General features: G+C 62.9%; 45 protein-coding genes and 3 pseudogenes. 26 read left to right on the forward strand and 22 right to left on the reverse strand.

Annotated elements, in window-relative coordinates:
• On the reverse strand, positions 1 to 1,787 hold a 1,787-nt coding region (locus FFS60_RS20515; RefSeq protein ID WP_137822998.1), incomplete at its 3' end, for a DEAD/DEAH box helicase.
• 207 nt (positions 1,788 to 1,994) lie between these two features.
• Between FFS60_RS20515 and FFS60_RS20520 the strand changes: the two genes are divergently transcribed.
• From FFS60_RS20520 to FFS60_RS20580, 13 genes are all read left to right on the forward strand, one after another.
• Positions 1,995 to 2,486 (forward strand): hypothetical protein, encoded by a 492-nt coding sequence (locus tag FFS60_RS20520; RefSeq protein ID WP_028627642.1) that lies wholly within the window; start codon positions 1,995 to 1,997, stop codon positions 2,484 to 2,486.
• A gap of 225 nt (positions 2,487 to 2,711) precedes the next feature.
• Positions 2,712 to 3,758 carry a class I SAM-dependent methyltransferase gene (locus FFS60_RS20525; protein WP_028627641.1) on the forward strand — a complete coding sequence of 349 codons (1,047 nt, stop codon included), beginning with the start codon at positions 2,712 to 2,714 and terminating at the stop codon, positions 3,756 to 3,758.
• Positions 3,759 to 4,012: 254 nt separating this feature from the next.
• Positions 4,013 to 5,395 carry a nucleotide 5'-monophosphate nucleosidase PpnN gene (gene ppnN / locus FFS60_RS20530; protein WP_137822999.1) on the forward strand — a complete coding sequence of 461 codons (1,383 nt, stop codon included), beginning with the start codon at positions 4,013 to 4,015 and terminating at the stop codon, positions 5,393 to 5,395.
• Positions 5,396 to 5,570: 175 nt separating this feature from the next.
• On the forward strand, positions 5,571 to 6,785 hold the full coding sequence (locus FFS60_RS20535; protein WP_137823000.1) for a CmpA/NrtA family ABC transporter substrate-binding protein: 1,215 nt from the start codon (positions 5,571 to 5,573) through the stop codon (positions 6,783 to 6,785).
• Between the two features lie 20 nt (positions 6,786 to 6,805).
• On the forward strand, positions 6,806 to 7,384 hold the full coding sequence (locus tag FFS60_RS20540) for an ANTAR domain-containing response regulator (protein WP_137823001.1): 579 nt from the start codon (positions 6,806 to 6,808) through the stop codon (positions 7,382 to 7,384).
• Between the two features lie 442 nt (positions 7,385 to 7,826).
• Positions 7,827 to 9,110, forward strand: coding sequence for a CmpA/NrtA family ABC transporter substrate-binding protein (locus FFS60_RS20545; RefSeq protein ID WP_028627637.1), 1,284 nt, complete (start codon positions 7,827 to 7,829; stop codon positions 9,108 to 9,110).
• Between the two features lie 14 nt (positions 9,111 to 9,124).
• Positions 9,125 to 9,982: a nitrate ABC transporter permease gene (ntrB, locus tag FFS60_RS20550; protein ID WP_028627636.1), complete on the forward strand. Its 858-nt coding sequence runs from the start codon at positions 9,125 to 9,127 to the stop codon at positions 9,980 to 9,982.
• Between the two features lie 14 nt (positions 9,983 to 9,996).
• Positions 9,997 to 10,788: an ABC transporter ATP-binding protein gene (locus FFS60_RS20555; RefSeq protein WP_028627635.1), complete on the forward strand. Its 792-nt coding sequence runs from the start codon at positions 9,997 to 9,999 to the stop codon at positions 10,786 to 10,788.
• A 485-nt stretch (positions 10,789 to 11,273) separates the two neighbouring features.
• Positions 11,274 to 12,521 (forward strand): alginate export family protein, encoded by a 1,248-nt coding sequence (locus tag FFS60_RS20560; protein WP_137823002.1) that lies wholly within the window; start codon positions 11,274 to 11,276, stop codon positions 12,519 to 12,521.
• A 722-nt stretch (positions 12,522 to 13,243) separates the two neighbouring features.
• Positions 13,244 to 13,810 carry a methyl-accepting chemotaxis protein gene (locus FFS60_RS29470; RefSeq protein ID WP_245586475.1) on the forward strand — a complete coding sequence of 189 codons (567 nt, stop codon included), beginning with the start codon at positions 13,244 to 13,246 and terminating at the stop codon, positions 13,808 to 13,810.
• Positions 13,807 to 14,478, forward strand: a complete 672-nt coding sequence (locus FFS60_RS20570; RefSeq protein ID WP_256658121.1) for a hypothetical protein — start codon at positions 13,807 to 13,809, stop codon at positions 14,476 to 14,478. Before FFS60_RS29470 ends, FFS60_RS20570 begins: the two co-directional genes overlap by 4 nt.
• Before the next feature lie 189 nt (positions 14,479 to 14,667).
• On the forward strand, positions 14,668 to 15,939 hold the full coding sequence (locus tag FFS60_RS20575; RefSeq protein WP_137823004.1) for an MFS transporter: 1,272 nt from the start codon (positions 14,668 to 14,670) through the stop codon (positions 15,937 to 15,939).
• 118 nt (positions 15,940 to 16,057) lie between these two features.
• Positions 16,058 to 17,314 carry an MgtC/SapB family protein gene (locus FFS60_RS20580; protein WP_137823005.1) on the forward strand — a complete coding sequence of 419 codons (1,257 nt, stop codon included), beginning with the start codon at positions 16,058 to 16,060 and terminating at the stop codon, positions 17,312 to 17,314.
• 4 nt (positions 17,315 to 17,318) lie between these two features.
• Here the strand turns inward: FFS60_RS20580 and FFS60_RS20585 are convergent, their stop codons facing one another.
• Entirely contained in the window at positions 17,319 to 18,128 is an 810-nt protein-coding gene (locus FFS60_RS20585) for a MerR family transcriptional regulator (protein ID WP_028627629.1), read from the reverse strand.
• A 261-nt stretch (positions 18,129 to 18,389) separates the two neighbouring features.
• Between FFS60_RS20585 and FFS60_RS20590 the strand changes: the two are divergent.
• The 3 genes and pseudogenes from FFS60_RS20590 to FFS60_RS20600 form a co-directional block, all read left to right on the forward strand.
• A pseudogene (locus FFS60_RS20590) lies at positions 18,390 to 18,671 on the forward strand (Xaa-Pro aminopeptidase); the annotation flags it as partial.
• Between the two features lie 29 nt (positions 18,672 to 18,700).
• A complete protein-coding gene (locus FFS60_RS20595) occupies positions 18,701 to 20,464 on the forward strand; it encodes an SDR family oxidoreductase (RefSeq protein WP_137823007.1) in 1,764 nt (587 codons plus the stop codon).
• 10 nt (positions 20,465 to 20,474) lie between these two features.
• Positions 20,475 to 21,359: a metal-dependent hydrolase gene (locus FFS60_RS20600; protein WP_028627626.1), complete on the forward strand. Its 885-nt coding sequence runs from the start codon at positions 20,475 to 20,477 to the stop codon at positions 21,357 to 21,359.
• Positions 21,360 to 21,412: 53 nt separating this feature from the next.
• Here the strand turns inward: FFS60_RS20600 and rmuC are convergent, their stop codons facing one another.
• Positions 21,413 to 22,891 (reverse strand): DNA recombination protein RmuC, encoded by a 1,479-nt coding sequence (gene rmuC / locus FFS60_RS20605; protein WP_137823008.1) that lies wholly within the window; start codon positions 22,889 to 22,891, stop codon positions 21,413 to 21,415.
• Positions 22,892 to 22,943: 52 nt separating this feature from the next.
• A complete protein-coding gene (locus FFS60_RS20610) occupies positions 22,944 to 23,354 on the reverse strand; it encodes a tetratricopeptide repeat protein (protein ID WP_137823009.1) in 411 nt (136 codons plus the stop codon).
• Positions 23,355 to 23,931: 577 nt separating this feature from the next.
• Here FFS60_RS20610 and FFS60_RS20615 point away from each other — a divergent pair.
• Both FFS60_RS20615 and FFS60_RS20620 read left to right on the forward strand, forming a co-directional pair.
• A complete protein-coding gene (locus FFS60_RS20615; protein WP_028627623.1) occupies positions 23,932 to 24,414 on the forward strand; it encodes a GreA/GreB family elongation factor in 483 nt (160 codons plus the stop codon).
• Positions 24,415 to 24,442: 28 nt separating this feature from the next.
• The gene (locus FFS60_RS20620) at positions 24,443 to 24,844 is read left to right on the forward strand and encodes a hypothetical protein (RefSeq protein WP_028627622.1); all 402 of its coding nucleotides are present in this window, start codon (positions 24,443 to 24,445) and stop codon (positions 24,842 to 24,844) included.
• Positions 24,845 to 25,349: 505 nt separating this feature from the next.
• Here the strand turns inward: FFS60_RS20620 and FFS60_RS20630 are convergent.
• Genes FFS60_RS20630 through imuA form a run of 3 tightly spaced genes read right to left on the reverse strand, consistent with a single transcriptional unit; the run spans position 25,350 to position 30,463 of the window.
• Positions 25,350 to 28,430: an error-prone DNA polymerase gene (locus FFS60_RS20630; RefSeq protein WP_137823010.1), complete on the reverse strand. Its 3,081-nt coding sequence runs from the start codon at positions 28,428 to 28,430 to the stop codon at positions 25,350 to 25,352.
• The gene (locus tag FFS60_RS20635) at positions 28,427 to 29,842 is read right to left on the reverse strand and encodes a DNA polymerase Y family protein (protein WP_137823011.1); all 1,416 of its coding nucleotides are present in this window, start codon (positions 29,840 to 29,842) and stop codon (positions 28,427 to 28,429) included. Before FFS60_RS20635 ends, FFS60_RS20630 begins: the two co-directional genes overlap by 4 nt.
• Positions 29,843 to 29,848: 6 nt before the next feature.
• Entirely contained in the window at positions 29,849 to 30,463 is a 615-nt protein-coding gene (imuA, locus tag FFS60_RS20640; RefSeq protein WP_137823012.1) for a translesion DNA synthesis-associated protein ImuA, read from the reverse strand.
• 341 nt (positions 30,464 to 30,804) lie between these two features.
• Here imuA and FFS60_RS20645 point away from each other — a divergent pair, with 341 nt between their 5' ends.
• Positions 30,805 to 31,506 (forward strand): SOS response-associated peptidase, encoded by a 702-nt coding sequence (locus FFS60_RS20645; RefSeq protein ID WP_137823013.1) that lies wholly within the window; start codon positions 30,805 to 30,807, stop codon positions 31,504 to 31,506.
• Positions 31,507 to 31,531: 25 nt separating this feature from the next.
• On the opposite strand, the gene FFS60_RS20650 is transcribed toward FFS60_RS20645, so the two are convergent.
• Positions 31,532 to 31,963 (reverse strand): hypothetical protein, encoded by a 432-nt coding sequence (locus FFS60_RS20650; RefSeq protein WP_137823014.1) that lies wholly within the window; start codon positions 31,961 to 31,963, stop codon positions 31,532 to 31,534.
• Between the two features lie 115 nt (positions 31,964 to 32,078).
• Between FFS60_RS20650 and FFS60_RS20655 the strand changes: the two genes are divergently transcribed.
• On the forward strand, positions 32,079 to 32,465 hold the full coding sequence (locus FFS60_RS20655) for a hypothetical protein (protein ID WP_028627616.1): 387 nt from the start codon (positions 32,079 to 32,081) through the stop codon (positions 32,463 to 32,465).
• Between the two features lie 127 nt (positions 32,466 to 32,592).
• Here the strand turns inward: FFS60_RS20655 and FFS60_RS20660 are convergent, their stop codons facing one another.
• Complete coding sequence (locus tag FFS60_RS20660) at positions 32,593 to 35,430, reverse strand: AMP-binding protein (RefSeq protein ID WP_137823015.1); 2,838 nt, start codon at positions 35,428 to 35,430, stop codon at positions 32,593 to 32,595.
• A 494-nt stretch (positions 35,431 to 35,924) separates the two neighbouring features.
• Here FFS60_RS20660 and FFS60_RS20665 point away from each other — a divergent pair.
• From FFS60_RS20665 to FFS60_RS20675, 3 genes and pseudogenes are all read left to right on the forward strand, one after another.
• Positions 35,925 to 36,558: pseudogene (locus FFS60_RS20665) on the forward strand (IS5 family transposase); the annotation flags it as partial.
• A 48-nt stretch (positions 36,559 to 36,606) separates the two neighbouring features.
• Positions 36,607 to 36,699, forward strand: a pseudogene (locus tag FFS60_RS20670) (transposase); the annotation flags it as partial.
• 184 nt (positions 36,700 to 36,883) lie between these two features.
• The gene (locus FFS60_RS20675) at positions 36,884 to 37,924 is read left to right on the forward strand and encodes a YafY family protein (protein WP_137823016.1); all 1,041 of its coding nucleotides are present in this window, start codon (positions 36,884 to 36,886) and stop codon (positions 37,922 to 37,924) included.
• Between the two features lie 48 nt (positions 37,925 to 37,972).
• On the opposite strand, the gene FFS60_RS20680 is transcribed toward FFS60_RS20675, so the two are convergent.
• The 7 genes from FFS60_RS20680 to FFS60_RS28750 form a co-directional block, all read right to left on the reverse strand.
• Positions 37,973 to 38,446: a hypothetical protein gene (locus FFS60_RS20680; RefSeq protein ID WP_137823017.1), complete on the reverse strand. Its 474-nt coding sequence runs from the start codon at positions 38,444 to 38,446 to the stop codon at positions 37,973 to 37,975.
• A 90-nt stretch (positions 38,447 to 38,536) separates the two neighbouring features.
• Positions 38,537 to 39,106, reverse strand: coding sequence for a hypothetical protein (locus FFS60_RS20685; protein WP_137823018.1), 570 nt, complete (start codon positions 39,104 to 39,106; stop codon positions 38,537 to 38,539).
• 68 nt (positions 39,107 to 39,174) lie between these two features.
• Positions 39,175 to 39,723 (reverse strand): GIY-YIG nuclease family protein, encoded by a 549-nt coding sequence (locus FFS60_RS20690; RefSeq protein ID WP_137823019.1) that lies wholly within the window; start codon positions 39,721 to 39,723, stop codon positions 39,175 to 39,177.
• Between the two features lie 80 nt (positions 39,724 to 39,803).
• Positions 39,804 to 43,202: a TM0106 family RecB-like putative nuclease gene (locus tag FFS60_RS20695; protein ID WP_137823020.1), complete on the reverse strand. Its 3,399-nt coding sequence runs from the start codon at positions 43,200 to 43,202 to the stop codon at positions 39,804 to 39,806.
• Positions 43,203 to 43,381: 179 nt separating this feature from the next.
• Entirely contained in the window at positions 43,382 to 43,636 is a 255-nt protein-coding gene (locus tag FFS60_RS20700) for a hypothetical protein (protein ID WP_137823021.1), read from the reverse strand.
• A gap of 136 nt (positions 43,637 to 43,772) precedes the next feature.
• Complete coding sequence (locus FFS60_RS20705) at positions 43,773 to 44,543, reverse strand: hypothetical protein (protein ID WP_137823022.1); 771 nt, start codon at positions 44,541 to 44,543, stop codon at positions 43,773 to 43,775.
• Positions 44,544 to 44,546: 3 nt separating this feature from the next.
• A complete protein-coding gene (locus tag FFS60_RS28750; RefSeq protein WP_171016549.1) occupies positions 44,547 to 44,711 on the reverse strand; it encodes a hypothetical protein in 165 nt (54 codons plus the stop codon).
• Positions 44,712 to 44,980: 269 nt separating this feature from the next.
• On the opposite strand from FFS60_RS28750, the gene FFS60_RS20710 reads away from it, so the two are divergent.
• Together FFS60_RS20710 and FFS60_RS20715 are read left to right on the forward strand one after the other, a co-directional pair.
• Positions 44,981 to 48,973 carry a UvrD-helicase domain-containing protein gene (locus FFS60_RS20710; RefSeq protein ID WP_137823023.1) on the forward strand — a complete coding sequence of 1,331 codons (3,993 nt, stop codon included), beginning with the start codon at positions 44,981 to 44,983 and terminating at the stop codon, positions 48,971 to 48,973.
• Positions 48,973 to 51,159 carry a hypothetical protein gene (locus FFS60_RS20715; protein ID WP_137823024.1) on the forward strand — a complete coding sequence of 729 codons (2,187 nt, stop codon included), beginning with the start codon at positions 48,973 to 48,975 and terminating at the stop codon, positions 51,157 to 51,159. The genes FFS60_RS20710 and FFS60_RS20715 overlap by 1 nt, the downstream gene beginning before the upstream one ends.
• Positions 51,160 to 51,337: 178 nt before the next feature.
• Here FFS60_RS20715 and FFS60_RS20720 read toward each other — a convergent pair whose 3' ends face one another.
• Positions 51,338 to 51,586: a hypothetical protein gene (locus FFS60_RS20720; RefSeq protein WP_137823025.1), complete on the reverse strand. Its 249-nt coding sequence runs from the start codon at positions 51,584 to 51,586 to the stop codon at positions 51,338 to 51,340.
• Positions 51,587 to 52,022: 436 nt separating this feature from the next.
• Here FFS60_RS20720 and FFS60_RS28755 point away from each other — a divergent pair, with 436 nt between their 5' ends.
• Entirely contained in the window at positions 52,023 to 52,322 is a 300-nt protein-coding gene (locus FFS60_RS28755) for a hypothetical protein (RefSeq protein WP_171016550.1), read from the forward strand.
• A 49-nt stretch (positions 52,323 to 52,371) separates the two neighbouring features.
• On the opposite strand, the gene FFS60_RS20730 is transcribed toward FFS60_RS28755, so the two are convergent.
• The 5 genes from FFS60_RS20730 to FFS60_RS20750 all read right to left on the reverse strand — a co-directional run bounded on the left by FFS60_RS20730 (position 52,372) and on the right by FFS60_RS20750 (position 55,230).
• Positions 52,372 to 53,109 carry a metallophosphoesterase family protein gene (locus FFS60_RS20730; protein ID WP_137823032.1) on the reverse strand — a complete coding sequence of 246 codons (738 nt, stop codon included), beginning with the start codon at positions 53,107 to 53,109 and terminating at the stop codon, positions 52,372 to 52,374.
• A 33-nt stretch (positions 53,110 to 53,142) separates the two neighbouring features.
• Positions 53,143 to 53,433 (reverse strand): hypothetical protein, encoded by a 291-nt coding sequence (locus FFS60_RS29475; protein ID WP_137823027.1) that lies wholly within the window; start codon positions 53,431 to 53,433, stop codon positions 53,143 to 53,145.
• Positions 53,434 to 53,446: 13 nt separating this feature from the next.
• A complete protein-coding gene (locus FFS60_RS20740; protein ID WP_137823028.1) occupies positions 53,447 to 53,794 on the reverse strand; it encodes a hypothetical protein in 348 nt (115 codons plus the stop codon).
• A 299-nt stretch (positions 53,795 to 54,093) separates the two neighbouring features.
• Entirely contained in the window at positions 54,094 to 54,498 is a 405-nt protein-coding gene (locus tag FFS60_RS20745) for a hypothetical protein (protein ID WP_137823029.1), read from the reverse strand.
• Positions 54,499 to 54,750: 252 nt separating this feature from the next.
• Positions 54,751 to 55,230 (reverse strand): hypothetical protein, encoded by a 480-nt coding sequence (locus FFS60_RS20750; protein ID WP_137823030.1) that lies wholly within the window; start codon positions 55,228 to 55,230, stop codon positions 54,751 to 54,753.
• Positions 55,231 to 55,858 lie beyond the last annotated feature (628 nt).

Below are 55,858 nucleotides of genomic sequence, written 5' to 3' on the forward strand. Positions count from 1 at the left end.
ACCAGAACGTCCTCCACCATCCCACGCAACCGCGCCACCCCCGCCGACAGCTCATCCGTCCGCCCCGGCGCCTCCCCCAACCAGAACGGAATATTCGGCGGCTGCCCCTGGGCGTCTTCCACCCGCACGCGGCCCGGCTCGACCCGCAGGATGCGATAGGACTGGTTGCCGAGCTGGAACACATCCCCAGCCAGGCTTTCCACGGCGAAATCCTCGTGCACGCTGCCCACCGGCACGCCCTGGGGTTCCAGCACCACGGCGTAGTCGGCGGTCTCGGGAATGGCGCCGCCGGAGGTGATGGCCGTCAGGCGTGCGGAGCGGCGACCGCGTAAACGTCGATTCACCGCATCACGGTGCAGGTAGGCACCGCGAACGCCCTGCCGGCCGTTGTAGCCCTCGGACAGCATCCTCACGAGGGCATCGAACTGCTCTCGCGCCAGATCCACATAGGGCATGGCGCGGGTCATCAACTGGTACAGCGCGTCTTCGCCCCATTCCTCGCAGGCCACCTCGGCCACCATCTGCTGGGCCAGCACATCCAGCGGCGCATGGGGGATGACCAGGGCATCCAGCTCATCACGGCGTACGCAATCCAGCAGCGCCGCGCACTCGATCAGGTCGTCGCGTGATTGCGGGAAAAGCCGCCCCTTGGGCGTACCGCCAACACTGTGGCCGGAACGCCCGACCCGTTGCAGGAACGCGGCAATGCTGCGTGGCGAGCCGAGCTGGCAGACCAGCTCCACCTCGCCGATGTCGATGCCTAGCTCCAGCGACGCCGTCGCCACCAGCACCTTGAGTTCACCGCGTTTGAGACGCTGCTCGGCATCCAGACGCAGGTCCCGCGCCAGGCTGCCGTGGTGGGCGGCCACCGCAGCGTTGCCTAGGCGCTCGGAAAGGTGGCGGCTGGCGCGTTCGGCCAGGCGTCGGGTGTTGACGAAGACCAGGGTGGTGCGATGCGCGGCCACCAGCTCAGCCAGGCGGTCGTAGACCTTCTCCCAGGCCTCATGGCTTAGCACCGCCTCCAGCGGTACCGGCGGCACCTCGATTGCCAGATCGCGTTGGCGGCTGTAGCCCACATCCACCAGGGTGCAAGCATCGCGCCCCTGGCCCACGAGGAACTCGGCCACCCGCTCGATGGGTTTCTGCGTGGCCGACAGGCCGATGCGCTGCAACGTGCGTCCGCACAGGTTCTCCAACCGCTCGGCACTGAGCATCAGGTGGCTGCCGCGCTTGCTGCCGGCGATAGCATGGATCTCATCGATGATCAGGCTGCGGCAGCCGGCCAGCATGGCGCGACCTGACTCGGAGCCAAGCAGGATGTAGAGCGACTCCGGCGTGGTCACCAGGATATGCGGCGGGCGCTTGCGCATGGCGTCGCGCTCGGCCTGGGACGTATCGCCGGTGCGCACCGCGGTGCGGATATCCACATCGGCCAGGCCCTGGCGTACCAGCTCGGCCCGGATGCCGGCCAGGGGCTCTTCAAGGTTGATGCGGATGTCGTTGGACAATGCTTTGAGCGGCGATACGTAGACCACCGTGCAGCGGTCCGGCAGCCCGCTCTGTTCCAGCCCTTCGTGGATCAGTTCGTCGATGGCGGAGAGGAAGGCCGTAAGCGTCTTGCCCGAGCCGGTGGGCGCCGCCACCAGTGTGCTCGCGCCCGCTCGAATGGCCGGCCAGGCACGGGCCTGGGCCGCCGTCGGGGCGGGGAAGCTGGCATGGAACCAGGCGGCGACGGCGGGATGAAAACCGTCCAGTGCGGCCGGGTCGGATTGGCAGGTCAAGGTCATGGCCCTCACTATGGTTGGCCCCCGGCGGAGGCTCAAGGGGGACGGACCGATGGTCGCCCCCTCCAGCGGCAGGCCCTTGCCCGGAGGCGGCAAGACCCTGCCGACAGACTGGTACTAACGTCCAGCAAACACCAGCAACCATGGGCCCCTCAGCGAGCTGGCCCGATTCCTGCTGAGCCGGTGGCCAGATCGAGCAGAGGACCTGCCATGACCACCATTTCCAACCAATCGGCCCTGACCAGCTACCTGGGACTTGCCTCAAGGAGCAGCACCGCCACCAGCAACACCGGCGGCACCAGCACGACCAAGGCCGAAGACAAATCGACCACCACCCAGGATCCGGTCGCCGACCTGCGCCGCTATGCCAACGCACTGATCGCCCAGAGCCGTGGCGGCCTGTTTCGCGCCATGAGCGGTGGCGGAGCCATCAGCGGTAGCCAGCCCACCAGTACGCGCGCCACGGACAATACTCAGTCGAACACCGGCAACAGCAAGATCGAGCTACCGGACGTGTCCGAACTGGACCGCGACGATGCCCTGAAACTGAAAGACAAGGTGCAGAAGCTGATCGATGCCGGTTTCGACGAGAAAGACAGCGGCATCGGTTTCATCGGCTACGACGGCGACAAGGAAACCACCTCCCTGACCACCTACCGCGACTGGTTGCAGGCCAAGGGCGGGGTCAGCATCTACGTCTGAGCGACTGCACCGCTTATCGGCTGCCAGTGCTCGCCAGCATTTGGCCAGCGGTGGGCCACTAAACTAAGAGTGTCCCGCGATTGTGGGACAAGGAAGGGGCCACTCCAGCTTCGCACGACTCGGCTGCCGCGGCTCCTTCCACCCTTGCGCCGTATCTCCCCCCGCCGCCGCATTTCGCTGTCGCCCCGGCCAGATGATTGCCCCCTTGCCAGAGGAGGACAGGCAGTGGACGAATCCAGACTCAATGACTTCATGGGCAAGCTGGTCGCTGATATGGGCGGCGCCGCCATGCTCGCCAACATCGTTCTCGGTGAAGAGCTCGGCCTGTATCGCGCCATGGCCGACAGCCAGCCGATCAGCCCGGACGACCTGGCCGCCAAAACCGGCTGCAATGCACGCCTGTTGCGCGAATGGCTGAGCGCTCACGCCGCCTCCGGCTACATGGAACACGACAACGGACGCTTCCGCCTGCCGGAAGAACAGGCATTGGCGCTGGCCCAGGAAGACTCGCCGGTTTACGTGGCCGGCGGCGCTTCGGTGATTGCCTCGCTCTTCCACGACAAGGACAAGCTGGTGAAAGCGATGCGCGGTGACGGCGGACTGGCCTGGGGCGACCACCACCCTTGCATGTTCAGCGGCACCGAACGCTTCTTCCGGCCCGGCTACCGGGCGCACCTGGTGGCCGAGTGGCTGCCGGCCCTGGACGGCGTGGTCGACAAGCTGAAGGCCGGCGCCAAGGTGGCCGATGTCGGCTGCGGTCACGGCGCCTCCACCGTGATCCTGGCACAGGCTTTCCCGGCCTCGCGCTTCATCGGTTTCGACTATCACGGCCCGTCCATCGAAACGGCCAATCGGCGCGCTGCTGAGGGCGGTGTGGCGGATCGTGCGACCTTCGCCCAGGCCAGTGCCAAGGACTATCCAGGCGACGGCTACGACCTGATCTGCTATTTCGACTGCCTGCACGACATGGGCGACCCGGTGGGAGCCGCCAGGCACGCCTACCAGACGCTGAAACCGGATGGCACCGTGCTGCTGGTGGAGCCCTACGCCAACGATGATCTCGATGACAACATGACCCCGGTCGGCCGCCTGTTCTACTCGGCCTCCACCTTCATTTGCACGCCCAACTCACTGTCCCAGGAAGTGGGCCTCGGCCTCGGCGCCCAGGCCGGCGAGGCCCGCCTGCGCAAGGTGTTCGAAGAGGCCGGATTCACCCACTTCCGGCGGGCCACGGAAACGCCCTTCAACCTGATCCTGGAAGCCCGCAAGTGAGCCGCAGGTGGACCGTACACCAACGGTCCACCACGCCGCGCCACTGAACATCGCCAAGAAACTCCTTGTCAGACAGCTACTAATCTCGTTATTACCTGACTCCGTGCGCGGGAAGGATCTCTGCGACACAATTCCGTAACCTCGCAATGCACAGATAAGAATCACCGCCTCAGCCCGCGCCATGGACAACGGCGCCCCGCATTCCGCCGCGTGTGGCCGTCCGGCCCGCCGGCATCGCTCCAAGGAAATCTCGAATGGCCAGAAGACACGTCATCAATGCCCAGGTCAGCCCGAAGGGCAGCCTCGAAACCCTCTCCCAACTCGAAGTGCAACAGCTCAGCGAAGCCGGTTCCGGCCGCATGTACCAGCTGTTCCGCCAGTGCGCCCTGGCCATCCTCAATACCGGCGCGCAGATCGACAACGCCAAGACCATCCTCGACGCCTACAAGGATTTCGAAGTCCGCATCCACCAGCAGGACCGTGGCGTGCGCCTGGAACTGATCAACGCCCCGGCCGATGCCTTCGTCGATGGCGAGATGATTGCCAGCACCCGCGAGATGCTGTTCAGCGCCCTGCGCGACATCGTCTACACCGAGAACGAACTGGACAGCCTGCGCATCGACCTGGAGAGCTCGCAGGGCATCACCGACTACGTCTTCCACCTGCTGCGCAACGCCCGCACCCTGCGCGCCGGCGTGGAGCCAAAAATCGTCGTGTGCTGGGGCGGCCACTCCATCAGCACCGATGAGTACAAGTACACCAAGAAGGTCGGCCACGAACTGGGCCTGCGCAGCCTGGACGTCTGCACGGGCTGCGGCCCCGGCGTGATGAAGGGTCCGATGAAGGGCGCCACCATCGGCCATACCAAGCAACGCATCCACGGTGGCCGCTACCTGGGCCTGACCGAGCCGGGCATCATCGCCGCCGAGGCGCCCAATCCCATCGTCAACGAGCTGGTGATCCTGCCGGACATCGAGAAGCGCCTGGAGGCCTTCGTCCGCGTCGGCCACGGCATCATCATCTTCCCGGGCGGCGTGGGCACGGCGGAGGAGTTCCTCTACCTGCTGGGCATCCTGATGCACCCGGACAACCAGGACCTGCCGTTCCCGCTGGTGCTCACCGGGCCGAAGAGCGCCGCCGCCTACCTGGAGCAGCTGCACGCCTTCGTCGGCGCGACACTCGGTGAAGACGCGCAGCGCCGCTACAGGATCATCATCGACAACCCGGCGGAAGTGGCCATCGAAATGGCCCAGGGCCTGAAGGCGGTGAAGCAGTTCCGCCGCGAGCGCGCGGATGCCTTCCACTTCAACTGGTTGCTGAAGATCGACGAAAGCTTCCAGCGCCCCTTCGAACCCACCCACGAAAACATGGCCAGCCTCAACCTGAGCCGTAGCCTGCCGCCCCACGAACTCGCCGCGAACCTGCGCCGAGCGTTTTCCGGCATCGTTGCCGGCAACGTGAAAGACAAGGGCATCCGCCTGATCGAACAACACGGTCCATACGAGATCCACGGCGACGCCGTGGTCATGCAGCCGCTGGACGAGTTGCTCCAGGCCTTCGTCCGCCAGCACCGGATGAAGTTGCCGGGCGGCGCGGCCTACGTGCCGTGCTACCGGGTCGTACAGAGCGGCGCGTAGTACCAGGGCACGTTCGCCAGACGGTCAGGCACCCTGGCATATCGCTTGCTAATGCTTCTGCCATAGAACCCACTCCAACGGCGGAGTCGGTTCACAGACGATGGCGTCGTTTCCCGTCACCACCCCCATGGTGGCGGGAGCGGCGCCTTTTTCGTTCAGTGGCGGGACAAACGACATGACCGACAAGAGTTGCACCCGTAACGACAACCTCGCCTGGGTCGCGGGCAGCGATGCCCCGGAAAAGCGCACAGTCAACCTGGGGTTCATGGCCCTTTCCGACGCGGCCTCGCTGATCGTCGCGGCCACCCAGGGCTTCGCCCAGCCCTGCGGCCTGACCCTGGAGCTGAAGCGGCAAACGTCCTGGGCCGGCCTGCGCGACCGGCTGCTGTGCGGTGAACTGGATGCCGCGCATTCGCTCTATGGCCAGGTCTATGGCATCCACCTTGGCCTGGCGGGCGTTCCCACCGAGATGGCAATCCTCATGGGGCTGTGCCAGAACGGCCAGGCGATCAACCTTTCCGAGCCACTGCGCCAGGCTGGCGTGACACGCGCCGAGGCCCTCGTCGCCCATATGCGCCAGCGCGGTGGGAAGCTGACCTTCGCCCAGACGTTCCCCACGGGCACCCATGCCATGTGGCTCAACTACTGGTTGGCAGCCCACGGCATTCACCCCCTGGAGGATGTGAACACCGTGGTAGTGCCACCCGCGCAGATGGTCCAGCACCTGCGCGCCGGTCGCATCGACGGTTTCTGCGCCGGCGGCCCCTGGGGAGCGCTGGCCGTGGACGAAAAGCAGGGCTTCACCCTGGCCACCAGCCAGATGATCTGGCCCGACCATCCGGAGAAGGTACTTGGCTGTACCCGCGCGTTCGTGGAGCAATACCCCAACACCGCCCGCGCGCTGACCATGGCCGTACTGGAAGCCAGCCGCTTCATCGATGCGAACGAAGAGAACAAGCGCAGCACGGCCCGCCTGATCAGCGGCAGCGAGTACCTCGATGCACCGCTTTCGGCGATCGAGCCGCGCTTCCTCGGACACTATGAAGACGGCCTCGGCTATGCCTGGCGCGATGCCCACCCGCTGCGCTTCTTCGCCAGCGGCGAGGCGACCATGCCCTGGCTGTCCGACGGCATCTGGTTCATGACGCAGTTCCGCCGTTGGGGGCTGCTCAGGGAAGACCCGGACTATCTCGGTGTGGCCCGTCGAATCCACCAGCTCGCGCTCTACCGGGAAGCCGCCGACGCGCTGGGCATCGACGTACCGGTGCGACCCATGCGCAGCGCCAGACTGTTCGACGGCCATATCTGGGATGGCAGCGATCCGGCCGGTTATGCCCGCAGCTTCGCCATCCACGCCCGCAGCTCCAGGGCTGCCGCCCCTTCCCCATGACACGTGGAGATGACCGCAGCATGCTTCGCATCCTCCTGATCAATGACACGCCGAAGAAGGTCGGCCGCCTGCGCCAGGCCCTCGTCGAGTCGGGCTTCGACGTCATCGACGAGACCGGATTGACCATCGACCTGCCCGAGCGCATCGAGGCGACGCGCCCCGATGTCGTGCTGATCGACACCGAATCCGCCGGCCGCGACATGATGGAACAAGTGGTGATGGTCAGCCGCGACCGGCCCCGCCCGATCGTCATGTTCACCGACGATCACGACCCCGGCCTGATGCGCCAGGCGATCCAGGCCGGGGTCAGTGCCTACGTGGTCGAAGGCATCCTCGCCGAGCGCCTGCGACCGATCGTGGACGTGGCGATGGCCCGATTCGAGGCCGACCAAGCCCTGCGCGCCCAGTTGCTCGAGCGTGACAGCCAGTTGGCTGAACGCAAGCGGGTCGAACTCGCCAAGGGACTACTGATGAAGATGAAGGCCTGCAGCGAGGACGACGCGTACACCCTGATGCGGCGCCAGGCCATGAGCCGGCAGCAGAAGCTGATCCAGGTCGCCGAGCAGATCATCGCCACTCATGAAATGCTGGGGGTCTGACGACGCAACGCCGCTTGCCCCTGCGTCGAGCCAGCGTCCCACCACCGGGACGCTGGCTTACCCCCTCCGTCTTGCCTATCACCCCCTGCCGAACCATTGCAGCAACCCGCCCCGGCGACCCGATACCGTTCAGTGCCCCGTCGCCGCGCACCCATATGGCCCACGGGCTCAAGCCCGGTCGCCTCTCGCCACATCTGATTGATGCTCAGCAAGCTGCTGATTCGGCTAGCTTTTCGCTGCTTTCTGCAGCGTTGAGCAGCCCTCTGGCGCGGCACGGAAAAATACTGGCAAGGCCTTTGCAAATCCTTCTGCAGATTCCTGCGTAGCGCGCCAACGGCGGTGGGCCGCGGATCACGGACAACGGCGTCCGTCAGAGCTCCTTCCCCTATCGGGAGCTCTGGCGTACGCCGTTTTTGTTTTGCCCTCCAATCAGGACAACACCATGAGCGAACGTGATTCCAAAGAGCCGGTGAACAACAGCCGTCGCAACTTCCTCAAGCAGTCCATCGCCATCGCCAGCACCGTCGGAGGTGTGGCCGCCCTCGGGCTTTCCGCGCCCGACCTCCTGCGCAGCGCCGCCTGGGCTGCCGGCTCGGATGCCCCCGAGAAGGCCGCACTGAAGGTCGGCTTCATTCCGCTGACCGACTGCGCCTCGGTGGTCGTAGCCGCCACCCAGGGGTTCGCCGCCAAGTACGGCCTGTCCATCACCCCCAGCAAGGAAGCCTCCTGGGCCGGTGTGCGCGACAAGCTGAACACTGGTGAGCTGGATGCGTCCCACGTGCTCTACGGCATGATGTACGGCTCCCAGCTCGGCGTCGCCGGACCGCAAAAGAACATGGCGGTGCTCATGGGCCTCAACCAGAACGGCCAGGGCATCACCCTTTCCCGCCAACTGAAGGAAGCGGGCGTGACCAACGGCGAGCAACTCGCCGCGCATATCCGCAAAGGCGGTAACCCGCTGACCTTCGCCCAGACCTTCCCCACCGGCACCCACGCCATGTGGCTCTATTACTGGCTGGCGAACTACGGCATCAACCCGATGACCGACGTCAAGACCATCACCGTGCCGCCGCCGCAAATGGTCGCCAACATGCGTGTCGGCAACATGGACGGCTTCTGCGTTGGTGAGCCCTGGGGCGCGCGGGCCATCTCCGACAAGATCGGCTTCACCGCCGCCACCACCCAGCAGATCTGGGCGGACCACCCGGAGAAAGTCCTGGGATGCTCGCGTGAGTTCGTCGAACAGAACCCCAACACCGCACGGGCGCTGGTGATGGCCCTGCTCGATGCCAGCCGCTTCATCGAAGCCAGCACGGAAAACAAGAAAGCCACCGCCAAGCTGATTTCCGGCAAGGCCTACGTGAACGCCCCGGTGGACGTGATCGAACAGCGCTTCCTCGGCCATTACGAAGACGGCCTGGGCAACCAATGGGACGACCCGCACGCCATGGCCTTCTGCAAGGAATGCCAGGTGAACTTTCCGTACCTCTCCGACGGCATGTGGTTCATGACCCAGTTCCGCCGCTGGGGCCTGATCAAGGAGGACCCCGACTACGCCGCCGTCGCTGCCCAGGTCAACCAGACCCGGCTGTTCAGCGAAGCGGCCGGCGCCCTCGGCCTGCCGGTGCCGGCCACCCAGATGCGCAGCAACACGCTGATTGACGGCAAGGTGTGGGATGGCTCGAACCCGGCCGCCTACGCCCAGTCCTTTGCCATCAAAGTCTGACTCGGGAGGCCACCATGAATGCACCCCTGAACACCCCGTTGCCAGCGGCCACCAAGGTCGCTCCCAGCGACGCCCCGCGCCCGGCCCGACCCGGCGCGGAGGTCTTGCGCAACCTCGCGCGCACGCTGGTCCCACCGCTGCTTGGCCTGCTTTTGTTCATCGGCCTCTGGGCCCTGGTCGCCGCCCGCAGCGAAGGGCTGCCGGGACCGCTGTCGACCTGGCATTCGGCGCTGGAACTGTTCGCCGATCCCTTCTACGACAACGGCCCCAACGACATGGGCATCGGCTGGAACATCCTGCACTCGCTGGGCCGGGTCGGCCTGGGCTTTGGCATGGCCGCGCTGGTGGGCATTCCACTGGGCTTCGCCATCGGCCGCTTTGCCTTCCTGGCCGGCATGCTCTCGCCCATCATCAGCCTGCTGCGACCGGTTTCCCCGCTGGCCTGGCTGCCCATTGGCCTGCTGGTATTCGAAGCCGCCGGCCCGGCATCGATCTGGGTGATCTTTATCAGCTCCATCTGGCCGATCATCCTCAATACCGCCGCGGGCGTCGCCAGCGTGCCGCAGGACTACCTCAACGTGGCGAGGGTCCTGAAACTCTCCGAGTTCAAGGTGCTCACCCGCATCCTCTTCCCCGCCGTGCTGCCACACCTGATGACCGGCATCCGCCTGGCCATCGGCGTCGCCTGGCTGGTGATAGTGGCGGCGGAAATGCTCACCGGTGGCACCGGCCTGGGCTTCTGGGTGTGGGACGAATGGAACAACCTGAACGTCGAGCACATCCTCATCGCCATCATCATCGTCGGTCTGGTGGGGTTGGCCCTGGAACAGAGCCTGCTATGGCTGGCCAAGCGCTTCGACTACGCCAACTGACCCGGAGAGAGACCATGGACAAGTTCGTCGAGCTGACCGGTGTCAGCAAGCATTTCGATACCCGCAAGGGCCGCTTCCAGGCCCTCAGCAACGTCAACCTCTGCATCGCCCGCGGCGAGTTCGTCTCGCTGATCGGCCACTCCGGCTGTGGCAAGTCCACGGTGCTCAACCTCATCGCCGGCCTGCTGGACGCCAGCGAAGGCGGGCTGATCTGCAACGGGCGGGAAATCGACGGCCCCGGACCGGAACGTGGCGTGGTTTTCCAGAACCACAGCCTGCTGCCCTGGATGACCTGTTTCGGCAACGTTTACCTGGCGGTGGAGCGGGTCTTCGGCAATCGCGAAGGCAAGGCCCGGCTCAAGGAGCGCACGGCGGCGGCGTTGCAGATGGTCGGCCTGGAGCATGCGGCGCACAAGCACCCCAACGAGATATCCGGCGGCATGAAGCAGCGCGTGGGTATCGCCCGTGCCCTGGCGATGGAGCCCAAGGTGCTGCTGATGGACGAGCCCTTCGGCGCACTGGACGCCCTCACCCGCGCCCACCTGCAGGACGAACTGCTACGGATCGTCGGCGAAACGCGCAGCACGGTGGTGATGGTCACCCATGACGTGGACGAGGCCGTGCTACTTTCCGACCGCATCGTGATGATGACCAACGGGCCGGCTGCCACCATAGGCGACATCGTCGAGGTCGGACTGCCGCGCCCGCGCGACCGCCTGACCCTGGCCAACGATGCCCACTACCACGCGTACCGCACCGCTGTACTGGAGTTCCTCTACCAACGCCAGCAGCGCCCCGCCGCCTAGGCATCCGCCCCAAGAGACCCGCCCGGCCTCGCGCCGGGCTTTTTGTTTCTCTCTGCCCCGCAGAGGCAACACTGTTTTCCAGCCGGTAGCCCGGATGAAATCCGGGGAAAGTTCAACCGGCACTCACGGCATTCATCCGGGCTGCGACGTGCCCGCCTGCTACGAAGGTTGGCCACGCCCCTTTCGCCTTTCCGCCGGCTCACATGCCCCATGCAGGGGCTCCTGTGGCGTGCCTCGCACCCGTCCAATGCAACCTGGCCCACGAATGTCCAGGGCGTAATCGCGAAATGTTCTTTACGCTGAATAAATTCCTTTTAAATCAGCCTCTTGAACAAGCTGGCACAGAGCCTGCTATGACCTCCCCCGGTCAGCACAACGGCGTGTCTGCCACTTAACCGACAACGACGTCGCGGTCACCCCTCCACTTCCGGAGCTGGGGTGCCGCGGCGTTTTTTTTTGCGCTTTCCAGACTTAGGAAGACCGCTATGCACATGCTGAAGCCCGCCCTGTTGTCGCTGGCCGTTGCCGGCACCAGTCACGCCGCCCTGGCCGCCGAGGATCTGGGCAACCTGTTCACCCAGGGCAAGCCCATCCTCGATGCCCGCTACCGCTACGAGAACGTCGAGCAGGACAACAACCTGCGTAACGCCAATGCCCAGACCCTGCGCACCCGCGTGGGCTTCCAGAGCGGCAAGTGGTACGGCCTCTCCGGCCTGGTGGAAGTGGACAACGTCAGCCGCCTGGGCGATGCCGCCTACAACAGTAGTCGCAACGGCCAGACCGACTACGCCATGGTGGTCGATCCGGACGGCAGTGAAGTCAACCAGGCCCTGCTGCGCTACGACCAGGCGTTCGGTAGCGCCGTGCTAGGCCGACAGCGCATCAACCTGGACAACCAGCGCTTCGTCGGCGGCGTCGCCTGGCGCCAGAACGAGCAGACCTACGATGCGGCCCTCGGCCAACTCAAGCCTCTCGAAGGCCTGACCCTGACCTATGCCTATCTCGACAACATCAACAGCATTTTCGGCCCGGACAACGGCCGCTTCGACAACCGCACCAACCCGGCCAACATCGAAGGCCACAGCCACCTGTTCAATGCCCAGTACCTGGTCATGCCCGAACTCACGGTGACCGCCTACAGCTACCTGCTCGGCCTGGACAACATCGCCGTCACCGCCAGCGCTCCCTTGGGCAGCCTGTCCAGTGCAACCCGAGGCCTGCGTTTGAACGGCGCCCTGGCCGGTTTCAGTTATGTCTTTGAGTACGCGCGCCAGCAGGACTACGCCGACAACCCGCAGGACCTGGACAGCGAGTACTACCTCGCCGAGCTGGGCTACACCCTCAAGGGGCTGCAGTTGAAAGCCGGCTACGAGGTGCTGGGCGGAGACAGCGGACCGGGCAACCGCGCCTTCCAGACGCCGCTGGCGACCAAGCACCTGTTCCAGGGCTGGGCCGACCAGTTCCTCACCACCCCGGCCGACGGCATCGAGGACGCCTACTTCGGCGTCACCGCGCCACTGGCCGGCGGCAGCCTGCAGGCCTGGTACCACGACTTCGAGACCGAGCGGAACGGCGACAGCTACGGCAGCGAAATCGACCTGTCCTATGCCCATCCGATTCCCGGGGTGAAGGGCCTGGTCGGGCTGATCAAGTACGCCGCCTACGAGTCGGATGATCGAAGCCGGACGGTGGATACCGACAAGTTCTGGCTGCAGGCGCAGTACAGCTACTGAGTGAATCCGGCCCATAGCGGGCTGGCCTTCGGTGCGCGGCCGCCATGCCGCGCACCGTATCGTCCCGGTCCGCGGGAAAAGCAAGCGCGATACAGGAGCCGACCATGAAAGACATTCCGCTTCCGGCAGGGCAACGCACCGGCCAGGTGCCCGATGCACCCAGCGCGGCCCTGCCGCCTTCGCGCATCTGGCGGGGATTCGAACCGGGCAGCGCCTTGCTGGCGGCCACCGGTGCGGGCCTATGGCTGCCCCTGGGCCTGGCTCTCTGCGCGACCGCCAGCGCACGCGCCGGACTGGCGCCGGTTACCCTCGGGTTGCTGCTCTGCACCCTCTACTTCGCGTTCGCCCTGCGGTTGCTGGAGCGTCACCAGCGACGCCGCGATGCGTTCTGGCTCGACGAACTGGCCCGCCTCCTGGATGCCCCACCGGGCTGCGATCCGGCCACCCTGCTGGTGAGCTGCGACCAGCAGTTGCGCGGTGCCGAGCGGTTGCAGAGTGAGGTCCGCTTCTCCAGCCAGGCCCTCGAACAGTTGGCCCAGACAGCCCATGTCCAGGGCAGCGAGCAGAGTCAGCGGGTGACCATGATCGCCGCTGCCAGCGAACAGATCGAACGCAGCCTGGCCAGCATCGACGAACTGGCCAGCGACGCTCGCACCGCGTTCGCCGCCGCGCTGGCCCAGGGCGAAGACGGCTGCCGCGCGGCAGAAGCGCTTGGCGAAGGCATGGGCGACATTCGCGACAGCCTGGGCGATACGGCCAATGCCGTGAAAAACCTGCTGCACAGCACGGCGCTGGTCGAGCAGTCGGTGCAAAGCATCCAGGATCTGGCCAAGCAAACCCAGTTGCTGGCCCTGAACGCTTCCATAGAAGCGGCCCGCGCCGGCGAACATGGCCGCGGCTTCGCCGTCGTCGCCGAAGAGGTCCGGCGAATGGCCACTGCCACCGATGCAACCACACGCGGCATCACCGCGGCGGCCACGGCCATCACGGCAGCGGTCGGCCAGGTCGACCGGGAAGTCGCCCATCACCGCGAACTGCTGGAGCAGGGCAGCGGGCAAAGCAGCCAACTGGCGGAGAGCCTGGACCGGCTGGCGGGGAAGAGCCGGGAGAACCTGCAACGCTTCGGCAGCATGCAGCAAGCCCTGGGTGAGCATCATCAGGCGAACCAGGCGCTTTGCGAGCAACTGCAGCAGATCAGCGACAGCCTTGAAACCCAGAGCGGCCAGACGCGCAGCCTCCACGGCCTGACCCGTTACCTGTCGCGACTGAGCGGGGAGGTCGCGCGATGATCCTGCAAGCCTTGCTGATAGTCGCCTGCCTGCTGGCCGCCTGCGCACTCCCCTGGAACCTCAGCCAGCGCCGGCAACACCGCGTCGTCCACACGCTGAACCGTGACCTGCTGCTGGGCCTTGAGTTGATGCAGGGCGTGCAGCGCCATCGTGCGCTGGGCGGCCAGACGGGCCAGGACGCCGTGCGGGACCGCCAGTGCCTGGAACTACAACTTGAACGCAGCTGGCAGGCCTGGCCAGATGCCGACCACCAGCGGGCCTGGCGGTCTCTGCTCCAGGCTCCGGCGGACTTCGAAGGCCACTGCCGCCTCCTGGAGTCCCTGCTCGCCCGAATCCGGTTCCTGGAGCTGCACATGTGCCGTTTGCTCCAGCGCACGCCAGGCATCGCCGATCGCTGTTGGCAGGTAGAGGATCTGGGCCGTCTACGCGGCCTGTCGATTCGGGCCGCCGCCCTGCCGGAGTGTCCGTTGGAACTGCGCATCCAGCTGCAGTACCTGCACGATCGCCTGCTCGGCAGCGCCGATACCGAGCTGCGCGAAGCCTTGGCACAACTGGCCCGTAACCTGTTCAGCACGCGCAGCCTGGCACTCCAGCCCGCTCAACTCTATGCCCTGTTCACGCCGCTGATCGACAAACGCATCGAGGCCCTGCGAAGCAGCCTGGACTGAGCCGGGGGCCAAGTCGCGCGCTGGACAGCGTCATTCCGTCCAGGGTTTGCGCACGACCTTCCCGGAGGTCTTGCGCGACTCCAGCAGCCGGACGGCGACCGAACGCGAACAGGGTGAAAAAGCGCCACGGTCGCGTGATGGCGCGGGTGGGGCTAGGCTCTCCGGGACGCTCGACAGGGGAAAAGTGCCATGCGATCCAGCCTTGCCACCGGTGTGACGCGCCGGGAAATCTGGGCCTGGGCGATGTTCGACTTCGCCAACTCCGGCTACACCACGGTGATCATCACCGCTGTCTTCAACGCCTATTTCGTTGCCGTGGTCGCCGAGGGGAAACCCTGGGGCACCCTGGCCTGGACCAGCACCCTCGCCATCTCCTACGCCCTGGTGATCCTCACCGCGCCCTTGATCGGGGCCTACGCCGACGCTGCCGCCTGCAAGAAACGCCTACTGTTGTTCAGCGCTCTGGGCTGTGTGGTCTTCACCGCCGCGCTGGCCCTGGCCGGACCCGGCGCCCTGGCACTGGCGGTGCTGTTCGTGGTGCTGTCGAACTTTTTCTTCGGCACCGGGGAGAACCTGATTGCCGCCTTCCTGCCCGAGCTTGCCCGCGACGATGCGCTGGGTCGGGTATCCGGCTGGGGTTGGGGGCTGGGCTATATCGGCGGGCTGGTCAGCCTGGGCGCCTGCCTGGGCTATGTCAGCTGGGCGCAGGGCCAGGGGCAAACCGCCGCGCAGTTCGTGCCGGTGTGCGTGCTCATCACCGCCCTGCTCTTCGCCCTGGCCAGCACCCCGACCTTTCTCTACCTGAAGGAACGCAGCCAGCCGCAACCGGCAGCGGAAGGTGGGGCCTGGAGACGTTTTGCCCAGACGATGCGCGACGCCGGGCGCTACCGCGATTTGATGCGTTTCCTGGCCTGTACCGTCTGCTACCAGGCCGGTATCGCCGCGGTGATCAGCCTGGCGGCCATCTACGCCAATCAGGTAATGGGGTTCACCACCCAGGACACTCTGCTGCTGATTTTCATCGTCAACATCACCGCCTCGGTCGGCGCCGTGCTCTTCGGTTGGCTGCAAGACCGCATCGGCCACCGCCCCACCCTGGCGCTGACCCTGCTGGGCTGGCTGGCCATGGTGGGGATGGTCTGGCTGGCCAGCGGCCCGGCGCTGTTCTGGGCCGCCGCCAATATTGCCGGCCTGTGCATGGGCGCCAGCCAGTCGGCAGGGCGCGCCATTGTCGGCCTGCTCGCCCCACCCACGCGGCTGGCGGAGTTCTTCGGACTCTGGGGCCAGGCGGTAAAGCTCTCCGCGATCCTCGGCCCGATGACCTACGGCCTGGCCAGTTGGTTGTCCGGCGGCGACCACCGCCTGGCCATGCTCATCACCGGCAGCTACTTCGTGGTTGGCCTGCTGCTGCTGGCTACCGTGCGACTGGATCGAGGACGGCGGGCGGCGTTGACGGGGTGATGCCGACAACGGAAGCGTCCTGAACGGTCAACTCGCGCTTTTCTCGGCGCCAACCCAATTCAAGGTTCCGCCCCCACCCCGGTCTAGACTGCTTCCTATCCCGATGAAAGGAAGCGCCATGCCCGACGCTACGGATGTCCTGCTCGACTTCGCCAGCGCCCTTGCCGTCGGCCTGCTGATTGGCGCCGAGCGCGGTTGGCGCGAGCGCAACAAGGAGGCCCTGCGGCTGGTGGCGGGCATCCGATCCTTCGGCCTCACCGGGCTGCTCGGCGGGTTCGCCGCCTTTCTTGGCGAGCAGTTTGGCACCGCGGTCTGGGTAGCGATCTTCGCCTGCTTCGCCGTGCTGGTGATCGCGTCGTACTTCGGCGAACTCGTCTATGTGGGCGACCTGGGACTCTCCAGCGAGTTGACCCTGCTCATCACCTTTCTTCTGGGCAGCCTGGCGGTGGCTGGCTATCACACGTTGTCCGCGTCCGGAGCCGTGGTCGTTGCGCTGCTGTTGAGCCTCAAGGATGAACTGCACAAGGCGCTGTTCCGTCTGCAGGAGACGGAGCTCTCGGCGGCCCTGAAGCTGCTGTTCATCTCTGTGGTGATGCTCCCGGTGTTGCCCAATAAAGGCTACGGACCGTGGGAAGTCTTCAACCCCTACGCCACCTGGTGGATGGTGGTGCTGATCGCCGCGCTGGGGTTCGCCGCGTACTTTGCCATCCGCCTGGTGGGCACCCAGCGCGGCCTGCTGCTGACAGCATTGCTGGGCGGCACGGTGTCCTCGACAGCGATGACCATCACGCTGTCCCACCTCACCGGGCACCGGTCCCTGCGCCCGCTGCTGGCCGCCGGCCTGCTGGCCACGTCGGCGCTGATGTTTCCCCGGGTGCTGCTGGAGGTCGGTCTGGTGAACCCCGCCCTGCTGCCCAGGCTGGGCTGGCCCCTGGGTATTACAGCGCTGGTATACGCCGCCGGCGCGTTCTTCTACTGGAGAATGGCCGCCGAGGATGAATCACCCAAAGCCGAGCCGCCCCTGAAAAACCCATTCGAGCTGGGCCCGGCCCTGCGCTTCGCCGCGTTGCTGGCGCTGATCCTGTTCCTGGTTGAGGCAGCGCGCCGCTACCTGGGAGATGTGGGCGTCTACCTGGTCTCGCTGCTCTCGGGCCTCACGGATGTGGATGCCATTACCCTGTCGCTGGCCAGGGGTGCCAACCGTGAGCTCGGGGCGGAAGTGGCCGTGCGCGGCATCTTCCTCGCGGTGCTGAGCAATAGCCTGGTGAAAGCGGGCCTGATTGCGGTGATCGGCGGCAAAGGACTGGCGCTGCGCACCTTTCCCTTTATCGGTGGAGGGTTGCTGGCGGGTACCGTTGTCCTGCTGATGGCCTGAAGGTTCAGCGCTTCAGGAACCCCTTGAGCAATTCCCCTACGCGCTCTCCCAACTCCTGATTGGCCGAGAGTTGCAGGCCACGCGCCAGTTCGCTGTCCACTACCTGTTCCACCAGCGGGCGCAGGGCCAGCAACTGGCGATTGAGGTCATCCAGCTCGCTGACGTGGGGCAGGCTGCTGGAGAGCAGCGGGTTGACCAGGTGCTCGACGATCATCCGCACGATGCCGGCCGACACCGGCTCCACCTGGCGGCGGATAGCCGCGAACTGGTCCAGCAGCGCATCCAGTGGAATCCCCGAGCGGTAGAGCTGCACCCCGGCATTGAACACGCGCGGGTTGAGCACCCGCAGATGGTCGCCGGCGAACTCGATCAGACCCAGTTCACGAGCGCGGTCCATGTTGTCGTCGGTGAGGTCGGCGCCGAACAGCGCCTGCACTTCGTCGAAGCCCAACCGCGTCGGTTCCACCAGGTTCCAGGCGCCGACTATGGCCTGTTCCAGCCCCAGTACATGGGCGAGATCCTGCCCTTGCTCCCAGGCCTCCAGCAGCTCGCGGATGCTGGCGATGCTGTAGCCGCGTTCCAGCAACTGGCCGATCAGCCGCAACCGCGCCAGGTGCTCGCCGTTGTAGATCCCCACACGCCCGCGCCGCTCCGGCGGCGGCAACAGGCCGCGATCCTGATAGGCGCGCAGGTTGCGCACTGTGGTACCGGCCTCGACGGCCAGTTCATCCACCGTGTATTCGGCATCCGGCAGCACCGGAGCCTCGGCGGCCTGGTTGAGCAACTTACTGAGAAAGGAAGGGACATTTTTCATGGGCCGGATCATATCGCCGCCTCTCGCCCCCCAACAACAACGCCTGGGTTGGCCCAACCATTGGCTGGACTTGCCGCAGGGCGTGATCCGGCACAGCGCAAAAACCTCATCGCAACCGCTCTATATCAAGCCTTGACGCTCGGCGGTAACGCGGTAACAGCACGTACGCCGAGCAGGGCGCGGCTATGGCCAGGGTCGGATTTCCTGTTCAAGAATGACCGTGACATTGACTGATGTAACAGTCACGACACGGAGATCACCATGCCTGCCCCTGCCCTCAGTGCCCAAGACCTGTCCGAGTTCCGCAACGCGCAGCAACTGGCCTATCGCTGCGCGGAAACCATCGCCGGCGAACTCAAGCCCGGGGTCAGTGAAAAGGAAGCCGCTGCCCTGATGAAGACCTGGTTGCAGGATCACGGCGTGAAGGACTGGTTCGGCCCGCGCACCGTGTTCAAGGGCTTCGACGGGCTGCGCCACTTGGGCGGCTTCAATCTGGCTTTCTATCCGGGCAAGCAGCAGCTGGAGGAAGGCATGCCCCATGTTCGCCGCGGCCAGGCCAGGCAGGTGGCCGCATGAACGCGCCACTGATGCTCGAACCCCAGCGCTTGGCCGTGAAAGGCGATGGCGTGGAACTGGCCGCCTACCGCTGGGGCAATGCCGCCGGGCCAACCCTGCTGCTGGTACACGGCTACCCCGATAACCAAGAAGTCTGGCTGCCGCTGATCCGCGAACTGGCCGCCGACTACCAGATCATCGCCTACGACGTGCGCGGCGCCGGTGCCTCGGATATCCCACGCAAGACCCGCGACTACCGCCTGGAGAAGCTGGCCAACGACCTGGAGGCCGTGATCAAGGCCGTCAGCCCGGATCGCCCGGTGCATCTCGTGGCCCATGACTGGGGTTCGATCCAGTCCTGGGAAGCGGTCACCGAGCCACGTATCCAGCCGTTGCTGGCCTCCTACACCACGGTGTCCGGCCCCTGCCTCGACCACGTGGGCCACTGGATGCGCGCGCGCCTGAAGGAAAAGCGCCCACGCGCGCTCGGCCAGGTGATCGGGCAGTTGGTCAGCTCCTGGTATATCGCGTTCTTCCACACCCCGCTGCTGCCGGAGTTGCTCTGGCGTGTCGGACTCGCCCGCGCCTGGCCGACCTTGCTGCGGCGCCTGGAGGGCGTGCGCGAATCACGCCCCAACCCCACCCAGGCATCCGATGGCCAACACGGCGTGAAGCTCTATCGCGCCAACTTCATCACCAGCCTGTTCCGCCCGCGCCAGCGCCCGACCGAGGTGCCGGTGCAACTGATCGTCCCCACCCGCGACCGCTTCGTGCGCCCGCAGCTGTTCCAGTACCTGGATCGATGGGTTCCACGCCTGTGGCGTCGTGAGGTGGCCGCCGGGCACTGGCAACTGATGGCCGACCCGAGCCGCCTGGCCGGGTGGATTCGGGAGTTCGTCGATCACCTCGAAGGCGGCAACGCCAGCCGTGCCCTGGATCTGGCGAAGATACGGCCCGGCAGTGGCCGCTTCGCCGGCAAGCTGGTGCTGATAACTGGCGCTGGTGGCGGCATTGGCCGCGCCACCCTGTTGGAGTTCGCCGAACGCGGCGCCAGCGTTCTGGCTGCCGATATCGACCTGGGCGCCGCCGAACGCAGTGCCGAACTGGCCCGCGCCCTGGGCGCCGAGGCCTGGGCGTGGCAACTGGATGTCAGCGACAGCGCGCAGATGGAGGCCTTCGCCCATTCGGTACAGGCAGAGTTCGGCTGCCCCGACCTGGTGATCAACAACGCCGGCATCGGCATGGCCGGCGCCATGCTCGATACCCGAGCCGAGGACTGGGAGCGCCTGCTGCGGGTCAACCTGTGGAGCGTGATCGACGGTTGCCGCCTGTTCGCCCAACAGATGGTCGATGCCGGTAAGCGCGGGCACATCGTCAACGTCGCCTCGGCAGCGGCCTTCGTGCCGTCACGCAACTACGCGGCTTACGCCACCAGCAAGGCCGCGGTACTGATGCTCAGCGAATGCCTGCGCGCCGAACTCGCCGGCAAGGGCATCGGCGTCACCGCCATCTGCCCCGGCCTGGTCAACACCGGAATCATCCAGGCTACCCGCTTCAACGGCCTGGACAGCGAAGCCGAAGCCAAGCGCAAGGCCAAGGTGCAGCGGCTCTACCGGCGCCGCAACCTCAGCGCCGAAACCGTGGCCGCGCGCATTGCCGATGCGGTGGAGCGCAACAAGGCCGTGCAGGCGGTGGGCAGCGAAGCCCATCTCAGCGTCGCCCAATGGCGCTTCGCTCCCTGGCTGTCGCGCCTGCTGGCGCGCATGAACCTTTCTGCCTGAGGCCCTCTCCATGAGCCATGAGCATCACCGCCTGGAACAGCGCAAGGTGCGTTTCGACTTCGCCGACACGCCGCTGCATTGGGTGCCCGGCGAGCCAGAGGCCTCGCACATCATGAACACCCTGCACCTGATCCTGCCGGCTGGAGAATTCTGGTTCTGCCGGGTCTACAACAAGGCCCTGCCGCTGATTACCGATGAGCGCCTGCACGAGGACGTGCGCGGTTTCGTGCGCCAGGAGGCGCAGCACGCCCGCGCCCATGACAGCGCCCTCACGCCCTACCTGGAGCGCCACGGCATCGACCCGACGCCGTTCACCAAGGGCATCTACTGGCTGTTCGAGAAGGTGCTGTGCGACTACCCGCTGGGCGAAAACGCCGTCACCCGCTGGCTGCAGCCCTGGTGGCTGCGGCAGCGCGTTGGGCTGATTGCCGCGGTGGAGCATTTCACCTGCGTACTGGGCAACTGGATCATCACCACCCGCAGCCTGGACAACGCCGACCCGGTGATGCTCGACCTGCTGCGCTGGCACGGTGCCGAGGAAGTGGAACACCGCTGCGTGGCCCACGACCTGCACGTGCACCTGAAAGGCAGCCTGCTGATGCGCTGGTTCTACATGCTGGTGGCCAGCGGCGCGCTGATCTTCCTGTTCAGCCGCTCCATGCGCACCCTGATGCGCCAGGACCCGGCCACCCGCTACCACTGGGGCTTCCTGCGGCTCTGGCACGCCCTGGGCAAGCGCGACCTGCTGCCTGCCATGGGCAGCATCGGCGTGGCGGTGCTGCGGTATTTCAAACCGGATTTTCACCCGCGCAGCGAAGGCGATCTGCAGGTGGCGCTGGATTACCTGGCCAGCTCACCGGCCGCCCAAAGGGCAGCGGCGGAGGCGACGGGTTGACCATGTGGGAGTGAATTCATTCGCCAAGCAGACCGAAGGTCTGCCCAACAACCTCAGCCCTCTATCTGCTCATCCAGCAGCGGCAACCCCGCCGCCCGCTCAAGCAGGTCATTGGGCAGGCTCTTGCTGGCGCGGGCGCCGAGGAGCTTGAGGTTTTCCACCCGGCTGATCAGGTTGCCGCGGCCTTCCACCAGCTTGTTGCGGGCGTTGGCATAAGCCTTGTCCAGTTGCTGCAGACGGCTGCCCATCTCGTCCAGGTCTTGGACGAAGGCAACGAACTTGTCGTATAGCGCTCCCGCTCGCTCGGCGATTTCCCGGGCGTTCTGGCTTTGCCGCTCCTGGCGCCAGAGGCTGTCGATCACCCGCAGGGTGGCCAGCAGAGTGGTCGGGCTGACGATCACGATGTGTTGCTCGAAAGCCTCCTGGAACAACCCCGGGTCCGCCTGCAAGGCGGCGGCGAAGGCCGCTTCGATGGGCACGAAGAGCAGCACGAAGTCCAGGCTGTGCAGGCCCTCCAGGCGCTGGTAGTCCTTCACCGACAGCCCCTTGAGGTGGCTGCGCAAGGACAGTACGTGCTGTTTCAGGGCCTGGCTGCGGGTGTTTTCGTCCTCGGCTGCGACCAGCGCCTGGTAGGCCGTCAGGCTGACCTTGGCGTCCACCACCACCTGCTTGTCCCCCGGCAACTGGATCAGCACGTCGGGCTGGAAGCGCTCGCCATCGGCGCTCTTCAGGCTGACCTGGGTCTGGTACTCGCGGCCCTTCTCAAGGCCGGCATGCTCCAGTACCCGTTCCAGCACCAGCTCGCCCCAGTTGCCCTGGGTCTTCTGGCCTTTGAGGGCGCGGGTGAGGTTGGTGGCTTCGTCCCCCAGGCGCTGGTTGAGCTGTTGCAGACGCTCCAGCTCTTTGCCGAGAGAGAAGCGCTCGCGGGCTTCCTGTTGATAGCTTTCTTCCACCCGCTTCTCGAAGGCCTGGATGCGCTCCTTGAGCGGGTCGAGCAACTGGCCGAGGCGCTGCTGGCTGGTTTCGGCGAACCGCTGTTCGCGCTCGTCGAAGATCTTCCCCGCCAGTTCGGCGAACTGTGCGCGCAGGTCGTCGCGGGCGGCCTGCAGGTCGCCCAGGCGCTGTTCGTGGGCCTCACGCTGTTCACGCAGTTCGGCCTCCAGTCCGGCGCGATCGGCATCCAGGCGGCGCAGCTCGGCATCCTTGCGCTCGCGTTCCTGGTTCCACGCCAGCAAGGCTTCGCGGGCGCTCTGGCGTTCGACGCCGAGCAATTCGGCCTCACGGCGCAAAGCCGCCAACTCAGCCTGCTGGGCGGCATTGAGCTGGCTGAGCTCGCGGTTCTCGTCGCGGCTGTCGTCCAGTTGCACGGCCAGGCCGTCCTGGGCCAGTTGGGCATTGGCCAGGCGCTCTTCAAGGAGTGTGTGTTCGGTCTGGAGGGCGTTGAGCTTGCGGTGCTGCTGCCAGGCCAGGCCCAGCAGGGGCACGGCGGCGGCCAGCAGGCCAATCAACAGGTTGGGGATATCTAGGGGCATGAGCGGCTCCGCGCTGGAATGCCGCGAGTATACCCAGCGGCGCGCGGCGCGATCAGGATTGCAGCGGGAGGCGGCTGAGCAGGCGTTTGGCTTCGTGGGACCCCTGGGCAGCGGCCTGTTCCAGCCAGTGGCGGGCTTGTTCCGGCTCGTTGATGCGCGGCTGGCTGCACAGGCGGCCCAGCTCGAGCTGCGCACGGCGATCACCGGCACGGGCGGCCTGTCGCAGCATGTCCAGACCGATGCGGCGGTCACGCTGGTTGCCGCAGTCGCGGCAGAGCATTTGCCCGAGACGGCTCTGGGCCGCCACCACACCTTCTCGTGCCGGCTGCTTGAGCAGCTTGCCGGCGAACCGCTTCACGCTCCGCGTCTGGCCCAGGCGCGGGCTGTCCAGCAGCCAGAGGGCGACTCGGGTCGGCAAGGTTTGCTGATTGGCAATGGAGTCGGCGGGAACGCGGTACTTCATGAAAAAAGAGGCAGGTGGCCGGAAAGGCGCGCAACTCTACTCCTTTTTCGTAGCAGGTAAAGTCTTGCAATTGCCGCAGGTCGCGTTCTAGAGCAAGTGCTCGGGACAATCCACAGAAGCTGTGGATAACTCTGTGAAGAAGATGCTCGAAACGTCACCAAGTGCCTATGCAGCGTGGCTTCCGCTCAAACTGATGATTTTTTCACCAATTATAAAAATCCTTATTTTTCATGCACTTACGAATTCATCATAGAGAATCAAGCGCTTACAGGGGATTTCGGTAGCCGTTTGCGAGGCTGCTTCGCGACTGTGCACAACTTGAAACTGTCAATACCCTGCCCGCCCCGTTGCGGGGCATTTTCCTCGGAAAGGCGGCTAGAACCTATGTTGCACGGGTGTTCCAGACGACGACGAATGGCATGAAATGGGGCCGCCGGGTCTTTCGCCAAGCTGGTACGAAGGTACTTCTGCGCCAACTCTGTGCACAGGTTCGTCCCTTCTTGTACAGACCCGTTTCCCGCCACCGCGCTTGGCCCCTTAGAATGCGTCGCCTGCCCCTTCAGCCTCGACCTTCCCCATGGACAAAGCCCGTATCCATCGCCTGATCCTCGACAAGCTCGCCGCCGACCTGCACGTGCTGCAACGCGCGGCGCAGACTGCCTACGAGGCGGCGACCCACGCCGAGAACATCGCGGAAAACAAATACGACACCCTTGGCCTGGAAGCCTCCTACCTGGCCACCGGCCAGGCCCGCCGGGCCGCGGAGATCAAGCAGGCGCTGGGGCTGTTCGAACACCTCAATCTGCGCCCCTTCGATCCCGCACGCGGCATTCAGCTCAGCGCCCTGGTGCTACTGGCGGCAGAAGACGGCAGCGAGCAGCGGTTGTTCCTCGGCCCCGAAGCCGCTGGCCTGAAAGTGGTGGACGACGGCGAGGAAATCACGGTGATCAGCCCCCGTTCGCCTCTGGGCCAGGCCCTGCTGGGCAAAGTCGAAGGCGCAGAGGTGACGCTGACCATTGGCAACGGCAGCCAAACCTTCGAGGTGCTGGAGGTACACTGAAACAGCCGCCCATCGCCTCGGAGGCTCCATGGCTCGCCCACGTCGCATCCTGCGCATCAGCTTCAATCCTGCGGTCCTGACCCTCAGCGTCGCGCTGGGAGTCTGGCTCGGCTTTATCGCCATCAGCCTGACCGCCTACCTCGGCTACCAGTTCTACATGGCCGATAGCGAGACCCCGGTTGCCCAGGTCTTCACCCCACCACCCGCGTCACCGCCGCAGCCGGCGCCAACGCCACCGAGCACGGGCGAAGAACGCCTGCAGACGTACGAGGAGCGCTACAACGCCACCCAGCGCGCGGACAACGAGCGCCTGGAACGCCTGGAGGAGCAGCGTCGGCTGAACGATGCCAAATGTCAGTTCTGGACCGAGCAGTACCGAAACGCACCCACCGAGAAGGCCAAGCGCAACATGGACCAGGAGTGCGGATAGGCGTCTCGTCTGATTCCATCGTGCCAGCCGACCAAAGGCAGCCGGCTTCAAGTGACCGTCACAATGGCGCGGCTAGACTCCGGTTGTGCGTCCTTCACTTTGGCGCCAGAGGCGGTTTGCAATGGGTCCCGAATTCTTCATAGCCCTGATGATCATGGGTTGGCTGCTGGCAGCGGTCGCGCTGCTGTGGGCCATGCTCAGGATCTCTCACCATCACCACCATCACCACAGCCGGCCTTCGCCGCCCCACTCCTCCCGCTCGTTCCGGCGGCACAAGGCGAAAGACTCTCCGATTACTCCGCACTGAACGTCTTGTAGAACGGGGGTGCAATGCGCCCCTTGGCGAATGAATTCACCCCTACAAAATCCACCAAACGTCGGCATCTTCGGCGAAATACGCATTTTTGTGGACGCTGCTCTTCGTAGGATGTGGTTGAGCGCAGCGAAACCCATCAGTGCTGGGCGATGGGTTCGCAAGCCCTACCCATCCGGATGGAGCGTCTGCCTAGTGGAAATCCCGGCTTTTCACATCAAGGCCGCTGAGCAGCGGCGTGAGGTCGTGCAGGCGTCGGGCAATGAGGTGGCGCACGCCGTCCACCGACTCCAGGCGGCCATCCACCTGCAGCAGTTGCGAGCCCACCAGCACACGGCGCTGGCGTTCCGCCAGGTCGTGCCAGACCACCACATTGACCATGCCGTGCTCGTCTTCCAGGGTGACGAAAATCACCCCGCTGGCGGTCTGCGGACGCTGCCGACCCACCACCAGGCCGGCGACGCTGACCTGCCGCCCATGTTCCACCGCCAACAGTTCCCGCGAACTGCGGCAACGCCGCTTGCGCAGCGCACTCCGTAGCAACGCCATGGGGTGCGGCCCGAGGGTGGTGCCCAGCGTTGCGTAGTCAGTGAGCATGTCTTCAGCCACGCTGGGTAGCGGCAGCGCCACTTGCGCTTCCTCCTGCTCCGGCAGATCGGCGAAGAGTGGCGCCTGCACCTCCACCCCGGCCATCGCCCAGCGCGCTCGATGGCGATGACCGGCCAGATCGCGCAGGGCGCCGGAATCGGCCAGCAGTTCGCGAGCGCGAGCATCCAGATGGGCGCGTTGGCTGAGGTCGCTCACACTGCTGAATGGCGCAGCCTGCCGCGTCACCTCAATGCGTCGTGCATCGTCCTCGCGAAAGCCTTTCACCATGCGCAGCCCAAGACGGATGGCCGGTTCGCCCCCCAACGCCAGCGGCTCCAGCGAGCAGTCCCAGTCGGAGTGCTGCACATCCACCGGACGCACTTCGATGCCATGACGGCGGGCGTCCTGCAGCACCTGGTCGGGGCTGTAGAACCCCATGGGCCAGCTGTTGATCAAGGCGCAGGCGTAGGCGGCCGGCTCATGGCATTTCAGCCAGCAGCTGGCGTAGGTGAGCAGGGCGAAACTGGCCGCATGGGACTCGGGAAAACCGTAGCTGCCAAAGCCCTTGATCTGCTCGAAGATCCGCTCGATGAACGCCTGTTCATACCCCTTGGCGAGCATTCGCGAAGTGAGCCGCTGGCGATGGTGCTCCAGGCCGCCATGGCGCTTCCAGGCCGCCATGTTGCGGCGCAACTCATCGGCCTCGCCGGGGGTGTAGTCGGCGGCAACCATGGCCAGTTGCATCACCTGTTCCTGGAACAGTGGCACGCCGAGGGTCCGCTCGAAAACGGGAATGAGTTCTTCCTTCGGATAGGTCACCGGCTCTTCCTTGTTACGCCGGCGCAAGTAGGGATGGACCATGTTGCCCTGGATCGGCCCCGGCCGGACGATGGCGACCTGTATCACCAGGTCGTAGAAGGTCCTGGGCTTGAGGCGCGGCAGCATGGACATCTGCGCCCGCGACTCGATCTGGAATACGCCGATGGTGTCGGCGCGGCTGATCATTTCGTAGGTGGCGGTGTCTTCCTTGGGCAGCGTGGCCAGGGTCCATTGGGTGCCGCGATAGCGCTCGATCAGGGCGAAGCAGCGACGTAACGCGCTGAGCATGCCGAGCGCCAGCACGTCCACCTTGAGCAGCCCCACCAGATCGAGGTCGTCCTTGTCCCACTGGATCACGGTGCGCTCGGCCATGCTGGCGTTTTCCACCGGCACCAGGCTGTCCAGCGGCGCTTCGGAAATCACGAAACCGCCGGGGTGCTGCGAGAGGTGGCGGGGAAAGCCGATCAGCTCGTTGGTCAGCGCCAGCACCGGGCGCAACACCGGGCTGTCGGGGTCGAAACCCACCTCGCGCAGGCGCTCTGCCGAGGGGGCCTGGTCGCTCCAGCCGCCACAGCAGTCGGCCAGAGCGTTGACCTGGTCGGGCGGCAGCCCCAGGGCCTTGGCCACATCGCGAATGGCACCGGCCCCGTGATAGGTGCTGACCACGGCGGTAAGCGCCGCCCTGCCCCGCCCATAACGGCGGAACACGTACTGGATGACTTCCTCGCGGCGTTCGTGCTCGAAGTCGACGTCGATGTCCGGTGGCTCGTTGCGTTCCCGGGACATGAAGCGTTCGAACAGGAGTTCAGTGGCATCGCATGGGTTCAATTCGGTGATGCCCAGGGCAAAGCACACCACCGAGTTGGCCGCCGAACCGCGCCCCTGGCAGAGGATGTTCTCTCTGCGGGCGAACTCGACGATGTCATATACCGTGAGGAAATAGCTTTCGTAGCCCAGCTCGGCGATCAGTGCGAGCTCCTTCTCCACCAGCATCCGGGCTTTCTCCGGCGCACCATCGGGCCAGCGGCGGACCATCCCCTTCTCGGTGACGATACGCAGCCAGGTGGTGGGGCTTTGGCCGTCCGGCACTAGTTCACGGGGATACTGGTAGTTCAGTTGGTCCAGGTTGAAACCGCAACGGCGAGCGATGCGCACCGATTCGGCAAGCAGCTCCGGCGGATAGAGACTGGCCAGCACTTCGCGGCGACGCAGGTGGCGCTCGCCATTGGGGAACAGCCGGTGCCCCGCTTCGGCCAGGGTGCAATGGTGGCGCACGGCAGTCATGCAATCCTGCAGGGCGCGGCGGCCACGGGCATGCATATGCACATCGCCGGTCGCCACCGCAGGAATCCCGAGGCGTTCGGCCAGGCCCAGCAGTCGAGCCAGGCGGCTGGCGTCATCCGGACCCTGGTGCAGCTCCACTGCCAGCCACAGGCGTTCGGGGAAGCACGCGCGCAGCCAGGGGCCTTCATGGTCGTCGTCTTCCCGGTCGGGCACCCAGATTGCCAGCAAGCCGTTGGAGGATTCGCTCAGGTCCTCACGAAGTAATCGGTATTCCCCCTTCTTCGCCCGCCGCCGGGCCTGGGTAATGAGCCGGCAGAGGTGCTGGTAACCCGTCAGGTTCTCCACCAGCAGTACCAGCTTGGGCCCGCCATCGACGCGCACCTCGCTGCCGATCACCAGGGGCAGCTCAACCTTCTTCGCCGCCTGCCAGGAGCGGACGATACCGGCCAGGGTGCATTCGTCAGTGATCGCCAGGGCAGCGTAACCATGACGCGCTGCCCGCTGGAACAATTCGTCGGCACTGGAGGCGCCGCGCTGGAAGCTGAAATTGGACAGGCAATGCAACTCGGCGTAGGCGCTCATGCGAACCAGCCGTGCAACAGCAACGGCCCCTCCCCGTTCACCGCCCGGAAGGCCCAACCACGCTGGCCGCCACGGGTTTCCACCAGGTAGTAATCACGGCGTACATCGCTGCCATCCCACCAGCCGGACTCGATGCGCTCGGGGCCGGCCAGGATGCGCACGCTGCCCTCCCGCAGCAGCACCGGGTCACGCAGCAGCCAACCGGGACGCGGTGGGCCAGCCGGGATCGGCGCCTGCGGGGCATCGACGTCCAGCTGCCAGGCGCATTCGGGGCGGTGATCGGCACGAGCGGCCAGGCTGTGCACGGCATCGTCCCCCAGCCGTGCCCGCAGACGTTCGCGCAATTGCTCCCAGGGCAGGGATTGGTGCGGGCGCTCATCGAACAGCTCACGCCGTTCCGGCACGAAGGCCGGTAGGTCCCGCGCCTGCAGGCGGAAAGCGCGCACCGGCGCCGGTACCTGCAACTGCTCCAGGCGCCCACGAGCCAGTTCGAAGAGCATGGCCGCCTCGCGCTCGGCGCTGAGCAAACCCACTGGCACCTGTGTGTCCGGGATGTCGCGGTGTTCCAGATAGAGGGTAAAGCGCTGTACCCCGCTGTCGCGGCTGGCGAGGAAGGCGGCCAGGTCGGCGGTGAGACGGCGCAGGGGAAAGAGCAACGCCTGGTGGGATTCCACCTCGAAATTCAGCTCGATACGCAGGTCGAACTCATCCGGCGGCCGGTAGCACTCCAGCGCCAGCGGACGCTCGCCGAGCAGGGTATCAAGGTGCTGCAGCACCTCGGCCGGAAAGCGCCGGGCGACCGTGCTCCGGGGCAGCGCCAGCACCTGCTCGACCGTACGCAGGCCCATGCGGATGAAAGCGGTAACGGTTTCCCGAGCCAGGCCAGCTCGCTCCACCGGCATCCGCCCCAGGACCTCGCGCAACTCACCCTGGTTCGCCACTGCCAGGCCATCGTAGGCATTGGCCAACATCCGCGCCGCCACCGGGTTGGGCGCCACTACGATGCGGTGACGAAACCCCAGGGCCGCCAGCTCCCCCCGCAGCCGAGCCTCGAAGCGCGGCCATGGGCCGAACAGGGCGAAGCTGGACTCCACCTCCAACAACAGGCAACGCGGATAGCGCAGGCTGACCTGGGAGCTGAAGCCATAGGCCCAGGCAGCGAGCAATTGCTGCCAGCGCTCGATGGATGCCGGGTCGTATTCCACCAGGGTGAAATCGCGGGTCAGGGCATGGGCAGCAGTCAATGACTGCCCGGGACGCAAGCCCAGGCTCCTGGCCGCCGGGTTGAGCGCACGCAGCACGCGGCGCTGGGGGGTGCCGGTCACCAGCGCCAGGGGCGACTCGGGGTCGGGGTGGCCGCGCAGCACGCCATCCAGCGCCAATTGCGGCAGCAATATGCAGGCCCAGCGCATGAGGATTTACCGAGCCAGAGCGATGGGCGCGGCAGGTGGCAGCCCACCCCGGCACTTGAGCACCCGCAACTGCGCCGGCTGTCCATCAACGGCAACGCGCAGGGCCGCTGGCGAGGGGTTGAGGGCGGCATCGAGCGGCCGGTAGGCAAAGGCCAGGGTCTGCCCGGTTTCGGCGGCCACCTGCAAGCGGCGCAGGGCACGGTCGTCGGCCTGCTGCGGCCAGCAGAGCACGGCGCCGCAACTGCCGGAGCGCAGGCATTGCTCAGCCGCCCAGAGCGCATCACGGCCGCTGGCCTCCACCAGCGCCAGCCAGCGCAAGTCCACGCCGGCTGCCCGCCAGGCCTGTGGATAAGGAATATGCGGTGGCGCCACCAGCACCACGCGCTCGGCACTGGCGGTCAGCCGTGCCAGCGTGGGCCAGAGCAGGCGCAACTCACCCAGGCCCGCGGCTGGAACCAGGATTTCGCTGAGCGCGGCTTCAGGCCAGCCACCGCCCGGCAGCACGCTGTCCAGAATGCGATGGCCGGTGGGTTGCTCGCGGCCGGCCGGCTGCGCACCGGACTGGCCTTTCCAGACCCGCCGCTCGTTGAGCAGGACGTCGAGGGCAACGACAGCGCCCATCAGGCCCGTCCATTGCCGGTAGAGAAAAACGGCAGCCCCGGGGAAGGGCTGCCGAAAGGGCCAGGAACAATCATCAAGGCCATTGGGGGAAATCCTAAGAATACTGTACTTATATACAGTAAATAGCAGAGACTTCTCCCGGTCAATCCAGAAAAGACAGAAGGCCTGCGGGAGCGCGTGGCTCCTTGTAAAGAACGTGCATTTTGTTGCCTTTTTCGCAGAATTTCACCGCAGATATACAGCCACCTGGCCATTAAACAGGTTGCCATCTCATGTCATTCACCCCTGCCAAGGCTGCGCAGGACCTATGCTCAATCCATCCCCGGATACAGGAACCTGCCATGTGCGGCCGCTATGTCAGCCCCTCGGAACGCGCCATCGAAGACTACTGGCACATCGGCGCCCGCGACTCCGGACGCTGGATCCAGAGCTTCAACGTGGCGCCCTCCAGCATCGTCCCGATGCTGCGCCTTGACGAACAGGGCGAACTGCAATTGGCATCCGCCCGCTGGGGCCTGATCCCTGCCTGGTGGAAGGAAGCGAAGCCACCGACCATGTCCTGTAATGCCCGCAGCGAAGAAGCCGCCAGCAAGCCCCTTTGGCGACAGAGCCTGCGCACCCAGCGCTGCCTGATGCCGGCCCTGGGTTGGTATGAGTGGAACCCACGCGAGGAAGTCCGCAACGCCCGCGGCCGACTGGTCCACCAGCCCTATTACCTCTACAGCCCGAACGACGCCGTGCTGGCATTCGCCGCCATGTGGGCCACCTGGCACGCCCCGGATGGCCAGCCCATCACCTCCTGCGCCCTGCTCACCCGGGAAGCCGCCCCCTCCATCAGTGCGATCCACAACCGTATGCCAGTGGTCCTGGCGTCCGAGCAGTTCGACCTGTGGCTGGCGCCCGATACAACTGACGAGCAGGTACAGCGCGCCATGGCCACGGCGCGCAGTGACTTCGTGGGGCGTGCAGTGTCCACGCGGGTAAATGATGTGCGCAATGATGATGAAGGGTTGATCGAGGGAGTGGCCGAGCCGCCGTCCTGAAGCCAGTCAGAACCCCTACGAAAGCCTACTCACCAACAGCCAGCCGCAATCGGGCCGGCGCCAACGTTGGACTCGCAAGGCGTGAACAGCAGGTTGTGTACGCGCTGATTGCCATCCGTTCAGCCAACACGAGCCGCGCAAAATCCGCCATCTGGTCATCCGACCAAGGGACTGTCGCTTCTTCCAGGAAGGCCACCATGGCGATATGCGCGGCAGATGCGTTCAGAGAGAGCTGACGCAGCTCTGCCCAGTAATCCGGTTCGATCACGAATCGCTCCTGGTGCACCACATTGTCAGATGCATTTGATAAGCAATAGCGCACGAACGTCAGAATCTCCAGGGAAAATCCGATGACTGGTGGAGAGGCGGAAGAAAAACGATCTTCAAGACCAGTAATCGCCCGGCCAAACAATGGCGAACGTCGGGAATACACTTGATTCGCATAGGCAGTGGTCACCGGGGGGGAGGATTCTCGCCCCTCCCGTCGATTACCTCCGCTCCCAGGCGCCCTGCCCGAACGGCCAGCCGGCCACACACCGGCCGGCCAAATGCACCAGCCTGGAGCAACCGCCATGAAAAACATGACCCCTGGCCCCTCTTCAGCATCGATCCGTAGCGGCAGTTTGGTGCTTCTTTCCGCCCTGCTGGTCGCAACAGGCTGTACGCACAACCCCGACATCAGAGCCAGCCGCGACGGAACCTCCGGCATCACGACCAGGGCGAACCCTGACTACATAAGCTGCGTGAAGGACGGTATTCGGCAAGACGCCCAGACCTTCACCACGGAGGAAAGTGGCAAGACACTGCTGTTCGTTGGCAGCACTGAACCCGACAAGGCATCCGGGCTTGTCGAACTCACCAGCGGCCAAGGCCAGAATCACTACTCCGTGTACCAGCGCAATGCCTGGCAGGACAAAGGGCGGCTGATCAATGCGGCGCGGATGTGCTCCAGTGCTTAGGGCGCTGGGCCTCTTCAGTCCTTGAAAGCAACAAAGCCCCGCAGACCTTTGTCTGCGGGGCTTTGCATGTATGACAGGAACACAGCGATTTGAGCCCTGAAAGGCAGCGGCTCGCTGCGTCACAAACTCACGCGGAACTCAGGGCGCGTTCGGATTCATCCAGGTGCTCCAGCAATTCCGCCCTCGCCGCATCCCGCAGGCTGATAGCCCCCGACCAGCCGGGCCCTTGCGCCAGCAATGGCGCGCACAGGCTGACGTGGATCGCTTCCCTCAACGGGAACCACTGGCCGTCACGCAGTACCGTGCGCGTGCCACGGATGGCGACCGGTACCAGAGGAACGCCCGCATTCGCGGCGAGCATGAAGGCGCCCATGTGGAAGGGGCGCAGACCCTGCGCGCGGCTGAAAGTCCCTTCCGGGAAGAACACCAGGGCCTGGCCAGACCCCAGCGCCTCGGTCAGGGCCTCACTGTCCGCGACGCTGCGTTGCAGGTCGAAGCGCTCGACGAAGCGCGCGCCGAGCTTGCGCAGGAACAAGCCCGCGATCCACTGGCTGGCCAGCTCGCGCTTGGCAACGAAGGCGAACCGTGGCGGCAGCGCCGCGCAAAGGATGACACCGTCGAGGTAGCTGGCATGATTGGCGGCCAGCACGCTCGGCCCACTCCTTGGCATGTGCTCCACGCCCTCGACGCTGAACGGCACCCCGGCCAGGCGCACAAACAGACGCGCGGCCAGCTGGGTAAAGACGCGGCACCAGCGCTGACTCGGCAGTATCACCACGCCCAGCCAGGTCAGCGGCGCGACCAGCCAGAACAGCAGCCAGATATAGACGGCGTACGGTAGGTTACGGCCCGATCGCCAAGCACGTCCGAGATAGCCGTGGAGGGTCTGCGCCAGCAAGCGCAGCACCTGGCGCCACGGGGCCAGGCCAGGCCGACCCACTTCGTCACGCAGGTACAGCTCGCGGCAGGCGGCCCGGCGGATCTTGCCGCTGGAGGTTTTGAGCACGCTCCGGGGCGGCGCCAGGACGATGTCGTCAGGCGGCACTCCGGCAAGGTCGACCACCACTCGATTGATCGCCTGACGCAAACGCTGCCGCGCAGCCGGGTCCTTCTCGGCACTTTCCGCCATCACCACCAGTCGATCGGTGCCCGTGGCCGGATCCGGGCTGCCGAATACCGCAATGCAGCCCTTCCGCAGGCCCGCGAGGCCTCCGACAGCCGCTTCGACATCGTAGGGGTAGATGTTGCGTCCAGCGCGGATGATCAAGTCCTTGGACCGCCCGGTGAGGTAGAGCTCGCCATCAGCCATGTAGGCCAGGTCGAGGGAGTCCATCCAACCATCGCGCAGCACCCGGTGAGTCTCCTCCGAAGCGCGGTAGTAACCGGCGCTGGTGGACGGCCCGCTGAATTGCAGACGGCCTTCCCGGCGCTCGGGCAACTCGATGCCATTGCCATCGACTATGCGCAGTTGGTGGCCCGGCAAGGGCCGGCCGCAGGAGGCGAAGCTCAGGGTGGCGCCGTCGTCGATTTCTGCGGGAAGGGCCTGCCCCCGGACCTGGAAAGCCTCGCGCTGCACCCGATCGACCCGCAGCCCACGCCCCAGTGGCGGGAAGGCTACACCCAAGGTGCCTTCGGCAAGGCCGTAGACCGGTGCCAGCGCACCGGGCTCCAGGCCGTAGGGGGCAAAACGCTCGGCAAAGCGCTGCAAAGTGCCCGGGTTGACCGGCTCAGCGCCATTGAGGGCTAGGCGCCAACTGCTCAGGTCCAGCCCTTCGAGCTCGGCGTCATTGATCTTGCTCAGGCACAGTTCGTAGGCGAAGTTGGGGGCCGCCGACAGGGTGCCGCGAAAACGATGGATCTCCCACAACCAACGTGCCGGCCTGGCCAGGAAAGCCAGCGGCGACATCAGCACGAGGCTGAAGCCGTAGTACAGGCTGCCCAGCCAGGCGCCTATCAGCCCCATGTCGTGGTACATGGGCAACCAACTGACGAACACATCCCGCGGCCCCACCTGGAGCGAAGTACCCATCGCGCGAAGGTTGGCCAGCAGGTTGGCATGACTCACCATCACCCCCTTGGGCTGGCCGGTGCTGCCTGAGGTGTACTGCAGGAAAGCAATATCTGCGGGTAGCCGCGTCGGCGTCATGCATTCCTGTTCCTCGCCCTCCAACTCGGCCACGCTGACGACTCTCGCAAGGCTCGGAACCTGGGACCGGAGCAACTGGGCAAGCAGCTTCGCCTCCGTCACCGTGACCAGGACCCTGGCCTCGGCATTGCGCAGAATGCCAGCCTGGCGCCGCAGGTGATCCTCGATCTGCGACAGGCGCAACGGCGGGTAGATGGGCACCGGGATGCCACCGGCCAGCAGGATGCCGAAGAAGCCCCGAAGAAAATCGCGACCGGTCGGCAACATCAGCGCCGCGGTTTGTCCGGCGCGCAAGCCACCGCGTTGCAGCCCCGCCGCCACCCGCCGCGCTTCGCGCTGCAAGTCCCCGTAGCTGATGTCCTCCGGGCGGTCGCCATCACCCAGCAGGCGCACATGGGTATGCCCTGGCTGATGATCTGCATGCCAGTTCAATACATCGACCAGGGTGCGTGCGGTATCCGGGGCCTGCCACTCGACGATCTCGGGTGCAACGGGATCTGCCGTGGAGGCTGGCTGGCCAGACCGGCCGGCGGAGCGGCCGCGTAGCACCTGCAGCACATCAGCGGGTGTATTGGCCGAGGCGAACAGCTCCTGCGGCAGACGCACGCCGAACTCGTGTTCGATACGCGACCAGAGCTCGACCCGCGCCAGACTGTCCACGCCTAAGTCGCGGTCAAGCACGCTGTGCAAACTGACGCGCAATCCCGGCGCCGCTTGTGGCCGCAACTCGGCCACGGTGCGCTGGACGACTCCGAGCAGTTTTTCCGCGTCCTCATCGAAGCCAGGAACGCCGTGGGTTACCGGAGGCGGATGAGACATCGAAGGCCCTCGCCAGGAAGGAAACTCGATGCCTTCCAGTATGCGCCCATGCCGGCGCTTTCGGACCTGTCGAAGACTTTCGACACTTCTTCGACAGTTGGCAGAAGCCAGAACGCAAAAACCCCTGAAACTCTAAGAATTTCAGGGGCTTAGGCTATCGAATATGGCGGGAAGATAGGGATTTGAACGCTACTAGCAGAACGCCACCGCCGCCCTGCGCAGACCCGATACCAGAGCAGTCAAAGGGTTACGGTTTGCAGCGTTCTGCACCGGTCTGGATTTTGCCCCAACGGTTTGCCCCAGAAATCTTGGGGCAAACGCCCCTGCCCCCCAGCCTCCGCAGTTGAGCAGCTAGCCAACAACTACATCCCGGAGGAGTCCTTACCGTATTGCCCTCCGTCATATCGTTTAACACTTTATGGCGACCCAGGCTGCTTATGTGTGCACATACCCCCGACGCCCCGTTCTTAACCTACAACTCATGCGTCACCGGGCGAGACGACGGCACGTTTGACCGAGTACTTGAGCGATTGCACGTCCGGTTGAATCAGGAAGGCTTGATCGATCTGGACACCTGGATAATCGACTCCACTGCGGTACGTGCAAGCCTCTTCAGGCGCCGGGAAAAAAGGGGGGGCAGAAGAACCGGTAGACCATACGTTGGGACGTAGTCGAGGCGGCTTGACCACCAAGATTCACCTGATCTGCGATGCCAATGGGATACCTCTTCGCTTCGTGCCGTGACCAGGGCAGGCCAGCGACATTGCACATGCTCAGCCGCTCTTGGATCAGGTGCGTCTCCCCGGAAAGTCGGGACGGCCTCGTAAGCGCTGCCGTTGGTTACTGGCAGGCAAAGGTTACGATGCCGAGCATCTGCGCCAGTACTGCGACCGCTACCGCATGCAGCCGGTGATTCCGCAGCGCACCATGAAGCGCAAACCCAAGCCAGGACTACCCCGGCTGTTTGATCGTCCGAAATACCGGCAACGGAACATCATCGAGCGGATGTTTGGCTGGCTGAAAGAGAACCGGAGAATCGGCACCCGCTACGACAAGCTCGCCAGAAGTTTTGGCGCGATGGTCACGCTGGCTTGCACGCTGCGATGCCTACGGCTGAATCGCCCCTAATTTCGTAGACACCTCCAAGCCTCATAATGAGGCCCGTTAGGAGGTGCCATGAGCAACCAGCGTTACCCCAAAGAATTCAAAATCGAAGCGGTCAAGCAAGTGACCGAGCGCGGCCTCCCCGTGGCCGAGGTGGCAGCGCGGTCAACCCACTGTCCGGGATGGGTTGACTACTACACTGCACTCTCCCGCCATCACAAGGTATTGTTGTGCGCAACGCGCAAAGCGCGCTGATGACGTCAGTTCCGTTGCCACTCCAAATTGCGCAGTGGATGTCGTCAGCCTGCGTCAACGAAGGTACTGCTTGGCTCAGGGAAAGGAGTAACAAGTGTCGGCATCTCAACACAGCGCTAAACGCCCCGACAAAACAGCCCGCCGGCTGCTGCACATGCTCACGATTCTGCCGCAGCGCCGCGAGGACGCGATCAGTACGCCGGACTTACACGAAAAGCTGCTCCAGGCCAAATTCAAGCTCAGCAAGCGCACCTTGGAGCGCAACCTCTGTAACCTGACGCAGCTCGACGAGTTCAGCTACTTGCATTCGTATGTGGATGGCCGCACGAATCGCTGGTGGTTGAGTAAGAAAGTGCCGCAACTGGCCTTGCCGCCCAACACAGCGCTGACGCTGTCCATGCTCATTGACCACGCCCGCCCGTTCTGTGCCTCGGCCTTGCTGGACGACTTGGAACCCTTGTATCGCCATGCCAAGGGCATCGTGGAAAGTCACTCCTCGGATTGGGGCAGTGACCGCGACTGGTCGAAGAAGATCGTCAGTCACACGCGTTTCGTGCAGTTGCAACCCGCAGCGGTCGACCCCGATGTGCTGGGCAACATCCAAAGTGCGCTGCGTACCAACTGCGCCGTCAAGGCCCTGTACCACTCGCGCAACAAGGGTACCGATCACGAGATCGAAATCAACCCGCTGGGCCTATCATTCCAGGACGGCAATCTCTATCTGGCCTGCACCTACCGGGGAGAATCGCTCGTTCGCGCCCTACCCCTCCACCGCTTCAAGCGGGTCGATCCACCCGGCTGGGCCTTCGCGGAGATCCCGGCCAATTTTGATATGCGGGAGGAGGTGAAGAAGCACAGCTTTGTCACACTGATGTCCGACGTGCCGATCAGGCTCGAGCTGCATGTCAACAAGGCGATGTTCGAACGGCTCTCAGAAAACCCCCTGCACCCGCAGCAGACCCTAACGCCCGACAGCCAAGGTGGCGGGGTGTTGAGCTGTGACATCCTGCACAGCCAGGGCCTGGAGTTATGGCTGTTGGCGCAGGGCGACAGCGTGGAAGTTCTGGCGCCGGCGGCCCTGCGCCACGAGGTGGGGGAAAAGGCGCGCAAGACGGCTTCGCTGTATTCCGCGTGAACCGGCTGACGCAGATGCCCGCTGGATAACAGACCGGCGCGGTTGGGCCTATTCCTCCACCCCCGCCGAGGGTGCCTTATCAGGGGAAGCGGCAGGTACCGGTCTGCGGATCAACAGCGCGAGCGCCAGGAGCACGATAGGGACGGCAATGACCCAACTGTGCACCGTCCTCAAACCGAAGCCCGCTGCGGTTGCGCCCAGCGCCCCCACAACGCTAAAGATTACGGTCATGGCGACAGCCCCCACGGCAAACGCGACGCCGCCCGTGGCAACGCCCAAAGTGCCCAGAAAAAGCGACGCAACATATCCCGCAAGTCCACCCGCGCCTGCGCCGGCAGCGATTCCGCGTCCCCCGGGAAGGACAAGCTCGGTTGTGACGCCAAGCATCCAGGCAGAAGCTGTTCCGATGATCAGGAACATCACGGCAAGCATGACTTGAACGGTTCGCTTGAGCCGTCGAAGTGCCAGGAATAACAGGCAACAACCAACCAAGACGCCCAAGACCAGCACACCAAGTTTCATGCTGACGCTCCTCTCGATTTGCTGAACTGAACATTAGCAATGTGAGGCACAGGTCGCCCCACTTGGTCGAGATCGACCGACTGCGCCGCCTTACCGCCCCAGCGCGAGTGAGCGACGCAGATAGCGGTAGAACACCTCAAACGATGCAGTCGGCAGGTCATCGGTGTCCAACAGGCCGAAGTGTTGCCCCACGCTGCGCCCGACATACAGCAGCGTGCTGGCGGAGCTCTCCGTGCCGGCAAAGCCAAGCAAGACCAACAGTTCCTGCGGGCGCTGACCTGCCTGCCGCGCACACTCGGTCAGATACCCCACCAGCCAAACGTCCACCAAACAGACGTGCTCCCCCGCAAGACCCGGCAGGAAGCAGTCTTGCCCTCCCGTGGCTTCGAGCAATCCTTCCCAACCGCCATGGGCAATGATCTCGAGGCTCGGCACGGTGCGAGCGGTCAGGTCGAACTCCGTCGTCCGCAGGGGGAAACAATAGGCCTGCGCGGTGGAGGCCTTGTTGATTAGCTGGCCACCGATCAACCAGTCCTGGAAATCGCTCGCAGTCGTACGGCCCGTCGCTTGCTTGCGGAAACTGAGGTAGTGCCCCAGCACCTTCGGGAACGGATGGCCGGTCGGTACCCAGTTGATGGTTGCATCGTCACGCTGTGCCACGGGGGATTCTCCTTGCTCAGTGAGCGCCCGGTATAGTAACGGATTGGATTGCTTAAGCGGCGAGCGGATTAGCGAGCGCCTTGGCGTCCAAACATCGGGCTGCTTGCCGCCCAGAGCCCATCTTCTATCGCCTGAATGACCTCCTTGGGCACGTCTGCGGCAAAACGCCAAACCTGGATCTTAAGGTCACCCTCGATGGCGGGTAGCCAATGGCAGATCTGCATCGCATACGTCCCTTTGGGCCCGAACCCCAGATGCTGTTTGAGTCGGCTCATCAAGGCGCTCGAACTGCCCACGTACAGCATGTGCGAGGCCTGATGGAGTCGCGCGTAGGCACGTCCCCCCAACTTCTGATCCTTGGCGTCGCGGAAGGCCGCATGCAGGGTGTCCCGCGCAACCTGCTCCGACACGGCAATTCGGTAGATGTATTGAGCGCCGGCCTGGGCGCTCTCGGCCCAGTCATCCAGTCCGGCCAAGCCGTCCCGTGGATAACCTTCACGTATCGCGGCGAACGGCAGCGACAGGGTACGGCAGGATTCGACAGAGGCGCCCTCGATGCGTGCCGCGAGCGCACTGAGGTTCGCGGCAATCTGGGTCAGCAGGGTTTGATCGATCATTGTTCCGACTCACGTTCACAGATCCAGGACGGCGCGCGCGAGGGTGGCCCCACCCCACCAGCGGCCATTGCCCGAGTACGTCACCGGGACGCGCCGGGGGTTCCGAAGTCAATCAACTTGCACAGTGTATTCACCAGCGCCATCTCCTCAGGCGTCCGGCACCGAATCGCTGTCAGCGCTGGGCTGGCGACCACGCACGCTAAGGATTTGGCGCGACTGACCGCAACGTTCAGGCGATTACGCGAATACAAAAAACCGATGTCGCGGGGCAGGTAGTCTTCACTGGAGGTGGTCATCGAGACAATGACGATTTCCGCTTCCTGACCTTGGAACTTGTCCACTGTCCCCACCCGGGCCCCGTTCGGCAACTGGGCTTTCAACAACTGTACTTGCAGGTTGTAGGGAGCCACCACCAGGATGTTGTCCGGCCGAATCGGATGCTCATGGCCGTGCTTGTCCACATAGCGTTGACTCAGGAAGTACCGGTACAGCTCGCCCACCACCGCAGCTTCTTCGGCGGAACTCTGGCTATTGGCATCATGCACCACGGGATGGAAGTACAACCCCGTCGCCGGCACCTCTGGGCGGGCACCATCCAAGACCAGCACTTGGTGCTCGGTGCCCGGGGCAGCCGACAGTTGGCCGTCGTAGACGGCCGCTGAGATGAAGGCGCACACGTCCGGGTGCATGCGCCACGACTGCCCCAGAAAAATGCCGCGATCCGCCGGGATCGCCGCCACGCCGTCGAGCAAATAATCCAACGCCGAGTCGCCCGAACGTCCCGGGTGTTGCCCCTTGATCGGCTGCGCCAGCTGCATTTGATCGCCCAGCAAGACAAGGTTGCGAGCCGCCATCCCCATGGCAACCAGATTGGCCACGCTCACTTGGCCAGCTTCGTCGACAAAGAGGTAATCCAGCTGCTCAACCAGGTCGGCGTCGGCAAACAACCAGGCCGTACCAGCAATCAACGACGCCCCCGCCTGCCAGCGCTTCAGTATCTCCCCTTTGGCGTCATACGAGGTGATGCAGGTGCCGGAAAACTGCGTCTCCTCCGCCCCGGCCGTGGATTTTTTCAGTCCGGTAAAGCGGAATGACGCTTCTGCCGCGCGGCTCTCCACTGCATGCAGCAGGTTGTTGATCGCATGATGGGAGTTGGAGGTAATCCCGATCCGCATGCCGGCTTGCAACAGATCAAGGATCACGTGTGAACCGGTGAAGGTTTTCCCGGCACCGGGCGGGCCTTGGATAAACAGCACGCTGGCGTCCAGGTTGCGCACCGCCTGCTTCACCGCGTCCAGCGGTGCCAGTCCAGGGCGCAGCAGGGATAGTCCCGCATCCACACCGACCAAGCGCGGGCGACGACGGACGAGGAAATCATCAATGGCCTGGAAGGTGGGGACGCCGGTCAACACCGCGTCGGCATAGCGAAAGAGCGCCTCGCGCAGCACGTTCGAGTTCAGCGGGCCACCCGGGCCCATGTCGAAGTAAGGCGGTGGCTGCCGATCTGCGCTGCTCTTGAAGGTGGCCAGGCGCGCCTCCAGATCCAGTTCATGCAAGGTGACATCCTGGAGGCTTTCAATGACCTTGCCAGTCGAGCCACTTCTCAGCTTGGTTTCCTGCTCCGGGAAACGGTACTGAAACAGGTAGGAACGCTTCTCCGGTATGGGCGGCTGCGCGGTGCGCTCCAGGCCAGCCAAACTTTCAATGTCTTGGAGCAGTTCGTCGTTGTCCATGTCCTGGCGCTGGAACATGCCCCACCACACCGGCTTGTCTGCCCGGCGATGAAAGTCCAGAAGCTGGGAAACCAGCTCCCTGGCGCGCGCGTCATCGCCCCACTGACTGCGATCCTCCGACAACCCGGCCAGCAGGCGCTGGCGATAGCGCTCAAGGCGCACCTCAAGCTCACTGGCCCCTGCCTCAACCATCTCAGTCGACGCACCGTCCGCGTCGTGCCGCATGGCTACGCCCTCCGGGCGGATCGACAGCAACCAATTGCGCAACAGGTAGGTAGAACGCACGTCGTCTTCGTTGTAGCGCTCAATCATCTCCAACAGCGCGGGGTCTTGGGTTTGCTTCCATCGTTCGTAAAACACGATGCTGGCGCCGGCATTGGTCACGTCCCCGGCCCGGCGTCCCATGTAGAAATGCTCGATGTACTTGATGGAATAGCTGGGCTCGGAAACCCGAATGGCTTCCCGTACCACCTTGTACAGATCGATCAACTTGCCGTTTCGCAGCAGCCAATCGACCTGAGCCTCGCGGGTTCCATGCATGGTCATCAGACGCTTGAGCGCCGTCTCTTCATAGCTGGCGTAGTGATAGATGTGGGCTTGGGGGTAACGCCCGAGATGCGCCATCACGAAGTCTATGAAGGACTCGAAAGCCTGCTTCTCGGCGAGTCGCGAATGCGACCAAAAGGGTTGGAACCGCAGCCCCTCGGCATCATGGACGTACAGCCCAAACAGGTACTCGAGGCCGCCGTCCTCCAAAGGATCCCCTTCCATATCGAAGAACAGATCGCCCAGGACAGGCGCCGGGATTCGCTGAAATCCGCGTAGCCCCGGCTGTTGCGGCAGCAGCTCATACAATGACTCACCGCGCAGTCGCCCTTGGTGTTGCAAGCGCGCCTGGTGCCGTAGCTTGGCCAAGGTGTCGACGTTGAGCTTGGCAACCCGCATCTCATCGGTGGATTCCGCCAGTTGCCGCAATGTCCGGATGCCCGCGTGGTACAACTTTTGAATCTGCGTCCTACTGATGTTGGCCACCGCCGAGAGGTGGTCATCCTGAGCACGTTGCACGGTACAACGCTCGCGCCAGCTACAAAAATTGCAGTGCTCACAGGGCTCTGGATAGGTTTCGGGGTGTTCCTGCTGGGCGACGAAAGCCTCGAATCGCCGCAGCACACTTTCGAGGTAGTCGGCATAGTCTGCAACCCGGAACGACCGCTCACTCTGCGCCGAGCCCCCCAGCACGACATGCATCTGAAGGGGAGTGACTCCTTGGAGCCAGGCCAGCAGGCGCGAGTAGAGGGCCAACTGCACCAGGAATTTCGCCTTGGGGGCTTTGGCCAGCTTGGTGTCGATGACCTCGTAGCTGTAATCACCCAAGACGGAAGGGTGCGGCACTTTGCGGAGGAAGTCCGCGTGACCGATGTACATGCCGTCACGCAGCGTCGCCTGGAACAGGATGTCGACGCCCTGCTCCATCGCTTGACGAGTGCGCTCTACCCTCTCATCCAACGATCCGGCGCCGCTGGCGGCGATATCGACCACGGTTAGGTGCTGCTGTCTGAGGTGGTCGAGATAAGCCGCCTCGTGCTCCAGGCCCTTCTCCTGGATCAGGCGATTTTCATCGCTGTCTGCCGCCTTCTCCAGCGGCGATACCAGGTGGATCAGATCGGTGGCGGTGAGGTGCTGACATTCCAGGTAATTACAGATGTCAGACGCCGAGAACAATCGGACTCCATCAACGCGGTGCATGCACGTGACTCCTTGGCAGATTTCGCCCAATTCACCCCAGGCGCAGAAGCAGGCTAACGCCCACCTCCGACATTTAGTGTCGCATTGCTTCGGCCGCTGTCCGTCGGGCGCCGATCCAACCGGCGTAGTTCGCCGGGAGGTAGCGCGCCCGCGCAGGATTACAGTTGGCCAGCTAGTGTCTACTCCGGCTTCCGATCCCGCTCTCTTGCTTCGAGCATCTCGAGCTGGCGCTCCAGGTCAGCGATGAAATCATCAGCATCGATTTCGAAAAACTCCCCTCTGGCAGCCTCCAAAATACGCTGGGCGAACTCTTCGCTGTACTCGACCGGTACTCCCGCTTCCTCGGCTTGCGCTTCCAACTCTCGGCAAGGCTCCTGAGCGACACCAGCAACCTCGGGAGAACCGTTTACTTTTTGAGTTTTTTTATCGCACATAAGCCACTCGTCCCCTTGAACTATGGAGCCCCTGCCGACGACCTTCAGGAAAACGCTCTGATCATGCAGGAACCTTAAGAAATAGTCTGAAGCACTGCTTTTTGGTTCACCCTCTGCCTCTGCCTCTGCCTCTGCCTCAGGCTTGGCTGGTCACAAGAAGAGTAAAGCCATACCGCTCCTCCTCGCCCGCCAACGTGCAAACGCTCACACGGCAGTCCATCGGCAGGACGTCCTCCAGCAATTGGCAGACATCGACATAATTGCCAATGGTCAGTGAGTAACCCTCAAGGAACAGCAAGGCAGACAGAACTTGGGAGCCACTTGAAATCAGTCCCCTGATCGACTGACGCAACTCATCCCAACTACCAGCTTGAATGTAAGTGCCGCGCCTATGCCCGAGCTGATTACGGTGCGCCAAATAATCACGCCAAGATAAGCCAAAAAAGCTGCTGCCACTCAGCACAAGAAGCAGGTGAGCGAGGTAGGCTGCCAGCGCTGCTTCCGATGACCAGTTGAATCCAGGATTTACCGTCGGCGGTGCGAGGTAGTGGAGACTAAATAGCTCAGTCTGCGTCGAGAGCTCTGCAAGTAGCTCAGTCGGCAATCCGCTCGCGTCAGCGACGTGGATCTCGTCGAAGGTTCCCAGTAAGGGCAGGCACCAACTCTGCACATGCAGTGCTATCGACACCTCTGGCCAACGACTGCCCACCGGCCTCTGGATCAACGGCATCAGCAGCCTCGCCCAGGCTCTCGCCTGGGCGTCCGTGGCAGTGAGCACGGCAATCCTTAGCGTTTGGCCATGGTGCTCCGTTCTACAGGACGGAACGTCTGTCTTGTGCCGTTCAACATCGCCAGTCGCTACCAGGCATCGGCGCAGGCTAGAGGCCATTTCGTCCACAATGGCCATGCTTTAACGTACCTGCACCGGTGCGCTAGCACATTTATACCCGGGGTACTGAGCCTCTGCCGTCACGCGTGCCATTTCCGAACTGATAGCCCGGACGCTGATGGTGAGATTCGCTTTTTGCCCGGCATTCGGGACAACCCGTTGCAGAAACGCGGAATAAGTTTTCATGACCAGCCTCCTGAGTCGTACCGGAGACAGTCTCTAACCACATCGCGACATAGCGTGTCGCAAGAGTCGACTTGAATTGCGAGCAATGCATTCAGCGGCTTCGTACACCGAAGTTCATGCGTGAAGCAGAACCTGCCTGCATTGACCAAGTGCAGCGTAATGGGTAAGCATCAAGGTGCATAGAAATTAAGCACCTTGAATAAAACTGGCATGCTTTGGCATCGCCGCCACGAACGAACGGGTTCCACGGAACCGCCAAGGATTTGATCATGACCGCATCCTCGCTTGAGGACGTGTTCGCACGTCCACACCCGCAACTTGACCAAGCAACGCAACAGTTCCAGTACTGCGCCTATCGCGAAGCGCTGACCTTGCTCTTATCGAGCGAGCAGTCCGTCATTCATTCGATTCCCGCTGGCGCCGGCTCCGGAAAAACCCGCCTGCTCGTGGCACTCATTAACGGCTTGCTCCGCTGCGGCATATCCAGCGACCGCATCGAAGCCATTTCATTTACCAACGCCTCAGCCAACGACTTTCGCCGCAAGCACATTGAGTCCTCCATTGAGGCACCCACCGATCTGGGCCTGGCAGCAGAAAATATTTGCTTCAGCACGATTCACCAAAGCGCGATGAACATGCTGAAGAAACTGCAACCCCATATGGGCGGGGTCGCGTACTACTTCGAAGATGCGGGAACTGGCGCCCAGGATGATGAGGACGAGGAGCGGCGACGGGCTGTACGGTTGGCCCTGTACTCGTCGGTAGTCTATTCCAACGGCGACTCGGCGCTGTTGGACACGCTGGCCAACTACGCCGACCAAGACGAGAAAACCTTCATCCTGGGTGACCTCGGTACCAGCAATCACCTGGAGCGCGCCCGCAAACTCATCCGCGAGGATATTGCCAGCGACGCCGGGCTGGGTGCCTTCACCAACATGGCCGAGGGTGGGCCAGACTATTGCATCGCGGTCGCCACCGACGCCCTGATGCGGTTGTACAACGCCAAGATTCCCCTGAACCAAAAGCGCGACATTTACGGGGTGCCACAGTTTCTGGCCGTCGATGAGGCGCAGGATCTCGACTTCCTGCAACTGCTAATGCTGCGCGCACTGGCTCTGAATGGAGCCTCGATCATTCTGGTGGGGGATAGCCGCCAGACGCTCTACGAGTTTCGCCAATCGCTGTCGGACTACCCCTTCCTCCAGCGATTTATGAACGACTTTGTGAAAGGCACGGACATCCTGGCCAGCATCAGCAACCATGCCTTACAGACCAACTATCGCTGCCGTTCCGAAATCATCGAAGCTGCCGAAGAAATATCGAAACGCGCCGTCGACTACAGCGAAGAGCGGCAACGAAGGTTCACCAACCAAGGCAATATCCAGACCATCGTCGACCCAGAGCACATTGCCCTAGGCAAGCCCTTCATCACGGAAGACACGGCAGCCGAGAAACAACGCGCAGCCATCACCGTGATAATTGGCGAGCCGGCCAAGCCGACTACGCACCAAGCGCCAGCCCCAGTGCGCCGCCAGGGGGGCGCACTCGGCTTGCTGCCTGAGTTCGCCGCACCGTCTCCGCAAGCGAAACCGAAAGCCAAACCCAGTAAGCGCACGCCGATCCAGAGCCTGAGCGGCGGAGAGAACGCTGCTCGGATTCGCGCCCAGCTCGCCAACCTCTATGAACGGGCTAAGGCTGGAGAGACCGCCGCCATCATCACACGCGTGGGCATACGAGATGACGATGTGCGCTTTCTCGAAAGCCTAATCAGCAGCGTCGATCCGGAGGCGCGCGACAGACTCACCTTCAACCTGATAAGCCCGCCTAAGCACACGCCACTGGCAGAGTACTGGTTCCCCGACAGCAACCATGAGGCCAAACACCAGCTCCCCTTTTCCAGCCTCATGGTTGCAGGCGCGCTAACCTACATTCTGACGTCCGATAAAACCACCCAGGATCGCTTGCGCATCGCAGGACGCAGGAGCCTCAACAGTATCTACATCACCCCCGAAGGGATCCGCGAACAACGGCAGCAGGGGGAGCACGTCCACACCATCGCCGAAGAACTGAAGCTTTTCTTCAATGCGCTGCATTCCAAGCTGGACGACCTGTTGCCTGACGTCGACGCAACTGAGTTCATCGCAAACACTGATGCGCTGCGACTTATGGTTGCTCGCTTCACCTTTGACGTCATTGCTCAATACGGGCGACTCCTCTGGAAGGTGCGACAGAAACCGGACTCGCACCCTTGCCGCTTCCACCAGATCGCCTGCGAATTCCTCTCCGGTCGCTATGAGGGCAATGCCATTCGCCCGCTGGCGGAAACCAAGGGCTATCTGAAGCTCATGTGGCGCGCCCTGGCGTCCACGCGCTTTGCCCTTTCGGAGCTCGACCGCACAACCCTGCGCAATGCGGGCCTGGCCCCCGAGCATATGGACGCGGACACAAGCCTGGCCAGCTTCGCCCAGCACCTGAATGACTACTGCTGCGTGAAAGGCCAGCGCCATCGCGGGCTCCTGGAGCAGCGCGAACGCTTCCTCCAAGACCGCGAGACGATCTACGACGAGTTCTCCCAACTCTGGCACATCAAAACCCGCACCTACATGCGGGAAATCGCCCGCTGCCTGGGACGCGAGGTTCGGGCCAATCCCAGCTCGGCCGAAGAAGGTTATCGCCGTGCGGTCTGGGACGAGGCATATCAAAACGCCAAGTACAAGGGTCGACTGACGCTCACCTACAAGCCAGATAAAGACCAGTACGGCGGCCTGTTCGCCGACTTGGTTGGCGGGATGAAACATGATGCTGTGCTTCAGAAGCGCAATGGCAAAGCCCAGCCCCCCGCCGACAAGATTGTCATCGACCTGACCACGATTCACTCCTCAAAAGGCTTGGAGTGGGATCACGTGCTGCTTTACTTTCCGCAGCCGAACGCCAGAGACAAAGACACCAGTTTCAAGGCGTGCCGCGATCTGATCTATGTCGCCATCACCCGCGCAGCCCGCACCCTCTGCATCGTGCTCCAGAAGCGCAAGAAGTGGGATGAGAGCCCTTCAGATACCGGTATCAAGGTGTTCGTAGAGCTGATGCACCGATGGGCGGATGACTTCGGCTACTACAACCGGGAGTTGGACTGGGGCGAACTGACGGCTCACGAGAGCCCGGAGACAGTACGCGTCTTTGACGAGACCTCCCACAGTGAATTGGAGCGCTCGCAAACCTGCCGCATGCATCACTACTTCCAAGACATGCGACGCGTCTCCACCATGGTGCCGCTGACACCTCCCGCCTACGCCTTCTTCTTCCACAGCACCATGTCGGCCATCTGCGCGGCGTTCATTAATCAGCGCCTGCCCTCCCAAGTCGACCCGGCCATCCTCATCTCGGGCGCGGTCGCGCAGATTGTCGAACGCCGACTGGACGAAAGCTCGGCATACCGATTTCTCAAGGCCCAGGTACCCGATGACCTCTATGTCCTGATGGAAAGCATGATCCCCATGTACTTTCTGGGCGACCGTACACGCCACCACGACGTGCTCCACTTCTATACCGAGGCCTTTGCCCACCACCTGGCCGCCATTACGACTAACTCGCAGCTGTTTGTACTGCTAAAGGAATACCGCCATCGAGCTGGCTATCGAATCCTGATCGAGAAAAGCATGCGGAAAGTCCTGAGCGGCACCGCTGATGGTTTGCTGCCTGTCGTCGGTATTCCCGATATCAAAATCGTGGGGCCAGATCTGATCTATGTCGCCGACTACAAAACCGTGCCTCGCCTCGAAGAGCAACAGCGAAGCGATGACGAGCTCGAAGCCTACGAGCAGATGCTCTCGAGCAAAACGCAGCAGCAGGTGAATTACTACCAAGGCATGATCGACGTTGGCCGCGCGTGCAGATACTTGGCGGAAATATTGTACGTGGCAGACATCACGCTGATGGAGCATGAGTCACCGCCCGATACCTGTGCGACGCTACCGGACATCAACCAAGGCCCCAATTACAAGGTTGTGGTCGGAATAGAGCACGCACGCGTGCTGTACACCGACCGGTTTGACGCGGAGCAGTTCGGCGAAACCGCGCAGCAAATCCAGACGCTTCGCGAGACGTACCGCAACAGCACAACGCGACCAGAGGGCATGTTCCGCCCCGAACCACTGGTCAGTGGTGGCCTGGGTGAGGTCACCGCCGATCAGTGCCGGCAATGCAGCAGCGGTGTCCATTGCCCCTTCAACAAGCATCTGAATCTGGCGGAGGTGCTGGCATAATGAACACCCTCCAACTTCGCCTGTTTCAGGTCACCCCCTCCGAGCGGCTCTTGGATCAACCCGCGCGCCCAGCAGCAACGGCCCTCCTGGACAGCAGCCTCATAGAAGACATAGGCACCCGACAGCGCGTGGCAGAGTCCCGCACTGTGCGCGAGCTCTTCATGTGCTTCACACCGGGCACTAAAGACGGCAATCGGCGCCTGACACAGGCAATGCACCATGTCCTGGCAACACTCGAGACACCAATAGCCTGGGACGCCATTCAACGCGGTATACGCGTGAGTGACTACGCCGAGCTGGTGAGCGGAACCTATCGCAACTTCCAGTCCGCGCGATTCGCCAAGGTCAGCGCCGACCACGCCGCAGACGGCAAGCTCATTTTTAACGTTGCGGTGCGCAACCAAGGCCTGTTCAGTGAACGACTGGCTGTCGCTGACATCATCGAAGATTTACTGCAAGTCAGCGGATCACGCCCTCTCCATTTGCCTGGGTTTGATCAGCTCCGCAACCACAGCTGCGTCATCACGGGATTCAGCCGCAAACCTTTGTACTATCACCTGGAAGGTAGCCAGGAACGGTGGGCAGACTTCTTCGTTCGCCACGGTCGCCTCGCGCCTGCTGAGATAGAACGACGCATGGCATCCTATGAGGCCGGACACAAAGCAGACGCTGAGATTCCTATCGCCTGGTGCCGCCACGGACGAAGCGGGAAGACCTATGCCTACCCTGCTGGCGACTTGGCTCTGACCGCCAGCACCGCGCTGCAAGGCTTTGTCGAGGATCGTCGTAGCAAGCGCCTTCCCGCCCAGTTGGAGGAAGCGGGGGATCTCTGTGCGGCAGGCTTCAAGACCATCCGGGCCGGCATGGAAGACAAGTCTCTGGTCTTCGACGCCCTCGAATCGGCCCTCCAGGAGTGGTTCACTCCGGCGCCCCCCCGCTCAGCCCGCTACATTGAGCTGAACTACGAACAATCGCGAGATCTGCGCCGGAAAGCTAAATACAGCCTCAAGACTCAGGTCGCCTCTTCTGCCGAGCTTGCGGAGCTGAACCGTCAGAACGTGCTGCTCTACCCTATTGATGGCACCAGCGAACAAAGCAAGAAAGTGTTCCTGGGTTTTTTCAATGGCGGCCAAGCCGCGAAATTAGGCTTGAACTTCGAGGTACTGGATTACCACCAGCAGATCGCCGTTGAGCAGCCTCTAACCCTTGTGCAGCGCATCATTGAAACCGTCGGGCCAGGCGCAAATGTGGTGATGGCCTGGCGACGCCGGAGCAATGGCCAGCTGGCTAACAACCGAATGATCGAATTCGAGTTCATGCGACACGGTATCGCTGTCCAGCACGTTGTCGATGAGGGCCAGCGCGGCAATGCCAACAAGGTGGGACACCTGCTCCAGGGCATGCGCGAGAAATTCGCGCTTCACCCGCCCCGTGCACTCCAGTCTGACATGCCCTTTGATCTGGCACTGGGCTTGGATGTGTCTCGTTATGGAGGGCTGGACATACCTGCGTTCCCGGTAATGGTAGACAAACATGGGCAGGCGACACTGCACATGCCGGAGACCTTTGAGCGGGGCATCAAGGAACGACGCTCGACCAACGAGCTGATTACCGCCCTGGACAACGCCACCTGCGGTCGCCCATTGAAAGTGCTTTTCTTGCGCGACGGGTACGCCTACGAAGACTATGACGCCATTGCGGCGGCCCTGCCCCACCTCGAACTCACTGTGTTGTCATTGAGAAAAAATTTACTTGGCGCGTTTGCGACGGACATGCCAACGGGCGAACTCTATGCGCTGTATGCCGATCACGATGCCAATCGCTTTGTTTTTGGCGTGAATGCCCGTCTGGGTGAGATGGCTCGCGTGAACAGCGTGCACATGGTGGAAATTGTTCGCAACCCCAGCGCCTACGATAAAGAAATGCTCGGCAACGTACTGATTGAACTCTCGCAACAGAACCGCAGCAGCGAACTTGAAATTGCCAGCCTGCCCTTCCCCATCGCCTATGCGGATCGAAGTGCCTGGGTGATAAGGGATATGATGCAGGACAGACAACTTCGCAAATACGTACGCATACACTATCCCAACGCAGTGAATGCACTTGGTGATGAAGGGATTTACATCTACTCGCTGATTAGGGAGTATGTGCTTAACCGTTCTAACGGGTATGCATTCGCTGTGTAGCGAAAGTAGTACATACTTCAGCGATCGGATTGGCCACCACCAGATCAAGCATTAGCGCTTCGTCGACCTTGAGGTTCAGCCGGTTGGATTACATAGCCCTACGTATGGATTTGTCCCCACCGAACAGCAACATACAACCGACTATGACCCAACCCCCATCTACTGCCGAGCCGAGCGGCTACTTCTTGCGCCCCACCCGGACAAATAGGCAGAGCCAGGCCCAGACGAGCACGCCCATGAGCTTTGCCGCCTCCACGAGAATGGCGCGATCAAGTGCTAGCACTTCCTGGGCGAATGTGTGGAACGGGTGGTCGGTCAGGAAGGGAGCTTCAATCCCCCAGACCAACACGACAGCCCACCCAACACCGACCAGCCATAGAGTCATCCATAGCGACCACTCAACAAATAACCTCTGGGCATTGTTCATTGCGCAATCCCTTGCCTTCAGCTCCGAGTTAGCTTAGCCACGAAAACCGAAACTACCCCATGCCCGCCTGACCTACTGTCACCACACCGGCAAGCCACCCGCTCCCTGCTATCGCTTGCTCTGCCGCCCGTTTGGACTCGCCCCTATTCCCCACAGCTTGGCGTATCGCCAGAGAGGGCTTTGCGATATCCGCAGAAAACCACGCGGCCTACCAGGTCGCATACACCAGCACTACCTTTCACACCGACCTCAGTGTCCGAGGCACGCCGGATCAGCAATCGTCCGGATGGTGTGTGCTGGTAACGCGGCCAGCAGCAGCCTGGCCCGGGCGAACTCTTTACGCATCCTGAAACCCCCTTCAGCCGGCTGGGTTACATAGCCCTACGTATGGATTCGTCCTAAATGGCAGACACTACTGGACGCGCGGAGGTGTCAGGTGAACGCCTTGGGCGCAAAGTTTGAGAAACGTCTGAAGCGATTGCCAACCACCACGCGGGTGGAAGCTGACGATCACGTAGAAGCTCCCGCTGAGGGTGCGCAAAATCCAAAAGGATCCCCGCTGCTCAGCATGGAGAATGTCAGACGTTCTCATCCTATGACCATCTTGAAACCGACCGGTAGGCTCCGCTTTAACATGCCGATGCACCACGCCGATACCACAGCAGGAAACTATCGTGGCATTGGTGAGGTATGCGGTTACCGGCTCACCGAATGGGTAGTTAAAAGCCTGCGCTAAGCGGTCTGCGGCATACCGAGAGAGTGCGTTCATGACGAGCTCCAAATGACTAAAGCGTAAGTACCAAGCTTGCGTTGAAGCCCGTTTTTTCGCCGGGATACCCTCGCGGGTTGCACACCACCCGTGTACCCGCCACGTCATAGTCGACTGCCACATGCGAGTGGCCATGCACCCAGAGGGCGACTTGATCATTGCCCATAAGGTCTTCCCACCGATTCGCATAGGCGGCATCTAAGTGAGTTCCTGCTTGCTGATTGCCCTGAAGTGAGCGCAGCGTGGGCGCATGGTGGGTAATCACCACGGTCTGCCCATTAAATGGGGTCGCTAGCCTGGCACGCAGCCAGTCCCGCGTTTTTACCGACAGCTCAATCAAGTCAGCAGGCCGGATGCGTCGGTAGTTTTCCGTCCGAATTTGCCGGAAGTCGTTCATGGCATTTTGAGCGCTGAGGGATGCCATGGGCGGATTACCCGTCGCGGCAAAATCCGTCCACATCGTAGCACCGAGGAAACGCACCCCCGAGATGATGACCTCATCCCGATCCAACACCCGAACCCGCTCATCCTGAGCCGACCGCATCTTTTGTAAGGTGCGGCTCAGATGCCCACCATAAAATTCGTGGTTGCCGGGGACATACAGAACCGGGCCAGAAAAGACCTGTTTGGCCCAGGCTAAACCGCGTGCTTTGACATCGATATCACCAGCCAAAATGACCACATCAGCATCAACCACTTCCGGCACGAAAGGGCTGATTTCATTGTGCAAGTCTGACAGCAAATGAATACGCATCATCATGTCCACGGCTTGGCTGAGGCGCACAAGTTACGACTCACCGAAAAAGTCATCGCGAGCAACCCGGCCAAACGCTTGGTCATCAACGGGCTGCTCGTCCTCAAACAGCCTGTTAATCCGCCGCTCTTGCCGAAGATACGCCAGCGTTTGAAAGAAACAGGGCTCACACAAATGCACGCGGTAACGCTCGCCGTCATGCTGTGAGCCGTATCCCCACAGAGCTTGCAACGTACCGTGTTGCTGGCCGTAGCCGGGTACGTGAGTGCTGCATCCGCACACATCGCAAACGATGTCGGCATGATTTTGATTGGGGTCATGCATGGCAGATTTCCTACTACTGAAGGCGGCACCGCCGTGGGAGCGGTACCAGCTTTGCGGACTGAAACAGCGCGATCATCTGGTGCAGAGAGCGACGGCCGCCTTGCGGGTGAAAGTTCACAACGACAAAGCAATCGTGGTCGTACGTATCGATCAGCCAACGGCCGTCACATTCGACCGCTGCCACAATTTCTGTTGGATCAATTCGCTGGCCGTTCTGGTACGACCACGCGTTGTACGCAATGCCGACTATGCAGCCGCATTGTATGCGCGCGTCGACCAGGTAGCCGGTAACCATGTGTCCTCGGTATGGCTGAAGCAATGCTTCAAGAAGGCGCAGTTTTTTGGCTGTGGTCAGCGTCATGCTGCATTCTCCGCCGCCAGCGGGTCGACCAACTCTTTGAGGGGCGGTCGATACAGATGACGGGACTTGGTTGTACGGGACAAGAATCACGCAAATCGCCTGTGGAATTTAGGTACCGCTAAAAGATGAGACGAGCATCAAAGGCCCCATCCAGGTTAAGTGCTCTCCTGTCATCTTCACGGAAACCTGGCATTCGTTAGCTGCTGCCACAAATACCGCAACGCACATCTACATTGCGTGAGTGGACTCCATGCATTCACTGCTCCTTTTTATGATCGCGTGCAGCAGCAATCACATGTCTAGAAAATCTTCACGACGGTGGACAGCTCCGCTCGCTTGCGCAAGCCACTGCCGACCAGGACATAGAGCGTGTTGCGGGTGCGGAAGCAGCAGCCCTCGCTGAAGCTAAGCAGCGGCGTTGTGCGCACCCAGTTGCCGACGTCAAAACGCCGATTGCTGTCATACAACACGCTGTCGGCGTACAGCATCACCGACTCCTGACCAGCCGCCTTCAATTCCTCTCGCACACGGTCAGGCAGAATGAGATCGATCCATATCCAGTTACGCACAACGCAGTAAGGTTCCCCAGGGAAGTGCATGAACGTCTTAACACGCTCCAACGCCTGCTCCAATGACATCTCGATGCCAGGCATGACCTCGCCCGGGCCGTAAAGCAAGTCCGCCACCTTCTGTATATCGTCCATAACGCCCTTCGGAGCTTTGAATTTATTGGACAACAATCCAACTTAAAGACAAAAAAGCTCCATCCCGGTCAACTTGCACCGAGAATCAACAACACAAACCAACGATATCGAACCGGGATATATAAGTTATTGGCCACACAATTTATATAGCCAGCAACCGTGAACCAATCCCTTTATTGCACGAGATCAGACATGTGGACAGTATGATATCCGATGAACTGGCAGCATGCACTCCACCACCCCGCCACCCCATCAAGAGTCACTAGGCGGGGCAAGGACATACTCAACCTTATTCAGGTCGGGAAATTTGTAATAAAATTCCGCTCCCCTCGCCCTCACATAGGCTTGGGTGACCAATTTTTCACAAATACGCCCCATATAGATTATTGATTCGTACCCCGGAAACGTTTTAGCCATCAGTTCAGTCATACCACGGACACAAAGAATAAAATCCTTCTGCTTATATCCATAAGCCGCACAGATCGCTTTTGGATAGCTCCCCGCCTGCCCTTCGCGCAACTCGGGTGCCACTCCGTCCTTGGTATAGACGCCAAATATTCCAACCAGTTTTGGTGGTAACTCAGAGAACAAGACCTCCTTGAATCGATGAACAGCTTGACCATCCCAAAACAATTCAACTGAGGCCACCCACAGGTCAATAGAATTCCCAGCATCCTCAAGCAGAAACCGAGGAGAACTAACGGAAACGTTTATTCGCTCGAAAACCGACATCACTTAGACTCTCTCTAGAAGCACCGACATTCACAATATCTTAAACGGGTTTTCGGGCCAGTCAAGCACTTTCCAAACACAATTTCACGCAACTTGTCAATATATACATATTAAAATTAGAACACCCCATCCACGCATGGAAAACCTTTTTAAAAGACATTAGCCATGGCAAAGAAAGTGCATCACCGAGAGCAGAGTCAACAACCACCGCCCTGCACTCGCCACCCCCAATTTTTCACGGGGTTACTGCTGCGCAAGTTTGGAATTTCCCCCAAACCTGCCGGGGCAGGCAGCCCCGCTCCCTATCTACTGCTCGTCACCAAACTCACCACGATATCGTGAACGACGACTGCCACTCAGCTTTAGCTAGGTCGTTTACGCTTCGGATCTAACGAGTGTTCCGTACGGTACAGGCCCAGCCCAACTTCCCCGGGCAAGGCCACTCCAGCGGCAACAACCGAATGGTGCAGGACGCCTGAGTCGCATTTCCTACGCCATGTGGGTGTACCAGATGGCACAGCGACCCCGCTTCAGGATTCAAGGAGCCCTGTACCATCTGGTACAGGCCTGCGGCATCGGCTGATGGGGTACGCGATTCGCGCGGGTGTACCAGATGGCACAGCGACCC

This window comes from Pseudomonas sp. D(2018) (assembly GCF_005502555.1).
GTDB classification, from domain to species: Bacteria; Pseudomonadota; Gammaproteobacteria; order Pseudomonadales; family Pseudomonadaceae; genus Metapseudomonas; species Metapseudomonas resinovorans.

What these genes read in the sequence shown, in the direction of transcription:
- FFS60_RS29475 (WP_137823027.1), bottom strand. Translation starts at nt 53,433, where the DNA reads ATGCATGACCCCAATCAAAATCATGCCGACATCGTTTGCGATGTGTGC.
- FFS60_RS20715 (WP_137823024.1), top strand. Translation starts at nt 48,973, where the DNA reads ATGAACACCCTCCAACTTCGCCTGTTTCAGGTCACCCCCTCCGAGCGG.
- FFS60_RS20720 (WP_137823025.1), bottom strand. Translation starts at nt 51,586, where the DNA reads ATGAACAATGCCCAGAGGTTATTTGTTGAGTGGTCGCTATGGATGACT.
- FFS60_RS20600 (WP_028627626.1), top strand. Translation starts at nt 20,475, where the DNA reads ATGAGCCATGAGCATCACCGCCTGGAACAGCGCAAGGTGCGTTTCGAC.
- FFS60_RS29470 (WP_245586475.1), top strand. Translation starts at nt 13,244, where the DNA reads ATGGGCGACATTCGCGACAGCCTGGGCGATACGGCCAATGCCGTGAAA.
- FFS60_RS20745 (WP_137823029.1), bottom strand. Translation starts at nt 54,498, where the DNA reads ATGGACGATATACAGAAGGTGGCGGACTTGCTTTACGGCCCGGGCGAG.
- FFS60_RS20660 (WP_137823015.1), bottom strand. Translation starts at nt 35,430, where the DNA reads ATGTCTCATCCGCCTCCGGTAACCCACGGCGTTCCTGGCTTCGATGAG.
- FFS60_RS20700 (WP_137823021.1), bottom strand. Translation starts at nt 43,636, where the DNA reads ATGTGCGATAAAAAAACTCAAAAAGTAAACGGTTCTCCCGAGGTTGCT.
- FFS60_RS20620 (WP_028627622.1), top strand. Translation starts at nt 24,443, where the DNA reads ATGGCTCGCCCACGTCGCATCCTGCGCATCAGCTTCAATCCTGCGGTC.
- ppnN (WP_137822999.1), top strand. Translation starts at nt 4,013, where the DNA reads ATGGCCAGAAGACACGTCATCAATGCCCAGGTCAGCCCGAAGGGCAGC.
- FFS60_RS20560 (WP_137823002.1), top strand. Translation starts at nt 11,274, where the DNA reads ATGCACATGCTGAAGCCCGCCCTGTTGTCGCTGGCCGTTGCCGGCACC.
- FFS60_RS20570 (WP_256658121.1), top strand. Translation starts at nt 13,807, where the DNA reads ATGATCCTGCAAGCCTTGCTGATAGTCGCCTGCCTGCTGGCCGCCTGC.
- FFS60_RS20540 (WP_137823001.1), top strand. Translation starts at nt 6,806, where the DNA reads ATGCTTCGCATCCTCCTGATCAATGACACGCCGAAGAAGGTCGGCCGC.
- FFS60_RS20710 (WP_137823023.1), top strand. Translation starts at nt 44,981, where the DNA reads ATGACCGCATCCTCGCTTGAGGACGTGTTCGCACGTCCACACCCGCAA.
- FFS60_RS20610 (WP_137823009.1), bottom strand. Translation starts at nt 23,354, where the DNA reads ATGAAGTACCGCGTTCCCGCCGACTCCATTGCCAATCAGCAAACCTTG.
- FFS60_RS20545 (WP_028627637.1), top strand. Translation starts at nt 7,827, where the DNA reads ATGAGCGAACGTGATTCCAAAGAGCCGGTGAACAACAGCCGTCGCAAC.
- FFS60_RS20520 (WP_028627642.1), top strand. Translation starts at nt 1,995, where the DNA reads ATGACCACCATTTCCAACCAATCGGCCCTGACCAGCTACCTGGGACTT.
- FFS60_RS20580 (WP_137823005.1), top strand. Translation starts at nt 16,058, where the DNA reads ATGCCCGACGCTACGGATGTCCTGCTCGACTTCGCCAGCGCCCTTGCC.
- rmuC (WP_137823008.1), bottom strand. Translation starts at nt 22,891, where the DNA reads ATGCCCCTAGATATCCCCAACCTGTTGATTGGCCTGCTGGCCGCCGCC.
- FFS60_RS20730 (WP_137823032.1), bottom strand. Translation starts at nt 53,109, where the DNA reads ATGCGTATTCATTTGCTGTCAGACTTGCACAATGAAATCAGCCCTTTC.
- FFS60_RS20555 (WP_028627635.1), top strand. Translation starts at nt 9,997, where the DNA reads ATGGACAAGTTCGTCGAGCTGACCGGTGTCAGCAAGCATTTCGATACC.
- FFS60_RS20575 (WP_137823004.1), top strand. Translation starts at nt 14,668, where the DNA reads ATGCGATCCAGCCTTGCCACCGGTGTGACGCGCCGGGAAATCTGGGCC.
- FFS60_RS20635 (WP_137823011.1), bottom strand. Translation starts at nt 29,842, where the DNA reads ATGCGCTGGGCCTGCATATTGCTGCCGCAATTGGCGCTGGATGGCGTG.
- ntrB (WP_028627636.1), top strand. Translation starts at nt 9,125, where the DNA reads ATGAATGCACCCCTGAACACCCCGTTGCCAGCGGCCACCAAGGTCGCT.
- FFS60_RS20695 (WP_137823020.1), bottom strand. Translation starts at nt 43,202, where the DNA reads ATGCACCGCGTTGATGGAGTCCGATTGTTCTCGGCGTCTGACATCTGT.
- FFS60_RS20705 (WP_137823022.1), bottom strand. Translation starts at nt 44,543, where the DNA reads ATGGCCATTGTGGACGAAATGGCCTCTAGCCTGCGCCGATGCCTGGTA.
- imuA (WP_137823012.1), bottom strand. Translation starts at nt 30,463, where the DNA reads ATGGGCGCTGTCGTTGCCCTCGACGTCCTGCTCAACGAGCGGCGGGTC.
- FFS60_RS20750 (WP_137823030.1), bottom strand. Translation starts at nt 55,230, where the DNA reads ATGTCGGTTTTCGAGCGAATAAACGTTTCCGTTAGTTCTCCTCGGTTT.
- FFS60_RS20740 (WP_137823028.1), bottom strand. Translation starts at nt 53,794, where the DNA reads ATGACGCTGACCACAGCCAAAAAACTGCGCCTTCTTGAAGCATTGCTT.
- FFS60_RS20595 (WP_137823007.1), top strand. Translation starts at nt 18,701, where the DNA reads ATGAACGCGCCACTGATGCTCGAACCCCAGCGCTTGGCCGTGAAAGGC.
- FFS60_RS20535 (WP_137823000.1), top strand. Translation starts at nt 5,571, where the DNA reads ATGACCGACAAGAGTTGCACCCGTAACGACAACCTCGCCTGGGTCGCG.
- FFS60_RS28750 (WP_171016549.1), bottom strand. Translation starts at nt 44,711, where the DNA reads ATGAAAACTTATTCCGCGTTTCTGCAACGGGTTGTCCCGAATGCCGGG.
- FFS60_RS20645 (WP_137823013.1), top strand. Translation starts at nt 30,805, where the DNA reads ATGTGCGGCCGCTATGTCAGCCCCTCGGAACGCGCCATCGAAGACTAC.
- FFS60_RS20680 (WP_137823017.1), bottom strand. Translation starts at nt 38,446, where the DNA reads ATGAAACTTGGTGTGCTGGTCTTGGGCGTCTTGGTTGGTTGTTGCCTG.
- FFS60_RS20690 (WP_137823019.1), bottom strand. Translation starts at nt 39,723, where the DNA reads ATGATCGATCAAACCCTGCTGACCCAGATTGCCGCGAACCTCAGTGCG.
- FFS60_RS20585 (WP_028627629.1), bottom strand. Translation starts at nt 18,128, where the DNA reads ATGAAAAATGTCCCTTCCTTTCTCAGTAAGTTGCTCAACCAGGCCGCC.
- FFS60_RS20615 (WP_028627623.1), top strand. Translation starts at nt 23,932, where the DNA reads ATGGACAAAGCCCGTATCCATCGCCTGATCCTCGACAAGCTCGCCGCC.
- FFS60_RS20655 (WP_028627616.1), top strand. Translation starts at nt 32,079, where the DNA reads ATGAAAAACATGACCCCTGGCCCCTCTTCAGCATCGATCCGTAGCGGC.
- FFS60_RS20630 (WP_137823010.1), bottom strand. Translation starts at nt 28,430, where the DNA reads ATGAGCGCCTACGCCGAGTTGCATTGCCTGTCCAATTTCAGCTTCCAG.